Consider the following 57671-nt stretch of genomic DNA (forward strand, 5'->3'; position numbering starts at 1 on the left):
ATGCTTTGGACGGACTGCTTAACTCGCTTGCGACAAGAGCTCTCTGGGAATGTCTTTACAATGTGGATACGCCCTTTAGTTGCAGAAGAGTTAAATGACACACTACGTCTTTATGCTCCCAATCCCTATTGGACACGTTACATTCAAGAACATCACCTAGAATTGATTACAATTTTAGTGGAGCAGCTCTCTGAAGGGCGTGTACGTAAAGTTGAAATTTTAGTCGATTCACGCCCGGGTGCAATTTTATCTGCGAGTGAGCAACCTGCAACGACGACTGCAGCTTTAGAGTCTGCTCCAGCACCTGTTGTGCGTCCGAAAAAAGAAAAAGAAGAAGGGAATTCTAAAAACAGCCGTAAACGTCAGTTAAATCCTTTATTTTCCTTCTCACTTTTTGTGGAAGGTCGTTCAAACCAAATGGCTGCTGAAACGTGTCGTAAGGTTTTAACTCAGTTAGGTGCTTCTCAGCACAATCCCTTATTTTTATATGGCCCGACTGGTTTAGGTAAAACACACTTAATGCAAGCAGTGGGCAATGCCTTGTTGCAAGCCAAACCGAATGCACGTGTCATGTATATGACGGCAGAAAGCTTTGTTCAAGATTTTGTTAGTTCTTTACAACAAGGCAAAGTGGAAGAATTTAAAAAAAATTGCCGATCTTTAGATCTATTGTTGGTCGATGATATTCATTTGTTGGCGGGTAAAGAGGCGAGTTTAGTAGAGTTTTTCTATACTTTTAACGCACTTTTAGATGAATCTAAGCAAATTATTCTGACTTCAGATCGCTATCCAAAAGAATTAACGGAATTAGATCCACGTTTGGTTTCACGCTTTTCTTGGGGCTTGTCGGTTGGGGTTGAGCCACCAGATATTGAAACCCGTATTGAAATTTTGCTGAAAAAAGCAGAAAGCAATGATGTGGAATTACCACGAAACTGTGCGTTATTTATTGCGCAACAAGTGGTTGCAAACGTACGTGAATTGGAAGGTGCGCTGAATAAAGTGGTGGCCATTTCACGCTTTAAGGGTACAGCTATTGATTTGGATGTTGTGCGTGAGTCATTAAAAGACGTCTTGGCCATTCGTGCACGAACCATCAGTACTGAAAATATTCAACGTGTGGTGAGTGAGTACTTTAGAATTCCACTCAAAGAGTTGGTTGGGCCTAAACGGACCCGTATTTATGCTCGTCCACGCCAATTGGCAATGGGCTTGGCACGTGAGTTAACGGGAGACAGTTTCCCTGAAATTGGTATGGCCTTTGGCGGTCGAGATCACAGTACCGTCATGCATGCTTGTGAAAAAGTTTTAAGTCTGCGCGATGAAGATCCGATCTTCAATGAGGACTATAAAAACTTGCAACGCTTGCTGCAAAGTTAAGCAAAATTGCTCAAATTCTATTCTTGCAATGCGGCATGTTCTGCCGCATAGTACACTGCTAAAAACACATTTATTTATTATTTTATCTTCAGTTTTTCGAGGAATGTATCGTGCGTTTAAAAATCGCGAAAGAAAGCTTACTTAATGTTCTATCACATGTCGTAGGAGCGGTTGAACGTCGCCATACTTTAAATATTCTCTCAAATGTTAAAGTACAAGTAACCCAAGCGTCGTTGACGATCACAGGTTCAGACTTAGAAGTCGAATTGGTTGCAAGTACCCCTCTTACAGAAGGGGCGTGTTTACAAGCGGGTGAAACGACCGTTCCTGCACGTAAGTTGATGGATATTTGCAAATCTTTACCGACTGCAGCACTGATAGACTTACAAATTACTGAAGATCAGCGTTGTATTTTAAAGTCTGGTAATAGCCGTTTTGTGTTGGGGACTTTACCCGCTGAAGATTACCCGTTATTGACCACAGAGAACACGCAAGGCACGCAAGTTGCGGTGACACAGCGTGAATTAAAGCGCCTATTTGAAAAAACTGCATTTGCTATGGCGGTGCAGGATGTGCGTTTTTATCTCACGGGAACCTTACTTGAAATTGATAATAATCAACTGCGTGCAGTGACCACAGACGGCCACCGTTTAGCTCTGTGTGAAACTGTCGCTAGCTCAAATGCCACTCAATTGATTCAAGCGATTGTTCCACGTAAAGCAGTGGGCGAATTACAACGTTTATTGAGCATTGAAGATGAACAATTGGCGTTGTTAATCGGTCGTGAACTATTGAATGTGACTATTTCTATTGCCAGTCGTGACAAAGAACAAGGGGATACCACGGTTCGTTTCACCACAAAACTGATTGACGGTAAGTTCCCTGATTATCGCCGTGTGATTCCACGTGGTGGGGATAAAAATGTGTTAATTGCACATGATGTCTTTAAGCAATCTTTACAACGTGTTTCGATTTTAAGTAATGAAAAACTACGTGGTGTGTTCTTAAACTTTGCCGCAGACACTTTGCAGCTGCGTGCCAATAACCCAGAGCAAGACGAAGCCGTAGAGGATTTGGCGATTCAATATAATAATGCGCCAATGGAAATGTCTTTTAATGCCCAATATATCTTGGAAGTCTTAGGCGCATTGGATGGTGATGATGTGTCAATGACGATGACCGAAGCAAATCAATCGGTTCTAGTGCAAGATCCAGCTCATCAAGATCAGACCTATGTGGTCATGCCAATGCGTGTTTAAGCCCTAGGTTCAGGCATGCAAATCACGCGTTTAAACATCGAACGTGTTCGAAATCTCAGAACGGTTGCTCTCCATGGATTGCAACCGTTTAATGTTTTTTATGGACAAAATGGTTCAGGTAAAACCTCAATTTTAGAAGCCATTCATCTGTTGGCGACTGGGCGTTCCTTTCGGACCCATATTCCGAAACACTATATTCAAACCGACACCCAAGACGCGATTGTCTTTGCCCAATCCAGTTCTGAAAAAATAGGGATGCAAAAGCTGTTGTCTGGTGAACAGCTCATCAAGGTCAATGGCGACAACATTGCCACTCAAGGCCAGTTGGCTAAGATTCTTCCTTTGCAACTGATTGATCCGCAAAGTACCGATATTATTGATCATGGTGCCAAGCCTAGACGGCAACTATTAGATTGGCTGATGTTCCACGTGGAACCTGAGTTTTATCATGCATGGCAATATTATTCACGGGCATTAAAACAGCGTAATAGTTTACTGAAAACACGACGGAATCTAAGTCTGGCAGATTTGGAGCCGTGGAACAAAATGCTTGGTGATTATGGGGAAATGCTGCATTCGCAGCGCGTCAGCATTGTGGAGCAGTGGAAGGGCTTTTTTGAGCAAGATTTAAAACACCTGCTGCCAGATATCGAGGTTCAGTTAGAATATAGCCCTGGCTTTCATACCGAGTTAGGGTTACTGAATGACCTGCAAAGTCATCATCAAAAAGACCTTGAACGGCGCTATACCGAGTATGGTCCACACAAGGCAGATTTGCGTTTAAAAACAAGCCTTGGCGATGCCGATGTCGTGCTGTCACGTGGACAAAAAAAGCTGTTAATCATAGCCTTAAAACTGTCACAGATTGCAATGCTACATGCTTGTAATAAGGAAACTGTGGTATTATTAGATGATCTGACAGCAGAATTAGATTTAACAGCACAACAACGTTTAATTGAGCGATTGAGCCAACTGGGTAGTCAAGTTTTTATTACCACTTTAGAGTATGAATCAGTCAAAAATCACTTACATGATTTATCTATTTCTTATCAATTATTCTGTGTTGAAAACGGTCAAGTTCAAGTTGTCGCACAATGATTTTAGATTTTACCCATCACGGGATAGACCTATTTTTCGCTAGGGAGAAACCATGAGTTCAGAAGATCAACAAGCTGCTTCTCAAACGGAACAAACCACAGAAAAAGCTTATGATTCCTCTAGTATCAAAGTATTACGTGGATTGGACGCAGTACGTAAACGTCCGGGTATGTATATTGGTGATACGGATGATGGTTCAGGCTTACACCATATGGTGTTTGAGGTGGTGGATAATGCGATCGATGAGGCGCTTGCAGGTCACTGTGATGAAATTTTGGTGACGATTCACGAAGATGAATCTGTAAGTGTATCGGACAATGGGCGCGGTATTCCGACCGATATTCACCCTGAAGAAGGGGTTTCTGCCGCAGAAGTGATTTTAACCATTCTGCATGCAGGTGGTAAGTTTGATGACAATAGCTACAAGGTTTCAGGTGGTCTACATGGTGTGGGCGTATCAGTTGTGAATGCCTTGTCACGTAAGTTGGAACTGACCATTCATCGTGCAGGTCATATTCATCAACAAGAATATAAACACGGTGATCCGGTTTACCCACTGACTGTTGTGGGGGATACGGATACCACAGGAACAACTGTCCGTTTTTGGCCAAGTGCTGAAACTTTTAGCCAAACCATTTTCAATGTCGATATTCTAGCGCGTCGTTTACGTGAATTGTCTTTCTTAAACGCGGGCGTGCGCATTGTTTTGCGTGACGAGCGTATTCATGCAGAACATGTGTTTGACTACGAAGGCGGTCTGTCTGAGTTTGTGAAATATATTAACCAAGGCAAAACCCATCTGAACGACATTTTCCATTTCACCGTACAGGCTGAAAATGGCATTGGTGTTGAAGTGGCGTTGCAGTGGAATGATACCTATCAAGAAAACGTACGTTGCTTTACCAACAACATTCCACAAAAAGATGGTGGAACGCATTTAGCGGGTTTCCGTGCGGCATTAACACGTGGTCTAAACAGCTACATGGAAAACGAAAACTTACTCAAAAAAGAGAAAGTAGCGGTTTCTGGTGATGATGCACGTGAAGGTTTAACTGCGATTGTTTCAGTGAAAGTGCCTGATCCGAAATTCTCTTCACAAACCAAAGAAAAGTTGGTTTCAAGTGAGGTGAAACCTGCGGTTGAACAGGCAATGAATAAATCATTCTCTGAATATTTGCTTGAAAACCCGCAAGCTGCAAAATCAATTGCAGGCAAAATCATTGATGCGGCTCGTGCCCGCGATGCGGCACGTAAAGCGCGTGAAATGACGCGTCGTAAAAGTGCGTTAGATATTGCAGGCTTACCAGGTAAGCTCGCAGATTGCCAAGAAAAAGATCCAGCATTGTCTGAATTGTATCTAGTCGAGGGTGACTCTGCTGGCGGTTCAGCTAAGCAAGGTCGTAACCGTAAGATGCAAGCGATTTTACCGTTGAAAGGTAAAATCCTAAACGTAGAACGTGCGCGTTTTGACAAGATGATTTCATCTCAAGAGGTTGGCACGCTGATCACGGCATTGGGTTGTGGTATTGGCCGTGAAGAGTACAATCCGGACAAATTGCGTTATCACAAAATCATCATCATGACCGATGCTGATGTGGATGGTTCGCACATTCGTACCCTATTGTTGACCTTCTTCTTCCGTCAAATGCCTGAGTTGGTGGAGCGTGGTTATATTTATATTGCTCAGCCACCGCTGTATAAGCTGAAAAAAGGCAAGCAAGAGCAGTATCTGAAAGATAATGATGCGCTTGAAACCTATTTAATTTCAAACGCGATTGATGAGCTTGAATTGCACATCAGCGATGCTGCACCTGCAATCCGTGGTGAAGCTTTAGCGAATGTGATTGCGGACTATCAAACGTCTCAGAAGAGCTTACAGCGTTTAACTGTACGTTATCCTGCCAGTGTCTTAGATGCGTTGATTTCGGTTGAAGGCTTTAAGCTTGATCAAAACCATGACCGAGCTTATGTCGAGCAATGGGCTGAACAAGTGCGCAGTGCTGTGGCAGAGATTCAACCGAGCTTGCGTCCTGAGTTAAGCTTAGAAACGTTTGAAAAAGAACTGGCAGATGGTCAAAAGATCGAGACTTACTTACCTCGTATCACCATCTATGTACACAATCTGCCGCACAGCTACTTATTAGATGCAGGCTTATTGGGTTCTGGTGAATATGCCCGTTTGTTGAAAAACTCCAAGAGTTGGTTCACGTTGTTGGAAGATGGCGCATACCTACAAAAAGGTGATCGCAAGATTGCAGTTACTAACTTCCATCAGGTATGGCAACATATTTTATCTGATTCCCGTCGTGGCATGATGATTCAACGCTATAAAGGCTTGGGTGAGATGAATGCGGACCAGCTTTGGGAAACGACTATGGATCCTGAAAACCGCAACATGTTGCAAGTTACCATTCAGGATGCGATTGAAGCCGATCGTATGTTCTCTTGTTTGATGGGTGACGATGTGGAACCACGTCGTGCATTCATTGAAGAAAATGCATTGAATGCGGATATTGATGCCTAAGCGCTTTACAAAATAAGCCAAAAAAGCACCCTACGGGGTGCTTTTTTTTACAGCATTTCTTATGATTTTGAATAAAATATAAGCAATGCACACTGTTATTAAACTGACTTATAGCGATGTCATGATGTGAGTATCAAGTCTTTTGCACAGTGCAAAATGTGAGGTCATTATGATGGATAATCAACTAGAACAAGTACGCGACATTTGGGTGAATGCATTTTTTACGGGCAATTATGAAGTTTTAGCTCAATATGAAGATGAGCATTTTAAGGTGGTCTATGAGCAAGCTGATCGTGTGGAGAGTAACTATACGCGCTATGAAAAGATCGCACATGCTGTGAAAAATGGGGTTTGGAAACCTCAAAAACCCGATGTCGAATTTGAAGAATTTGAGTTTAACCGTGACCAAACACGCTGTCAGGTCTTGATCGGTTTGGTTGAAAATCGCCAACAAATCCAAGAAACATGGGTCTTCGATCAGGGATGGAAAATACAAGAATTACGTTTTTTAAAGGCGCAAAGAGCTGTATTAAATTAAGGAAAAAGAGCGCAAAAAAGAGGATGGATTTGCCTAAAACAACTGAATAAATAAACAGCATTAGCCTGTGGATAAATAAAAATAGCACTTTATATCAGCTGCTAAAATACGTATAATTTTATCCACAGTTGTTCTAGGTGCGGTCTTTAAATTTAAAACCATGCCTTATTTTTAAATTTAAATCGATCTTTTAAATTTATTCCCTCTTTTTAAATTCAAAACTTGTTGTGTTGAAAGGTGCGTGTCTGCACATGATGGATATTCTCTATCTGTTGTGAAGGTTGTGTTTGGCTTTCAGTTGTGAAATTTATGGAAATAGGACTGTATATAGTTGAATATTCAATTAATTAAGCTAAATTAAACAATCTTGTTTTTTGCTTTTTAAGAATTTCTAAATAATAAAAATCAATCAATTTATCGCTTTATTTATTAAGCAATAATTTTAATTTCAATCACTTATATTTTTAAAATACTCAGACTATGCGTGTCTTATTGAATTACATGTATAGACCGAAAAGGCATGTTTTTGGAAATCGATTGGTGTTGCAGCAAAGTAAATAGATCAAAATGGTTAAGACATAAAAATGCCCGCGATGCATAAACATGGCGGGCAGGGTGTATGAGGAAAGATTATTCGTTTTCGAATGAGCTTTCGAGCTCTTCAAGTTCCATCATCAGCTCTAGCATTTGTTCTTCAGCTTCACTGACTTGGTTTTTAAGTTCAGTTTGCTCATTCATTAGTTTCATGAGTTCATCTTTGCGTGCAGCGTCATATAGGCCAGCATCACCGAGTAAACTTTCAATGTCGAGTAAACGTGGCTGGTGTTTTGCCAGTAGGCTTTCACATTTTTCGATATTTTTACGAATCGGACGCGTTTGTTCACGGCGCTGTGCAGCTAATTTACGCTGCGCTTCTTTATCAACCTTTGAAACGATAGTTTTTTGAGTGCTGACTTTAGACACGATCGGCGCTACGATTCCGCCTTGTTTAATCATTTCTAGGCGCGCTTGGCGTAACCAGTTGGCATAATCGTGTAGATCACCTTCAAATTCGGTCGATTTTCCAGCATGGACTAAAATGAGGTCATCACACACGCTGGCAATCAGTTGGCGTTCATGCGAAACCAAGACCACAGCACCTTCATAGTCTTGTAAAGCCATGGTCAGGGCATGGCGCATATCTAAGTCTAAATGGTTGGTCGGTTCATCTAGAATCAAGACATTGGGACGTAACCACACGATTAAAGCCAGTGCCAAACGTGCACGTTCGCCACCAGAGAAACTCTCGCAAGGGGTATCCATCCGTTCGCCACTAAAGCCGAAACTGCCTAAAAAGGCACGTAAGGTCGCTTCACTGATTTTTTTATCCGCAATGCGTGCCAATTGCAGCATTGGGCTGGCCGACTCATCCAGTGAATCCATTTGATGCTGCGCAAAATAGCCAATATTTAGCAGTTCTGAGGCTTTACGTTGTCCTGCCAATAAAGGTAAATCACCGACCAAAGATTTGATTAAAGTCGATTTACCTGCACCATTCATCCCCAATAAGCCAATCCGGCTCGTCGGGGTGATTTGTATGTTGATATTGGTGGCAATCAGTTTTTCACCATAACCAATATCAGCCTGTTCTAGAGTCAGCAGTGGTGAACTCATTTTAGTGGGTTCACGGAAGCTAAAGGTAAAAGGGGTATCGACATGTGCAGGCGCAAGCAGCTGCATCCGTTCCAATTGTTTAATTCGGCTTTGTGCCTGACGTGCTTTAGTGGCTTGGGCTTTAAAACGGTCAATATATTTTTGAATATGTGCCCGTGTTTCGAGCTGCTTTTCATAGGCTTGTTGTTGTTGTGCTAAGCGTTCTGCACGAGTGGTTTCAAAGGTAGAATAGTTACCGCTATAGAGGGTGAGTTCTTGATTTTCGATATGCAAAATACGGTTGGTAATCGCATCTAAGAAATCGCGGTCATGCGAAATTAAAATTAGGGTGCCCGTATAGGCATTTAACCAATCTTCTAACCATAAAATAGCATCGAGATCTAAGTGGTTGGTTGGTTCATCCAGTAATAATAGATCCGAACGGCTCATCAAAGTACGCGCTAAGTTTAAACGCATTCGCCATCCACCAGAGAAACTCGAAACTAAGAGTTGGTTTTGATGTTCCATAAAACCCAGACCCGCCATAAGCTGAGCGGCTTTAGCGGGTGCGGAATAACCGTTAATTTCGTCGAATCGGCCATGTAAATCAGCCAGTTCAGTGTCAGTTAACTGTTCAGGATGGTTGAGCTGTTGTTGAATGTTCCAATATTCTTCATCACCGGTCAGGACGAAATCAATTGCAGCCATATCTAAGGCTTTTACTTCCTGTGCCATGTGCGCCACCGTCCATACGGCAGGGCGGCTTAGGGTGCCATCATCAGGACCTATCGAGCCTAAGAGCGCAGCAAACAGGGTTGATTTTCCAGCACCGTTGACACCGATGAGACCAACTTTCCAACCCGGATGGATTTGCATGGAGGCTTTTTGAAATAACACTCGTCCACCACGGCGCAATGAAACTTGATCAAGCTGAATCATGGAACTATCAAATATCAGAAAAAGGTGCGCCTATTCTAATGGATGCGTCAGCAAAAGACTAAACATTCAAAATTTATCTGAACTGAAATCTCTAAGCGTTTCTTTATAAGGGGAGGATGAAACCATTTGACCTTTGGTCGGAAAGCTAAAAGTTGACCTTTTTTGACCTATATTGAGGAATAGCACACAGATATATTTCCCCAGTAAAACAAAAAATATGAAGGGATAATAATGAAAAGAAAAGGATTTTTTATTTTATCGACGCTAGCACTGTGCGGCTTCTCAAGTATGGTGCAGGCGAAGCAGCAGGTGTGTGTCTTCGACCTATTGGGTAAAGCAGGGGAATCTTATAAATTCTTAGAAGAATGGGCTTTGGTCAGTAAAAAATGGGGTGCACAGGTACAGTTGATTTCATTTCAGGACGAAGACTTAGCCGATAAAGCTTTTCAAAATGATAAATGCGATGCGGTGTATATGACCTCGATGCGCGCGCGCACCTATAACAAGTTCGCAGGTTCGATTGATGCCTTAGGCGGAGTACCAAGCAATAAAATTGCACAAAAGGCGGTGGAATATGTACTCGATCCCAGAAATACCAAGCGCATGACTACTACGCTGCAAGGGGACAGTTATGAAGTGGCAGGCATTGGCTTGATTGGTTCAGCCTATATTTTTGTAAAGGACCGAAGTCTAAATACCATCGAAAAAGCGCAAGGTAAAAAATTTGCCATTCTGCATTATGACCGGGCACAACGGGTGATGGTAGAGCGAGTGGGCGCTGTACCTGTGATGTCGGATATTTCCAACTTTATAAAAAAGTTTAATACAGGCGAAGTCGATGTGGTTGCTGCACCTGCATATGCCTATAAACCCTTAGAAATTGAAAAAGGTCTAGGCTCTAAAGGGGCTATGCTTAACTTTCCCGTGGTCAATGTCACTGCAGATTTAATTGTCAGACCCGAGCGTTTTCCTGCTCAATTTGGCGAGCAATCACGGCAATGGTTTTTGCAAAAAATTCCGCAATCCTTTGCTATGGTCCAGCGACTTGAAGCTGCGATTCCCAGTAAAATCAAAATGCAGCTCAGCAAAGAAGACAAAGAAAAATATCAGCGTTTGCTACGGGAAGGGCGCATTGATTTAACCAAACAAGGGGTCTATGACCCAGGCATGATGCGCGTGTTAAAAAAAGCCCGTTGTACGGTTGAACGCACCAATTTTGAATGTTCATTGGGCGGTGAATAAGGCGAAAATCTGTATTTCTTTGTAATATTAAGCATCATTCATGTAAAAAGGATGATGCAGAGTTTTTATTTTAATATGATGAATTTAAAATGCTTTTAATAATCCTGTGAAAATAAAAATGAGAGAAAAGAAAAAATTTGCCCAATTGACAGTAATTTTTGAGTAAATGCTCTATTTTTTTAATTTTAACTTGCTTAATATTTTGCATGTGTATGGACACCTGTCAAACAACAAAACGAACAAGGACACAAGAATGAAAAAATTAACCCTCGCACTCGCTGCTTTTTCTGCTTTGGGTGTAGCGTCGACAGCACAAGCGGCTAAAGTGGACATCTGTGTATTTGACTTGCTTGGCAAATCTGGTGAGTCGTATCAAATGGCGCAAGAATGGGCTTTGGCGGCAAAGGGCTGGGGAGCTGAAATTAATTTGATCCCTCGTCAAGATGAAGCCGTTGCTGACAATGACTTTAAAGCAGGTAAGTGTGATGGCGTGTTTATGACCGCTATGCGTGCACGCCAGTACAATAAATTTGTCGGTTCTATTGATGCATTGGGCGGCGCTCCAAGCAATGCTATTGCACAACGTGCGATTACTTTTGCATTGGATCAGCGTAATGCGACCAAAATGGTGACCAATCTTGGGGGTAAAAAATATGAAGTGGCAGGGATTGCACCTTTAGGTTCAGCTTTTATTTTTGTACGAGATAAAAGTATTAATTCCATTGAAAAAGCGGCGGGTAAAAAGTTTGCAGTCTTGGGCTATGACGATGCCCAAAAAATCATGGTGCAACGCGTCGGTGCGCAAGCGGTGATTTCCGATGTGTCTAACTTTGTGGCGAAGTTTAATAATGGTCAAGTTGATATGGTCGGGGCACCGGCTTATGCTTATAAACCTTTAGAAATTTATAAAGGTTTAGGCACGAACGGCGCAATGTTTAACTTCCCTGTACTACAAGTGACAGCTGACTTTGTGATTCGCCCAGATCAATTTCCCGCAGGCTTTGGACAAAAATCGCGAGATTGGTTTGTGAAAAACCTACCGAAAAGCATAGCAATGATTGGTCGTTTAGAAGCAGGCATTCCTGCAAAATACAAAATGAACCTCACAGCAGAAGACAAAACCAAATATCAAAAAATGCTGCGCGATGGTCGGATGGATATGACCAAACGAGGCATTTATGATCCAGCAATGATGTCGGTCTTGAAAAAAGCCCGTTGCTCGGTGGATAAAGCCAACTTTGAATGCTCACTGGGCGGTGAGTAATTTGCCGAGTGTAATCAAAGAAAGCTCAGTTTAAATTGGGCTTTCTTTTTTGCTTTTAATCGACCAATTTAAATGGATTTGACGCAGCTAATTTGTATAGCGCGTAAGAAATGAGTGGTTTTGAACCAATTGAAGTGTCAGTCGGGGCATTAAAAATAACAAAGAGCACAAGTGAATGGCTCATCACAACAAACAACAATAAGTCAAAAGGAAGATATATGAAACAGTGGATGAAAAGCCTCAGTGTCGGGACATTAGTCATTTCTGCAACAGCGATGGCACAGGCCAAACAAATGGTTTGTGTATTCGACTTAGTCGGTAAAAATGGTGATGTATATAGCTTGATGAAAGATTATCAGTTGGCGGCTAAAAACTGGGGCGCGGATATTGAACTGCGGGTCGGACAAAACGAAGCCGTGATTGCTGAGGATTTTAAAGCAGGAAAATGCGATGCCATTAGTGTTACGGGCATGCGCGGGCGTCAATTTAATTCGTTTACAGGTTCACTTGACGCGATTGGTGCGATTCCCGATCTCAATTTAGCGGTTAAAGTGATGCAAGGCTTGGCCAGCCCAACTTTTGCTAAACATATGGTCAATGGTAAGTATGAAGTGGCAGGTGTGATTCCTGTGGGGGACGCCTTTTTATTGGTGAATGACCGTAGCATCAATACTGTAGCGAAAGCCGCAGGCAAGAAAATTGCGGTTTTAGACTATGATCAAGCGCAAAAAGTCATGGTTCAACAAATTGGTGCGCAAGCTGTGAGTGCCGATGTCACTAACTTTGGTGCAAAGTTCAATAATGGTCAAGTCGACATTATTGGTGCGCCTGCTGCGGTTTTTAAGCCCTTAGAGTTACATAAAGGCTTGGGAACGAAAGGGGCAATTGTGAATTATCCGATTTTACAGGTCACAGGTAATATCATTATTCGACCAGATAAATTCCCTGCAGGTTATGGACAAAAATCACGGGAATGGGTCAAAGGCCAGCTACCGCGTGCATTCGGTATCTTGGGTAAAATGAAAGCTGAAATTCCGCAAAAATATTGGATGCAGGTGCCAGCTGCAGATCAACCGGGTTATCAAAAGATGATGCGGGAAGCACGAATTGATCTCACCAACCGCGGTATTTACGATAAGCGAATGATGAAACTGTTATGGCAATTCCGTTGTAAGCAAGCGGCGAAAAACTTTGAATGTGGACTACAGGATGAAAATTACAAACAATCTTGAGGAAATTAGTCTGATTTGACTTTAAATATTCAAATAGGGACCATATATTGAGTATGCTATACTCGAAATATGGTCTTTTTGATTTGAAAGACAGCTGAACCGAACTGAGGAATCTAAGATGAATGCCCAAGCACTTGAACTAAGCGACAATGCCGCAAATAAAGTACGTCAATTACGTGACAGTGAAGGGAATCAAGATTTAATGCTCCGTGTGTATGTCACGGGCGGTGGTTGTTCAGGTTTTTCTTATGGTTTTAACTTTGCTGAAAACCAAAATGAAGACGACGCAGAATTTATCAATGGTGATGTGAAAATGTTGGTTGACTCATTGAGTTATCAATATTTGGTCGGTTCAGTGGTGGATTATATTGAAGGTTTGGAAGGTTCACGTTTCATCGTGCAAAACCCAAATGCAACGACGACCTGTGGTTGTGGTTCATCTTTCTCGATCTAAACCTGATCTGATTAAAAAAGCCCTCATGATGAGGGCTTTTTTATGTGCAATCATTCGCTTTCAATCGAGTTTAATCGCATCCAGTAAGTCAAAAATAATCGTGGTGACATCTTGGCTTAAGTCACGGTTATTAAAAACTTCATAGGCAGTAATGGTGACATCGGTGTCACTCGGTAACAGTTTCTGTTCTTCTTCAATCAAGTCATTGATTGGTAAAAGCGTCTGTTTAACTTCCAGATGTAAAACATCCTTAAACTCTAAATTTTCATCTTCAAGTTCTAACAGCTGCTCGTTAAAATAGGGCAATAGAATAGAATGGAGATAAGGTTGAATCTCAACAATATCAAAGATTTCGATATCACGAGTTTCTTCAATCGTACTGATGTGGTCATTTACTTCGATTAAGATATGGTAGTAACTCACATTCGTCTCCAAAGCTTCTAGTGGATATTCAATTATTTACAATAACACGAACCCGAGTCAAGATGTGCTGTGATTGTATTTCATACACATATTAAAATTAGGGGGTTTTTTTAGCAATTCATCATTTCAACGGGCATTAAACAATGCAATATCGGCACTTTTTAAACGGAAATGCTGCATATCTTGCTCTTCTAGCATTGGGTACATCAGGGCTTTCGGATCATTATGATGTTTCATTCCGAGGGCATGGCCAAATTCATGCGCTAAAGTCAGACGTAAGTCTTCTTTGGACTCAAACTCATAAATATGAATTTCACGCCCATTGAACAGTCCTTTATCAAATAGACGGGGTTGGAAGCGTTGGTTGAACTGGTCGATGGCCAGATTATGGCCTTGATCTAAGCGGTTCAGTTGATCTACCTTTTGATTGTAGGCATTCACTTGCAGGTTAAAGCTGGCAATTTGTTGGTCTAAAACGTGTTGCTGTTGACGCAGCTGCACCAAACTCTGTTGTACGGCCGCTTGCTGCGAAGCAGGGACTCCGCCGTGCTGGTTATACTGACGGATCATGGCATTATAGTTTTGGCTAAGGTCTTGTAGACTCTGTTTTTGCACATCTAAAGCCCCTGAGTGACGTGCCAGATTTTGTTGCATGGCTTTGAGTTCAGTATTTTTTTGACTCAGCCCGTGTTCATTTTGTGTCAGTTTAGACAGTTGATCACGGCGTTGTACCGACTCATCTTGACGTTGGTCATAAATGAGTCGAATACTGAGCCGAGCATTGGGGTCATAGACAAAGTAGTCTTGGCCTAAACCCTGTTTCCAAATATCCGTGGCTTGCTGGCTAATGTACTTTAACTCATGTTCACTGAGACCAAAACGCGGATCGACTTCCGCAATACGATAGCGAATACGCTGATCGAATGGATGGGTGAGTCGATCCAGCAGGGGATTGAGGCGCAGCTGAGGCTGTTGCATATTTTGATACAGAATCAACCCTAAAAAGCTCAGTAAAGCAAACAAGAGACTTTGACGCATATTTCTTCATATATCTTTATTTTTAGCTACTTTAGCGTAAAAAACACCTTTGCAACAAAAAAATGCGTCTTCTCTGTGGGCTTAAATTATCCCCAGTGCTGTCAGACTTTGTTTGACCAGTTGCTCACGTACGCTGGCTGAAATTCCCGTTTTCATATGCATATTCAAAGCAAAATACACTTTTTCACTTGTTGCTGTTTCGACCCAGCCTGTCCACCAGCCCACTTGCGGTTCTAGGTCCATGCCCCAACCAGATTTGGCGTAGAGTTTATAATTCGGTTTTTGTTCAATCAGCAGCATGTCTTGTACGGTATGTTGCACATCTGGCTTAAAAGCGAGTTGTGTATTGGCCAGCTTCTCTACAAAAAGGACTTCTTGAACAGGCGTAATTTGCAGTGGACCGACTAACCAAAAATTATCGACAACGGTGTCAATCTGTTGATTGCCATATCCAATGCGTTGCACTTCTTTTTTCATCAGATCTAGGCCAATGCGCCGTGCTAGCTTCTGATAAACAGGAACGGCAGATGCTTGCATGGCTTGCCCTAAAGTCATGTCTTTTTCCCAAGCAGGGAAGCTGCGCTTTTGACCATCCCATTTAAATACCTCGGTGCTAGTTGCTTTACCATGTTCTAGTCCGATTAAGGCATTCAGCATTTTAAAGGTAGAGGCGGGTACCTAGAGTGTCTGAGCACGGCTCAAGTCATTGCCGTAGCTGTGTAAGCCATGCTTATCCTTAATGACAATCACCCCTGTGGTTTGGAGTTTATTGAAGGCTTGTTGGATCTGCTGCTGCGCGCTTTGCTGATGTTGGTTTTTAGCTGTTTCTACGGAGGGGCTTATTGTGGTTCATGCAGAACCGAAGGTAGCAATGAGGGCGATGAGGCCCAAATGTAAATTTTTCATTGAAGGCTGAGATCTAAATTTTTTATCAGCCTAAGGTAAAAGTGGAATGTGAAACAACAATATTGAGGTAATAAAAAACCGCGCTTTCGCGCGGTTTTTTATTAAAGAGACAAATTATTTTTTGTCATCTTTTACTTCAGTGAACTCAGCATCTACAACGCCATCGTCCGCTTTTTGTTGTTGACCAGCGTCACCACCGAATGCATTCGGGTCGAAACCTTCAGCACCGCCTTGACCTTGCGCAGCTTCATAAGCGCGTTGCGTGATCGGCATGATGATGTTTTGAAGTGCTTCAGTTTTCGCTTTGATGTCTTCTACATCATTTTCTTTAGTTGAAGTTTCAAGCTCAGCGACTGCAGTTTCAACAGCAGTTTTTTCGTCAGCAGTTACTTGCTCGCCTAGATCTTTCACTGCTTTTTGAGCAGAAGATACCAATGCATCCGCTTCGTTACGTGCTTTCGCAAGTTCTTCGAACTTACGGTCTTCTTCAGCATTCGCTTCAGCATCTTTGATCATTGCTTCGATTTCAGCATCAGACAAACCTGAGTTTGCTTTAATCTGGATTGATTGCTCTTTACCAGTGCTCTTATCTTTAGCCGATACTTTTAAGATACCGTCAGCGTTAATGTCGAACGATACTTCAATTTGTGGCACACCACGTGGAGCAGGTGGAATGTCGCCTAATTGGAAGTTACCTAACAATTTGTTTTGCTGTGCCATTTTACGTTCACCTTGGAACACAGAAATGTCTACAGCAGGTTGGTTGTCCGCAGCAGTTGAGAACACTTGAGATTTCTTCGCAGGAATCGTGGTGTTTTTCTCAATAATTGCTGTTAAGACGCCACCCATGGTTTCGATACCAAGTGTCAACGGAGTCACGTCAAGAAGAAGTACGTCAGTTTTGTCACCAGACAAGACCGCACCTTGAATTGCAGCACCCATTGCTACCGCTTCGTCAGGGTTCACGTCTTTACGTGGTTCACGGCCGAAGAACTCTTGTACTTTTTGTTGTACAAGTGGCATACGAGATTGACCACCCACCAAGATTACGTCAGAGATGTCGCTTGTTGAAAGACCAGCATCTTTAAGCGCAATACGGCAAGGTTCGATTGTACGTTCAACTAAATCAGCCACTAAACCTTCAAGTTTTGCACGTGTTACGTTAATCACTAAATGTTTAGGACCAGTCGCATCAGCCGTGATGTACGGAAGGTTAATTTCAGTTGCATTTGACGAAGAAAGCTCGATTTTTGCTTTTTCAGCTGCTTCTTTCAAACGTTGTAATGCAAGTGGATCTTGTTTCAAGTTGAAGTTTTGTTCTTTCTTGAACTCTTCAACCAAGAACTCGATTAAAGCGTTATCGAAGTCTTCACCGCCAAGGAAAGTATCACCATTGGTTGATAACACTTCAATTTGTTGGTCGCCATCAAGATCAGCGATTTCAATGATAGATACGTCAAAAGTACCACCACCTAAGTCATAAACTGCAACTTTACGGTCGCCTTCTTTTTTGTCCATACCGAACGCAAGTGCAGCAGCCGTTGGTTCGTTGATGATACGTTTAACTTCTAAACCTGCGATTTTACCCGCATCTTTAGTTGCTTGACGCTGTGCATCGTTAAAGTAAGCAGGAACGGTAATCACCGCTTCAGTTACTGTCTCACCTAAGTAATCTTCTGCAGTTTTCTTCATCTTTTTCAAGATTTCAGCAGAGATTTGTTGTGGTGCAAGTTTCTTGTCGTTTACTTCAACCCAAGCATCACCATTGTCAGCTTTGATGATTTTGTAAGGGACAAGACCGATGTCCTTTTGAACTGCTTGGTCTTGATACTTACGACCGATCAAACGTTTGATTGCGAATAATGTGTTTTTAGGGTTAGTCACTGCTTGACGTTTTGCAGACTGACCCACCAAGATTTCGCCATCTTTATACGCAATAATCGATGGTGTTGTACGTGCACCTTCAGCGTTGTCGATCACTTTAACTTTGTCGCCTTCAAGTACAGCGACGCAAGAGTTTGTTGTACCTAAGTCAATACCAATGATTTTAGCCATTTGGATGATTCCTCAAAAATTTTTGCAATGTTTTTGCTTGTTATTCGATATGAGAGCCGTTCAATTTTTTTCAAGTGATAATCAAGAAAAAATTTTACAAACTCTCGAATTTATAGAGTTTATGCGCCAACCATGACCATTGCTGGACGAAGCAAACGACCATTTAAGGTATAACCTTTTTGTAATACCGTTCCGATCTCGTTGGCTTTCGCATTTGGATCAATCCCGACTGCTTGATGCAAGTCCGCATTGAAACCATTTGCTGTATCAACTGCGACCACACCAAATTTTTCCAGTGCAGTCAGTAGCGATTTCAACGTTAGTTCCACACCTTCAAACATTGGTGTTTTTTCCTCACCCGATGCGCTAAGGGCACGTTCTAAATTATCCACTGAGTCCAGTAACTCTTTTGCGAATTTTTCGAGAACGGTGTCTTTATGCTTATCGGATTCACGTTGAATACGCTCTACACTTTTTTGTGCTTCGTATACAGCATTTGCAGTGCGTGCTTTTTCAAGCTTTAGGCTTTCTTCAAGATTGGTAATTTGAGCTTGTAAATCCTCAACTGAAACTTCAGCTTGCTCCGTTTCAGCTTGAGTTTGCGCTGTTTGTGAATCCGCTTGCTCTTGCCCTAGATCTTGAGCTTCTTGATTGTGCTCAGTCGCCATTGATTTACTCCGTTTAAATGGGTTCTTAAACATGTACAGTCCTTCAGGCATCAGTGTTAACTGGGTTAATCTGAACTGCCATGCGTCATTGAATTCAGGATTACTACAAAAGGTCGGGGCAACAGCCAAAAATTCAAGCGGCTTCAGTGATTAATTCATTTATTTTTGGTAAAAATTTGCTGAAATCAGGCTTTCTAGGTGCTTATTCTGTGCAAAGGTCCATTTCCAATCCTGCTTGAGTTTTTTATGTTGACAAAGGCTAATCGTTACATTGAATTATTTTAATTAAATTTATCTGTTTTACTAATTTTTCGCTTGACCACATAATGAGTTCATCAGCGGTGATCATACTTTGTGGAGAGAGTAAAGTATGGTGACTGCGACCTATTTGCATAGCTTGGGGAAACCCTCTTAATTTAGAGATTTAGGTTTTTGAATAGTACGTCTCCCAAAAGTACTCTATTCGGTGCAAAGGTATAATGCTGTCAGAGTGATTCGAGCTTTGCACTCAAAATTCGATTTTAAGGCTGTGGTTTATTTATTTTTGTATGCTTTCTCGAGCTTAATCTACCTTGGATTAAGCTTTTTTTTTGCTTCAACTTTAAAAATAACATTATTTAATCGTGTATCAGCATACAAGAGTTCTGCAATACTGAAGAGTTGATGGTGTAAGCATAGAGTTCCTATTTATGCTGCTCACCGAAGAAAGAAATAATGCAGAATCAGCATATTAACTTGAGCTGCTGTGGAGATGTAGTCCTAAGGCGGTATTTGTACCCAATTAATAAAAAATTGCACAAGTTGTACTCGAGTCTGCAAAAACTACAACTCAGAACGTGTGTAAAAGTTTTCGGATTTGACAAAGATAGGCAGGGCAAAGTTTGGCTTTGCTATTTTTGTATGATGTAAAAGGAAATGAAAGAATGTTAAATAAGAAAACTGCATTAGTGTCTCTAGCGCTTTTAGGTTCAGCATTTGCCATCGTGGGCTGTAGCTCAAGTGAAACCAGTACTGCACCAGAGTCCGCTCAAGTGACCACTGCACCAGATGCAACTGCAACCGTTGAGGGAAGTGCTGGAGTCGAGGTTCAAGCAGATCCTGCGGCTCAGATTGAACCCATCCAATCTACACCTGCGACAACACAACAATAAAACTTAAAAGAGAACTTCTCTTACATTCGCTTTGTTAAAGACCTTCACAGGATGCCGTGAAGGTCTTTTTTAGGGAGTAAATAACTCAAGCTGTTCAGCCGTCTTATTTCATCAGTCTGATGTGCGATGACGATTTTATCGCTCTTGACGTGAGTTATCCCAACCTCTGTTTTGATTGTGGTGTTGATCATCGGGACGTTGCTTACGATCGTTATGGGATTGTTTGCGTCGATCTTCAGTTCGTTGACGCTCTTGCTCACGACGTTTGCGTTCGGCATTTTGTCGTTGCTGACGCTCAGCATCATAACGTTTACGTTCTTGGTTTAATCGCTCTTGATCACGCTTTTTCTGTTGCCAGTCGTGATGACGTTGGTTAGCGATCCGTTTGCGCTCAGCTTCAATACGTTGCCGTTCTTGTTCGCGGTTTTGGCGTTCCCATTCAGCATGTCTTTGGCGGTTTCGGTCTGCCTCGCGACGTTCGCGTTCGATACGGTTTTGTCGTTGTTGGTATTCCCAACGTTGTCGGTCTCGTTCATAGCGATCATGTTGGTCGTAGCGTCGATCGTCATAATCATAGCGGTGGTCATAGCGTCCGTCATGATAGCCATCCTCAGGAAAAGCCACACAACCAACAAACAAGGTGCTGATGAGTGAGAGGAATATTATTTTTTTAGTCATCGCAGGTCTCCTTCATAAAAACGGAGTAGCAAAACACTCCTAAATCGGCATAAAAATTGTCAATGACAAGCTCTTAAAAGAAGATTAGCTTATAGGACGTATTGCTATGTATCTTGATGTGAAGACTTATATAAGAGAATGGTCACGTAAGTGCTGATCATGTAGAGAATATGAAGAACGATAAAAGGATATCATTGACATGGGCGTGTTGAATCGCACTTTACAACAATGGATGGAACAAGGCCAAGGCAGTGCGGCACGAGTGATTGATCGCTTACCGACAGTAGCACAAGAAGGCTTGGTTAAAGCGCTGGGTTATCCTCACCAGTTTGAGCAATTAGATCCCTTTATGAAATGCTTAATGGCAGCTCAATATAAGCAAGGCAAATCGGGCTTTATTTTTGAAGACTATCATCGTTCGCGTAAATTGTTTGATCATCAAATTCAAATGTTGACCGCGAAACCCAGCGCGGTAAAACAAGTGGAAGATTTACGTCTACCTTTACAAAGTGGAACTGTATTTGCGCGGCATTATCATCCTGCACCGAATAAGAAACTTCCGATGTTGGTGTTTTATCATGGCGGCGGGTTCGTGGTTGGCAGCCTCGACAGTCATGATGAAGTCTGTCGCTTACTTGCAATCCATGCCAAAGTGCAGGTGCTCAGTATTGACTATCCTTTGGCGCCAGAAGTTGGTCCGAATTTATTGATTCAATCCTGTGAAGATGCTTTGGCTTGGGTCTATCAAAACCGTCGTCAGTTCAAAATTTTGAAAAATCGAATTGCGGTGGCTGGCGATAGTGCAGGTGGTAATATCAGTGCCGTGGTGGCGCAGCGAACTGCTGCAAAAGCTTATGCGCCAAGTGCACAACTGTTAATTTACCCCGTGGTCGATTTCAAAAGTCGCCATCCATCGTTCTTTGCTTATAAAGATGGACTGACCTTAACGGGGCAAGATGTCGATAGAGTGACGTCGTTGTATGCTGAACAACATCAGGTAGCTCTGGATGATCCTATTGTTTCGCCGACTTATGGCGTATTAAAAAGTGTCGCACCCGCTTTTGTCATCACCGCAGGTCATGATTTATTGCATGATGAAGGTGAAATTTATGCCATCAAATTAAAGCAGCAGGGCAATAAGGTTTATTATCAGAATTATCTAGATCAACCCCATGGGTTTGTGAACTTCACCATCATTTCTCGTCGGGCAAAAAAAATCACCATAGATATGGCAAAGGATTTTAGAAAATTTTGGGATAAGAATGCCAAATAAAAAAGCATGAATTTTAAAAAGAATGTTTCACGTGGAACATTCTTTTTTTATTTAGAGCGGATTTTGGCTTCTGGAAAAACGAGCTGAAAGCTCGGGACATAAAAACTTTGTAGAGCCTTGGCTTGGCCAAAGTCTGGAAAGAGAGTGGTATGGTTTTGCCATTCAAATTTTTTCAGTTTCATTAGCTTTGCGCGAAACTGTGGAGAAAACTCATAACGTTGACCTTGCCATGCTTGCTGTATTTTGAGCATAGAACGTGGAATGTGATGACTATTAATATAAAACGGACGTGCCTTTTTGCACTGGGTGAGTGTTAAACACAGGGTTTGGTCTTGAGTGCTGAGTTGACATTGTGTTGTTTCGTGCTGCGTATGCCAGTCAAACTGAGCGAACTCTTTCGGAATACCCCAAAGTTGTTGACCATGTTCAACTGAAATCTGTGTAGACACATAAATTTTAGGAATCGAACTTAAACGCCGTTTGCTCAGTAAAGGATGGTCGAGTAAAAGTAGTTCATCATAAGGTCCAACAGGGGATTGATGATAACGCACCAACATGACTTGAACCACACGACCAATCGGGGACGGGGCAATACGAAACGCGTTATATTGTCGAATAAATTGCGGACTAATCCAATAATTCAAAATAAAGGCTTCACCTTGTAAATGCCAAGGTGGGAATTGACTCAATTGAGACAGGGCTAAAGCTTCATTCATCGTTATTCTCGTTTTCTTAGAAGAAGTAGTGTTTTATTTATACTGAACGATTAATATACCGAAATCTAATAACATCTGAATGCTGTGAGTAACGAAATGTTAAAGAAGAGTTTAGTTGCAGTGGCGGCTACATGTATGAGTATGGCGGTCATGGCAAATAACACGATTGTTGAAATGAAAACATCAATGGGTAACATCGAAATTGAACTGTTTAATGATAAAGCACCAATCTCAGCAAAAAACTTTGAAGACTATACGAAAGCTAAGTTTTATAGCGGAACGATCTTTCATCGCGTCATTCCGGGTTTCATGGTGCAAGGTGGGGGCATGACTGCGGACCTTGTAGAAAAACCAACACGACCAGCCATTCAAAATGAATCAAGTAATGGTCTATCTAATAAACGTGGCACTTTGGCGATGGCACGAACCAACTTACCGCATTCTGCAACCAGTCAGTTCTTTATTAATGTGGTGGATAATAACTTTTTAGATAAAAGTACCAATAACGCAGGTTATGCGGTTTTTGGTCGGGTCACTAAAGGTATGGATGTGGTAGATAAAATCACTAAAGTACCGACAGGACGTGCAGGGCCACATCAAGATGTACCGAAACAACCTGTTAAAATTCTCAGTGTGAATATTAAAGCAGCAGCAGTGCAAAAGTAATGAAAAAAGAAAGCAGAAATATTAAATTTATATTTCTGCTTTAAAATTATTGAGTTAAGTTCGTGGTTGTTTGTTTTTGAACCTTTTTAGTGCATAAAAATACAACACCCGATAAAACAACCAGTTAAAAGCACTTGCAAAGCTTTAGAAATCCTCTAGAATGCACCCCATACCGACGAGATAGACGGAAACGAACGAAGCACGAAGTGCTGAGTTGTTAAGTATATTGAGTCCAGCTTCTAGCACTGACGAGGTGTTAGAAAGATCATTAAGAGATTATGAAGAACAACTTGTGTGGATTTTTACTGATTGATCGATCGAAAATATTTCATTGATTGATGGTAAGAATTACTCGAAGTTTATTTGAGAAATATTTGTCAGAAAATTGATGAGCCAAGATTTGTAGCCATAAGCTACTAATGATTTTAACTGAAGAGTTTGATCATGGCTCAGATTGAACGCTGGCGGCAGGCTTAACACATGCAAGTCGAGCGGGGAAGGGTAGCTTGCTACCTGACCTAGCGGCGGACGGGTGAGTAATGCTTAGGAATCTGCCTATTAGTGGGGGACAACATTCCGAAAGGAATGCTAATACCGCATACGCCCTACGGGGGAAAGCAGGGGATCTTCGGACCTTGCGCTAATAGATGAGCCTAAGTCAGATTAGCTAGTTGGTGGGGTAAAGGCCTACCAAGGCGACGATCTGTAGCGGGTCTGAGAGGATGATCCGCCACACTGGGACTGAGACACGGCCCAGACTCCTACGGGAGGCAGCAGTGGGGAATATTGGACAATGGGCGCAAGCCTGATCCAGCCATGCCGCGTGTGTGAAGAAGGCCTTTTGGTTGTAAAGCACTTTAAGCGAGGAGGAGGCTACTGAGATTAATACTCTTGGATAGTGGACGTTACTCGCAGAATAAGCACCGGCTAACTCTGTGCCAGCAGCCGCGGTAATACAGAGGGTGCGAGCGTTAATCGGATTTACTGGGCGTAAAGCGTGCGTAGGCGGCTTTTTAAGTCGGATGTGAAATCCCTGAGCTTAACTTAGGAATTGCATTCGATACTGGGAAGCTAGAGTATGGGAGAGGATGGTAGAATTCCAGGTGTAGCGGTGAAATGCGTAGAGATCTGGAGGAATACCGATGGCGAAGGCAGCCATCTGGCCTAATACTGACGCTGAGGTACGAAAGCATGGGGAGCAAACAGGATTAGATACCCTGGTAGTCCATGCCGTAAACGATGTCTACTAGCCGTTGGGGCCTTTGAGGCTTTAGTGGCGCAGCTAACGCGATAAGTAGACCGCCTGGGGAGTACGGTCGCAAGACTAAAACTCAAATGAATTGACGGGGGCCCGCACAAGCGGTGGAGCATGTGGTTTAATTCGATGCAACGCGAAGAACCTTACCTGGTCTTGACATAGTAAGAACTTTCCAGAGATGGATTGGTGCCTTCGGGAACTTACATACAGGTGCTGCATGGCTGTCGTCAGCTCGTGTCGTGAGATGTTGGGTTAAGTCCCGCAACGAGCGCAACCCTTTTCCTTATTTGCCAGCGGGTTAAGCCGGGAACTTTAAGGATACTGCCAGTGACAAACTGGAGGAAGGCGGGGACGACGTCAAGTCATCATGGCCCTTACGACCAGGGCTACACACGTGCTACAATGGTCGGTACAAAGGGTTGCTACCTAGCGATAGGATGCTAATCTCAAAAAGCCGATCGTAGTCCGGATTGGAGTCTGCAACTCGACTCCATGAAGTCGGAATCGCTAGTAATCGCGGATCAGAATGCCGCGGTGAATACGTTCCCGGGCCTTGTACACACCGCCCGTCACACCATGGGAATTTGTTGCACCAGAAGTAGGTAGTCTAACCGCAAGGAGGACGCTTACCACGGTGTGGCCGATGACTGGGGTGAAGTCGTAACAAGGTAGCCGTAGGGGAACCTGCGGCTGGATCACCTCCTTAACGAAAGATTGACGATTGGTAAGAATCCACAACAAGTTGTTCTTCATGACGATGTATCTGAGGGTCTGTAGCTCAGTTGGTTAGAGCACACGCTTGATAAGCGTGGGGTCACAAGTTCAAGTCTTGTCAGACCCACCAAATCTGACTAACAAGCATTGTTCAATGCTGAATACAGAAAAACAGAGACATTGACTTATTGATAAGCTGGGGACTTAGCTTAGTTGGTAGAGCGCCTGCTTTGCACGCAGGAGGTCAGGAGTTCGACTCTCCTAGTCTCCACCAAATTCGAGGAAAAACAAAGCAGCGCTTTGTCCGAGAATTTAAGCAAACAGCTATGCTGTGCGCAGGCACACATGGAACGAAGCTTAATCTAAGAAGTTGGATTACAGAACTTAGTAAGTTAAAGCTTATTAACTTCTGTGATTTATCACAGTTTCCTGACCTGACGAAGGCTGGAAAAATCATTAACAGAATATATTTGAGTTGAAATAATTTGTTCATACTCGTTTTTAAGATCGACATTAACAGTGATTTATTACTGATTGATGAAGGTTGAAGAAATGAGTTACTAGCGAAATTAACTGAATCAAGCGTTTTGGTATGTGAATTGAATTGAAGCTGTACAGTGTTTAAGTACACAGAACAACAAACTGTATGATCGAGCAATCGATCTGTCCTAGTACTACTTGTAGGTGCTACGACTGTTTGGGGTTGTATAGTCAAGTAATTAAGTGCATGTGGTGGATGCCTTGGCAGTCAGAGGCGATGAAAGACGTAATAGCCTGCGATAAGCTCCGGGGAGGCGGCAAATATCCTGTGATCCGGAGATTTCTGAATGGGGAAACCCACCTGTCATAAGGCAGGTATCGTATGATGAATACATAGTCATACGAGGCGAACGAGGGGAAGTGAAACATCTCAGTACCCTTAGGAAAAGAAATCAATTGAGATTCCCTCAGTAGCGGCGAGCGAACGGGGAAAAGCCCATTAAGTCATATAAGTTCTAGTGGAATGCTCTGGGAAGTGCAACCATAGTGGGTGATAGTCCTGTACACGAAAGGGCTTATATGATGATGTCGAGTAGGGCGGGGCACGTGAAACCTTGTCTGAATATGGGGGGACCATCCTCCAAGGCTAAATACTCCTGACTGACCGATAGTGAACCAGTACCGTGAGGGAAAGGCGAAAAGAACCCCTGTGAGGGGAGTGAAATAGATCCTGAAACCGCATGCATACAAGCAGTGGGAGCCGACTTGTTCGGTGACTGCGTACCTTTTGTATAATGGGTCAGCGACTTACATTCAGTAGCGAGGTTAACCGCATAGGGGAGCCGTAGAGAAATCGAGTCTTAATAGGGCGTTTAGTTGCTGGGTGTAGACCCGAAACCGGGTGATCTATCCATGAGCAGGTTGAAGGTTGGGTAACACTAACTGGAGGACCGAACCCACTGTCGTTGAAAAGCCAGGGGATGACTTGTGGATAGGGGTGAAAGGCTAATCAAACTCGGTGATAGCTGGTTCTCCCCGAAAGCTATTTAGGTAGCGCCTCGGACGAATACCATTGGGGGTAGAGCACTGTTTCGGCTAGGGGGTCATCCCGACTTACCAAACCGATGCAAACTCCGAATACCAATGAGTACTATCCGGGAGACAGACTGCGGGTGCTAACGTCCGTAGTCAAGAGGAAAACAATCCAGACCGCCAGCTAAGGCCCCAAAATTATAGTTAAGTGGGAAACGATGTGGGAAGGCATAGACAGCTAGGAGGTTGGCTTAGAAGCAGCCACCCTTTAAAGAAAGCGTAATAGCTCACTAGTCGAGTCGGCCTGCGCGGAAGATGTAACGGGGCTAAAACTATATGCCGAAGCTGCGGATTTGCAATTTATTGCAAGTGGTAGGGGAGCGTTCTGTAAGCCGATGAAGGTGTATTGAGAAGTATGCTGGAGGTATCAGAAGTGCGAATGCTGACGTGAGTAACGACAATGCGAGTGAAAAACTCGCACGCTGAAAGACCAAGGGTTCCAGTCCAACGTTAATCGGGGCTGGGTGAGTCGACCCCTAAGGCGAGGCCGAGAGGCGTAGTCGATGGGAAATTGGTTAATATTCCAATACTTCTATGTAATGCGATGAGAGGACGGAGAAGGTTAAGTCAGCCTGGCGTTGGTTGTCCAGGTGGAAGGTTGTAGGCATGTATCTTAGGCAAATCCGGGGTACTCTATGCTGAGAACTGATAGCAAGCTGTACTTGTACAGTGAAGTGGCTGATACCATGCTTCCAGGAAAAGTCTCTAAGCTTCAGTTACATAGGAATCGTACCCGAAACCGACACAGGTGGTCAGGTCGAGTAGACCAAAGCGCTTGAGAGAACTCTGCTGAAGGAACTAGGCAAAATGGTACCGTAACTTCGGGAGAAGGTACGCTGCCGACGGTGATAGGATTTACTCCTTGAGCTATTGGCAGCCACAGAAACCAGGCCCCTGCAACTGTTTATTAAAAACATAGCACTCTGCAAACACGAAAGTGGACGTATAGGGTGTGATGCCTGCCCGGTGCTGGAAGGTTAATTGATGGGGTTAGCGTAAGCGAAGCTCTTGATCGAAGCCCCAGTAAACGGCGGCCGTAACTATAACGGTCCTAAGGTAGCGAAATTCCTTGTCGGGTAAGTTCCGACCTGCACGAATGGCATAATGATGGGGGCGCTGTCTCCAGCAGAGACTCAGTGAAATCGAATTCGCCGTGAAGATGCGGTGTACCCGCGGCTAGACGGAAAGACCCCGTGAACCTTTACTGCAGCTTGACATTGAACTTTGATCTTACTTGTGTAGGATAGGTGGGAGGCTTTGAAACCGAGACGCTAGTTTCGGTGGAGCCAATCTTGAAATACCACCCTGGTAATATTGAGGTTCTAACTCTGTCCCGTTATCCGGGACGAGGACCATGTCTGGTGGGTAGTTTGACTGGGGCGGTCTCCTCCTAAAGAGTAACGGAGGAGTACGAAGGTGCGCTCAGCGTGGTCGGAAATCACGCGTAGAGTATAAAGGCAAAAGCGCGCTTAACTGCGAGACCCACAAGTCGAGCAGGTACGAAAGTAGGTCTTAGTGATCCGGTGGTTCTGTATGGAAGGGCCATCGCTCAACGGATAAAAGGTACTCTGGGGATAACAGGCTGATACCGCCCAAGAGTTCATATCGACGGCGGTGTTTGGCACCTCGATGTCGGCTCATCTCATCCTGGGGCTGAAGCAGGTCCCAAGGGTATGGCTGTTCGCCATTTAAAGAGGTACGCGAGCTGGGTTTAGAACGTCGTGAGACAGTTCGGTCCCTATCTACCGTGGGCGTTGGAAATTTGAGAGGATCTGCTCCTAGTACGAGAGGACCAGAGTGGACGAACCTCTGGTGTACCGGTTGTGACGCCAGTCGCATCGCCGGGTAGCTATGTTCGGAAGGGATAACCGCTGAAAGCATCTAAGCGGGAAGCCTACCTCAAGATAAGATTTCCCTAGGACTTTATGTCCTCTAAAGAGCCGTTGAAGACTACGACGTTGATAGGTTGGATGTGGAAGCATAGTGATATGTGAAGCTGACCAATACTAATTGCTCGTGAGGCTTGACTATACAACACCCAAACAGTTGGTGTTGTGGTTCAAATCACTGCAAACAACTTGATTTAGTTATAAAGCTAGATACATGAGCGAGGAATAAACAAACATTAATTATGTTTGTCCGAGCGCAAGACATAAAGTTATGCTTTATGTTAAAATCAACTCAAATATACCTGTTAATAACTCATTTGATGAAAGTTAGGCACGAAGAGCACTGCTCTGAGGTTAGACCCAACGAATAGTCATAAACAGTTGTGCTGGCGACAATAGCAAGAGTGAACCACCTGATCCCTTCCCGAACTCAGAAGTGAAACCTCTTAGCGCTGATGGTAGTGTGGAGTTATCCATGTGAGAGTAAGTCATCGCCAGCTCATTAATTCTAAATCCCCCTCCGCTAATCGCTGAGGGGGATTTTTTTATGTGCGAAAAGGTTAAATAATAAAGAAAAGCGAAATATTAAGTGGGAAAGAAGAGAGTCAGAGCCGAGAAGACGCCGATAAATTATACAAAAATGCATTTATATAAATTAAAATTATGTGAAATATCTACCATTTATCAAAGAATTTGATGTGGTGCAAATTATTTTACGTCATTTTTATACAACTTTAGTCTAATTTTCCCCAAAAAAGCTGATTCAATTGTTTTATTTATAGACAAAAACTGAATTATGATTCATTTTATTTAAAAGTGAATTTGGATTCACTTTTTATAAAAAAGCTCACAATTGGAGGTGAGGGAAAAATGACAGCGACAACAATGAATGTAAATGCTGTAATCGATCAGGCTAAGTTTAAGCCTTTTCATTTAACGGTTGTTTTGTGGTGCTTATTCGTCGTCTTGTTTGACGGTTATGATTTAGCAATTAACGGTGTGGCTTTACCGCTTTTAATGAAAGAGTGGGGTATGACGGCTGTTCAAGCAGGAATGCTAGCCAGTACTGCCCTAGCAGGCATGATGTTTGGTGCAATGCTATTTGGGATGCTGGCGGATAAAATTGGCCGTAAGAAAGTCATTATTATCTGTGTTACGTTGTTCAGTGGGTTCACTTTTGCGGGCGGCTTTGCTTCAAACCCGACTGAATTTGGTATTTTACGCTTTATCGCGGGTCTTGGAATTGGTGGTGTATTACCGAACTTGGTCGCTTTAACTTCGGAATATGCGCCGCAGAAGTTTCGTAGTACTTTGGTGACCGCGATGTTTAGTGGCTATGCAATGGGTGGGATTATGGCAGCACTACTAGGTGTTGCATTTACGCCAACATTTGGCTGGAAGATCATGTTTTTCATTGCTGGTATTCCATTACTGTTTATTCCGATTTTATGGAAATTTTTACCTGAATCAGTCACTTTTTTAGTGAAAGACCAGCAAACAGAAAAGGCACGCAGCATTATTCAACGTCTGGTACCTGAAGAGATTGTAACTTCAGATACTGTTCTAGTGCTGAACGAAGCTAAAGTCCCTGATGCATCTGTCGCTGCCTTGTTTAAAAATGGTCGTGGTATGGGTACAGTTTTATTTTGGTGCTGCTTCTTCATGTGCTTATTGATGGTTTATGCCTTAGGAAGCTGGTTACCAAAACTGATGATGGCTGCTGGTTATTCGATGGGCAGCAGTTTAATGTTCCTCCTTTCCTTGAACATTGGTGCGGTGATTGGCACTGCTGGTGGTGGTGTGCTCGCGGATCGTTTCCACTTGAAACCTGTCATTATTAGCATGTTGACTGTCGGGGCATTTGCACTGGTGGGTTTAGGCTTTAATTCACCACAACCTGTAATTTATTTATTGGTTGCACTTGCAGGAGCTGCTTCGATCGGTTGTAGTATTTTGCTATATAGTTATGTGGCGCAATATTATCCATTGGCTGTTCGTTCAACTGGGTTGGGTTGGGCATCAGGGATTGGCCGTGTGGGTGCAATCGTGGGTCCAATTGTGATTGGTGTATTGTTGGGCATGGAATTACCACATAAGTTGAATTTTATTGCTGTGGCGATTCCTGCGGTGCTTGCTGCGATAGCAGTTTCTTTTATCCGTTTAAATAGTGCTGAAGAAGCAGTTAAAACTCAGGTGAAAGTTTCAAGTTCAATCAAAGCATCTTCTTAATCAAATCCCAAACAAATAAAAGGCTCTCGTTGTGAGGGCCTTTATTTTTGCAAAATCGGTGTACCGTTGGATGGTATTTGGTCGTGTTTGACGGAGAGTGCTATGCTAAAGGCAGCTTTAAATAGGGCAGCACAATAACAATGATTAAGCAGCAGAAAAAGCTCGAACCTGAGCAAAGTGAACGTTTATTCAACATCTTAGAACAGCGTTTTCAGCAGTACACTGAACGTCATATGCAAATTAGTTGGGCATTTGTCCGAGAAAAACTTTTGCAGTCTCCTGAAAAACTATATGCGTTACAACAAATGGAAATAAGTGGTGGTGAGCCTGATGTCGTGGTTTTGCCGAATATACAAGATGTGTATTTTTTTGATTGTTCAATTGAGTCACCGAAGGGGCGACGGAGCATGTGTTATGACCGAGAGGCACTATTGAGTCGCAAGGATCATCCGCCTGAAAATACAGTGCTCGATTGGGTACAGGCGTATGGCTTCAGCTTAGTGACGGAACAACAGTATTATGCCTTACAGCAGATCTTTAATTTTGACTTGAAAACATCCAGTTGGGTTGAAACTCCAGCCGAATTACGCCAGCAAGGCGGGGCAATTTTTTGTGATCAGCGCTATGGTCGTACGTTTACCTATCATAATGGCGCTGCTTCATACTATGCGAGTCGAGGCTTTCGGACTTATATTCAGCTTTAATTGTGGAATAGAGATAAAAAGAAACCCCGACATCCTGTCGAGGTTTCTTTGTATTTCAGTACTTAGATACAACTCCTGTCATATCTCACATCCTGATGCTCAAACTAATTATTGTTGTTTTAAGTTTGGGAAACGTCCTGTTTCCTGATGATTTAAATATACATGGCGGTGGCTGTTGTTCATACAGCATTTTAACTACGCTATTTGTAAGCCTAAGCTGACAAAAGTGAATGGGTTATAATTTTTGCTTAGTGCTTTAGATCAGCATCTTTTAAATAGTCTGATGAATGCTGGATTGATCTAGTGAAACTGATGATGTTCTACGCAATGACTGGCTTTGGTGGTTTCTCTTTTAAATATAGAGCATCACTGGTATCGCGCAGTTTTAAATACGACTGCACTGTAAGTACGGAACAATATTAAAAAGTTGTATGGATGCATGTGATGTTCATCAGAAAGATGATCAATCTTTCCAGATGGAGTGAATATTTGAATAAAAATGTGAAAAGTAATGTTTTGTGCAGGAGATTGATAGCTTTAGCATCCTTTAGATTGATTTTTCAGTAGGCTGAGTATCGATGTAGGATCTTCAAATTTTATGCATGGAAATAGATGCAACAAATCATTCCAAAAAGTTTGTTAATTTATAACTAATTTTGTACAATAAATAAGCTGATTAATTGAACGGTTGAATCAGCACACATTATAAAAATGGAATATTTGAAGCAGAAATTACAGAATATTTTTATAAAAGTGAGTATTGTTGAACCATATAAAAGGGAAGTTTAATCGACACACTTTAACCAAGGTTTTGTGAAAACTCCTCTGTTTGTCATTTAGAACCTTGCACCCAAAAGGTCGAAGCTAAATCAAACACTCAAGATTAATATTAAATGGTTCTTTTTTGTTGCGAGATAACCAAATAAAAAGCAATTAAAAGGGACCTAGGTTTAGGTGTTTTATGTCAGGAACTCGTGAAAACTGGACATCACGATCTGGTTTTATTATTGCAGCTGTAGGTTCGGCTGTAGGTTTAGGTAATATTTGGCGTTTCCCTTATGTTGCTTATGAAAATGGTGGCGGTGCCTTTCTTATTCCTTATTTATTGGCGTTAATTACCGCTGGTTTACCTCTGTTATTTTTAGATTATGCAACGGGACACCGTAGTTCTGGGTCACCACCTAAAGCCTATCGGGCTTTGTTTAAAGGCGGTGAAACGCTGGGTTGGTGGCAAGTCTGTGTGTGTATCATCATTGGTTTGTACTATGCCAGCGTACTGACGTGGGCGGGAAGCTATGTTTACTTCTCGATTGGTCAGACTTGGGGCAGTGACCCTGAAAGTTTCTTCTTTAATACCTACTTACAAACTTCGAAAGCAACAGGTTTCGATTTACAGTTTGTAAGCCATTTATTTTGGCCAATCGTAGGAATTTGGGCACTGACCTTAATTATTCTGTTTGGTGGGGTTAAAAAAGGTGTTGAATTATCAAATAAGATTTTCATGCCTTTATTGTTCGTTTTATTTACCATTTTAGTGGTGCAATCACTTCGTTTACCAGGTGCAGCAGAAGGCTTAAATGCATTCTTTACACCGAACTGGTCTGCGATGATGGACTATAAAGTGTGGTTGGCGGCGTATGGTCATACCTTCTTCTCGCTTTCTGTGGGTTTCGGGATTATGGTGACTTATGCATCTTACTTAAAGCCAAAGACCAATTTGACAGGCTCAGGTTTAATCGTTGGTTTTGCCAATGCTTCAACTGAAATCTTGGCGGGTATTGGTATTTTTGCTGCATTGGGCTTTATGGCGCATGCCGCAGGCAAAGAAGTTCAAGATGTGGTGAGTGGTGGTATCGGTCTGGCATTTATTGCTTTCCCGAAAATCATTTCAAGTCTTGGTGCAGGTGCTGATTTATTCGGTCTATTGTTCTTCTCCTCATTATTTGTTGCAGGTATTTCTTCCATGGTCAGTATCTTGGAAGTGCCGATTGCAGCGATGCAGGATAAGTTAAAATGGAGCCGTAAAAAAGCAGTTACCATTATCGGTGGTGGTAGTGCACTGGTTTCAGTGATCTTATTCTCAAGTGTGAATGCGATTAAACTGGTGGATATCGTGGATCACTTTATCAATAACATTGGCATTGTGGGTGGCGCGCTTGTTTCTATTCTTTGTATTACTTGGTTTAAGCGTTCAGCATTGATTGAGTTGCGTGATCACGTAAACCGTATTTCCACGATTCAACTCGGTAAGGGTTGGGCATTTACCTTGACCGTGATTACTTCACTCGTGTTATTAACGACGTTGAGTATGACGTTATTTAATTTGGTGAAAAATGGTTACGATACCTATAGCATGAGTCTGCAAGGGCTATTTGGTTGGGGCAGTGTGATTTTCTGTGCCGTCGTCGCAATCGTACTCAGCAAAGTTAAAGATCGCTAGGAGAAAAAGAATGAATACTTCAGCAATCATAATGATGGTGATTTCAATGTTGTTTGTTTGGGGTGGACTTGTATTGTCTATTCTGCACTTGATGAAAAACCCTGAAGAACTCGATGAGGTTCTTGAAGAAGTGAAAGACCAGCATACGTTGTAATACTGGATGAAAAAGGCAATTCATTGATTTCATTTGTAATCAGTGAATGATAAAAAACCGAGTGAATGTCACTCGGTTTTTTTATGGACTTTTAACAGGTTTAAGTAAGAATGAGACAGCTTCAACCAAGAAGGCTTATCACGCTTTTTTAGAAGAAGTATGAATGGTTAAGAGCGCCTTATTGTTTATGGTCACTACATGATCATTACTATACTGAGCATTATTCATCATAAAAATTGATCGATCCTGAGATATTTCGATATTCAAACAACATTATTTAGACCGAAGAGTCATATTTTCTTGGAGATTGCTTAAATGTATCGTTTTTGGGCTTCAAACTGCCCAAATTTAGCGAGTAAATAAAGTATCTATACAAGCTGCAGTTTGGAAGCCTATTTATAATGTTTTTTATATCATATGTTTATATTGATAATTTTTCTGTCGAAGAAATGAATTTTTCAGTTCGATGGTTGTCGTGAGCTTACTCAATCAGTTCAAAACTGATGATTTTAGGCTGAACCACGGATAACTAAAATGTGATTTGTATCACTTTAATCATCTTTTCATCGACTGCATTAGAAGTTTAAAAAGGATGCTATTTTTAGTGTTTATAGATATATATTTGAGCATGTTCAAAGCATTTTTTAATGCAGATTGTATCTAGTTAAATATTTGAATTTTATAGTTTTAATCATTTTTTTCTTGTTCATTGTTTAATTATTCTAATAGATTTCTCGCTTTGTATATTTGTAGGCCATCACCTATGAGTCGTCTTACCTTACGCTCAATATTTTGCTTGTTTTATGTTCATATTGCGCTATTTTTACCATAATGTTGATTTTGTGTAAAAAAACTGTAAATTTGAGTAACTGCAAACCAATCAACAAAAATTAAAAAATAGTGTGACATGTGTCACCAAAATTGGTATTTTAATTCCAGTTTGTTGTCTTTGTGTACAACATTTGATACTCAGTGTAATTGAGGTAGTGATGAAAAATAAAAATTTTGGTTGGCTTACAACACTTGTATTGGCGATGGGCATACCGCCCATGGTATATGCAAATGAAAACCCTTTATCTGCACAGATGAAAGTTTTTCAAGTTAATGTTGATAAAAATACCCAGAAAGAGTTGAAAACCACCGATCAAGTTAAACCGAATCAGGTACTTGAGTATCAGGTGACGTATAGCAATCAATCCACCAGTAGCTTGAAAGCCTTGAAGTTGAATTTGCCACTTCCTGCTTATGTTAGCTACACCGGAAAAAATACGCCGAAAAATACCTATGCTTCTACAGACGGTGTCCATTTTGCAAAAGCCCCATTAACCCGTGTTGAAAACGGGAAAAAAGTGAATGTGCCTTTGAGTGAATACCGCGCCTTGCAGTGGCAGGTCGATGAATTAAAACCTAAACAAAAAATCACCGTTGCAGCACAAGTACGTGTAAACGCGGCTGAATAATTTTCGCTTCAAATCAATCGCTTTTATGGATTCTTTTATGAAACATAACTTTCAATTAAGTAAAATTGCTGCATCACTTGCAGTGATGGGTGGGGTGGTGTTTGTGAGTAGCCAAACAATGGCTGCAACACCTGTTGCTGGAACCAATATTAGTAACGTTGCGACTGCATCGTATACAGATAATACTGGGACAACACGTACTGTTACCTCAAATGAAGTTAAAACTGTTGTCGCACAAGTGGGTAGTTTTACCTTGGTTCAAGATCGTTCAGTAACGACTGTGCCGAATGGTCAAGCCACCATGTCGCATATTTTGACCAATACAGGTAATGGTACCGATACATTTACCATTTCACTTGCAGATTTGGATAACCATGCTTCTGGCTCGAATACTTTTGACTTCGCCTCAGATAAGTTCGCTGTTTATATCGACAAGAATAAAGATGGCGTACCTGATGACGCAGTGAATTTAAATGCGCCAGGCAAAACGATTGAATTACAAGCTGGTGAAGATGTTGGCTTAGTCGTGGTAGCAACAACACCAAATACGGCAATAACAGGTCAGTTTGATAAGCTCCAATTGACAGCAACAGCGTCTAAAACAAACCTATATAGTACAAGTTCAATTAATAATACGGATACGGTCACCATTACCAGTGGTGCCGTGGTGACGATTACCAAAGCCGCGAGTATTAGTACTGCAAAAGTGGGCGAGGAAATTGAATATACTTTAACCTTTAAAAACACAGGTAATGCCGCAGCAACTAATGTTGCAATCTTCGATATTTTGCCAGCCAATGTGACTTATGTTGGTGGTTCTGCGAGATACAGCGGCAGTGCGACAGCTTTAACTGATGGTAATGACGCTGCTGATACTTATCAATATGATCTGACCAATAAGCGTTTCTTATTTAATATTGCGAGTTTAGCGGCCAATACCACGGGTACATTGAAGTTTAAAGTTGCAGTTCAATCTTCAGCATTGAATAGTGTGAATAACACGGCATATGTCGATCCAAACGGTAAAGATGATGGTTCGTTGTATGCCATTACAGATGTGCCAACGACACCGCCAACAATCACACCAACAGGAACTACGCCTTCGAATGAATCGAAAGTACCTGTGGTTGGAACCTATAAAGGTGCATTAAACGATACTGCTGCTAGTGCTTTTGCTGATAAGGAAACTGCTGCGGGCAGTGGTGACGACAAAATTCAATTAGCAAATTCAAAAGTTGGTGTACCTGTCGTGTTTGGTCAAAGCACAACAGATGGTAATAAAGTTGTGGTGCACAACAGTGGTGACCGTGTAGATACGTATAACCTAACGGTTGATCGTGATGCATTAGCTGCATTAGACGCATTAGACGCATTTCCTGGTACTGCTGTTTTGCCAGCAGGAACCATCGTTGAAATTTTAAAAGCGGATGGGGCAACACCAGCGACTGATACCAATGGGGATGGTGTTGTAGATACAGGCCCAATCCAACCTGGTGAAAAAGCACAATTTGTTGTACGCGTGACGTTGCCAAGCTCATCTGCGCATACTGTAGGGTATTCATTTATTTTAGCAAGTGCCTCTATTACGAACTCAAAGAAAGATACTTTAAAGTTATCTACTGGTCCTTTGATTGGTAACTCAGTGGATTTGGTCTATAAACTGAATTCTACGACAGAGAAAGGTATTGGCGCGGGAACTACAACCCCTGTTGAAAGTAAAACCACACCACCAGCGGTTCCAGTGACTTTTGATGCGACCATTAAAAACACGGGTAATGTTGCAGATAACTACATTATTACTGTACCAAATGTGCCTGCGGGTTGGACAGTAGAAATCTTTGAAAAAGATGGCAGTGGTAACTGTACCACGACTAAAGTGACAAACTCTGGCAACATCGCAGCTGGTGCGGCAAAAAGTTTCTGCGTAACGGTAACACCGCCAGCAGGTACACCAGCAGGTGACACTAAAAATATTCAGATGAATATTGAATCACCATCTACAGGTACGGCAGATAATATTACCTATGAAGTCAAGGTCGCAGAGAAGCGTGGCCTAAGCTTTACGCCTGATCGTCAAGGTCAAGTTGCACCAGGTGGTACAGTTGAATACGTCCATGTTTTAACAAACTCTGGAAACGTGATCGAAGGTGTAAGTTCGAAGTATCCGCTTGAAATTGATTGGTCTTCTACCTTATCAGGTGCAAATACCTCTGTTTATGTGGATTTGAATAAAAATGGTAAAGCCGATACCGCTGAGCTCATCACAGGTGCAGATGCGGATGCGATGAATGTATCATTGAATAACTTGCTTAAAGGGACTAACGGTGCTGACGGTTTATCTCAAAACGAGTCTATCCAGATCATTGTTAAAGTTGAAGCGCCTGCAATTGCAACAGCTGGTGTAACGGATACCACAGTCGTAACCTTTAAGCCAACAGGCACCGACAAGCCAGCGAATGTTTCAGTGACTGACTTAACGACCATTAACTTGGGACAAGTTCGTTTGTTAAAAACTCAAGCATTAGGAAGTTGTACGACTGCACCAACCACTGGTTTTGACGCAACGAATGTTTCTGCGAAACCGGGGGAGTGCGTTTATTACCGTGTGACAGCGAGTAATGATGGTAATGTGAATGCAACAGCTGTTGTGATTTCCGATATGGTGCCAAGTTATACCACTTATTTATCGGGTTCGATTAAGCCAGCGACTACGGCGACTACAGCGCCAACAACAACAAGTAAAGAAGTGAAATATACGGTGGGTACGCTTACACCATCAGCATCAGCAACATTGGAGTTTGGCGTAAAAGTCGACCAATAATTTAAATAAACCGCTTCCTTTAGTTTCTTTTTAAAAAGGGAAGCGGTTTTTTTGCTGTATTTTTTGTGGGTTTGGGGTTATGTCAGTAAAAAAAACGACATCATTTAAAATGGATGCACTATCATATTCGGCGTTGGCTTCTGCTTTGTTGTGTGTACAGCAAAGCTATGCAGCAATGCCGATGGCTGGTGAAATCATTCAAAACATTGCTTATGCATCATATTCCATCAGTGATGAAAATGGTGGACAACTCCTGCTAAAAACCCAATCCAACCCTGTCAACGTCACTGTAAGTGAGTTTTATGGCTTACAGTTACATGCGGATACTTTAAAACAGGTCGAAGCTGGGTCAAAGGTGATTTGGTTAAACTCACTTGCGAACCTGAGTAATACAGAAGCTTGGATTGATTTTACAACGCTTCCGAATGCTGATTTATCTAATATCAAAGTGTATTTAGATGCCAATGATGATGGTGTTTTTGATGTTTCAGAAATCCTCATCACCAATGGTCTACTGTTACAGCCTAATCAAAATGTCCACTTATGGATTGTGGCGGATACGTCGACACAAACAGCTGATCAGGCATTTGTTGATTTGCCATTAACGGCACATATGCGTGAACAACCTGAGGTTCAGGATGTCGCGAAGAATCCTGCACAGGTCATTCAGCCTAAATTAAAAATAGAAAAATCAGTTGATCAAACCATTTTACAAAGTAATCAGCAGGCTCAGACCATTCAGTACACTTTAAATGTATCGAATGCTGCGCTTTTACCTGTATTACCAACACAAGTACAAGTTGATGGTCAAACTGAATCTTTGGTGATTGTTGAAGATCCTCTTCCAGCCAATACGGTTTTTGAAAGTGTAGAGGTCCTTGAAAAAAACCAAAATGCTCAACTTTTATATCGTTTAGCAGAAGGTGAATATACGCGTGGTTTACCTGCCGATAAAACTAAGGTGGGTTATGCAGTTGTCGGGTTTACCGATAGTTTTAAGTCACAACAAAAAAGTACGATACGTTTAACAGTTAAAACCAACCCTAACTTAAGCTATACCACACTTTTAAATGAAGCTTATGTTTTACATGGTTTGTCGAATATTACCCATAAGAAAACACTTTCAAATCAAGTGAAAACCCAAATTTTGGGGCAGTCCATCATTGAAAGTACCACTTCGGATTTTTCGCACAGCCTTTACACGGGCAAAGTGAATGAGCCGCTTTATATTAAAACCAATGCCGCGATTTGTAATGCCAACCGTTTCATAAGTGATCAAGTTCGCGTGCAAATTAGCTCACGATTAACGGGTGATGTGGTTTATATCAATGCCGTTGAAAGTGGTGAAAATACAGGTATTTTTCAGTTTGATTTGGCAACGGAAGAAAGTACAAATAAAAACTTAGCTGATCAAATTTTACAAACCGTAAAACGTGATCAAGCGAAGATCCGTTTAACGGACTGCCTAGATGCAAATGGAGCATCAACTTTAAAGCTGGATAATGTTGAAACTCAGGTTTCAATAGATCCTTATGGGATCGTTTTTGATGCAAAAACAGGAAAGCCTGTTGCAGGTGCAACAGTTACGCTGGTCAATGAATTTGGAAGGCCTGTAGCAGAGAATGAAGCGTTTGAAATTGACCGCAATACAGGTGAATTAAAACCATTTCCAACGCAACAAGTAACCTCTGCATCGGGTGAATTTGTTTCACCATTGGTAAAGGGCGGCAGTTATAAACTTTTAGTCGATACGTCGACTATTTCAGGACAACAATATACTTTTGCCAGCGACCAAGTTGTTTATCCGATTGATTCCTTTAATGGCAAGGATGTCCACGCAGAATGGTCGTACGGGGGGACTTTCACCCTGACAGAAAATAGTCCTGCACTCAGTATCGATATTCCAATTGATCCCTTACTTTCAACATCGGGGTTGATGGTTCAAAAGACTGCGCGAGACTCTTCGGTTGAATTGGGCGATTTTACTAACTATAGCATTACGGTGACGAATCAAGGCGACGTCGTTGCTGCGGACGTACAGTTGCAAGATACTTTGCCTCGTGGGTTTAGCTATGTCGCTAATACAATGCGTGTTAATGGTCAACCTGTGGCTGATCCTAAAGGTGGAAAAGGACCGTACCTGAGCTTAGGTTTGGGTGACTTAGCAGTGAATAAGAGCACCAAAATTGAGTACCGTGTTCAAATTGGGCCGAATGCTTTAAATGGTGACGGCATCAATCGTGCGAAAGCGGTGGATGCTTATGGTCTAAGTTCAAATGAAGCGCAAGCAAAAGTCAAAGTCAAGACGGGTGTTTTTAGCTCTGATGCATTTGTAGTGGGGAAGGTCTATACCGACTGTAACCGCAACGGCATGCAAGATCAGGGTGAGTTGGGGGTGCCGGGTATTCGTCTCTTTATGGAAGATGGCAGTTATATCATTACGGATCGAGAAGGTAAGTACGATTTTTATGGTGTATCGCCGAAGACTCACGTTTTAAAATTAGACCGCACGACCTTACCTGCTGGTGCTGAAGTTATTATCCAGTCTAATCGAAACGCGGGAGATCCATCGAGCCGTTTTGTTGATGTAAAACGTGGCGAATTACATCGTGCGGATTTTGCGATTGCCAATGATGCAGAGCAATGTTCTGCACCACTACTTGATGCAGTCAAACAGCGTCAAGACAAGGTGAATCAAGGTAATTTCAATCTTGAAAAGGCCATTAATAAACAGTTATCGATTGATGCGCCAACTTTTATTGAAAAAAGTACACGTTCCGATCAGATAACGGGCTGTTTGGCTACAGAGGGTGAACAAGACTGCTTACTCGGTAAAAATGGATCTGTGACTAAGCCTAAATCACAAGACTTAAGTTTAGAACCAATTCAACCGATGGGAGTGGTGAGTTTAGAAGAATATTTACGCCGTGCAGATAGCAATGCTTTACGTATTTTAAACTTGAATGAAGGGCAATTGCTGAAGTTCAATCAAACCACCATTCAGTTACAAGGCACTGCGGGTGCAACACAACGTCTGTCAGTGAATGGAAAAATCATTGATGACAAACATATTGGTAAGCGTGCGATATTGGCGGAGCAGCAAAAGCAAGGTTTGGAATATGTCGGTGTACCTTTAGAAACAGGCTCCAATACCCTCTTAGTTGAACAGCTAGATCTGATGGGAAATGTCCGTGAAGCTCAAACTTTACAAGTCATTGTACCGGGACAAGCACATCATTTAGAGTTACAACAACCAATTGCAGCAGCTGTAGCGAATGGTCAAGATGTCTTAAGTATTGCGGTAAAGATCAAAGATGAACAGGGTGTTTCTGTTCTGACCCGAACTCCGATCACTATTGCAAGTGATATAGGTGTGATTGATTTAGCGGATGCCAACCCAAATGAAGCGGGGCTGCAAACGTTTATTGAAAATGGTGAGTTGATTATCCCAATACTCGCGCCAAATATGCCAGGACGTGGCACTTTAATGGTCAGTAGCGGTTTAATTCAACAAGAAATTGATATTCAATTTACGGCAGATTTACGTCCACTGATTGCAGTAGGTTTAATTGAAGGCAGCATCAATTTTAATCATTTTGACCGTGAAAAATTGCATAGTGTGACGAGCAATGACGGCTTTGAAGATGAACTGAAAGAAATTGCAGATTTGGGAGATGACACCACTGTTAATGGGCGTGCCGCTGTTTACTTAAAAGGTAAAGTCAAAGGGGATTATTTACTGACGCTTGCTTATGATTCAGACAAGAGTTCAAAGCAGCGTTTATTTCGTGATATTCAGCCGGATGAATACTATCCAGTTTATGGTGATGCTGCATCCAAAGGCTTTGATGCTCAGTCGACCAGTAAGTTGTATGTTCGTTTAGACAAAGGCCGCTCTTATGCTATGTATGGTGACTATGTCACGCGTACTGAACGAGATGAAGGTCTTTCTTTAGGCCAATATAACCGTTCATTGACAGGTGTCAAATTAGGGCATGAAGGGGACAAATTCCAAGTGTCCGCTTTTGGTGCTCAAACCAAATCACGCCAAGTGGTGACAGAAAACCGTGCTATGGGGATTACAGGGCCCTATAGTTTAGGTGCGATTTCAAATGCTCTGATTTTAGAAAATAGTGAAAAAGTTGAAGTCTTGACACGAGACCGTAACAATCCGGGTCTGATTATCAATCGACAAGTATTAACGCGTTTTGTGGATTATGAAATTGATACCTATAGTAATAGTATCTATTTAAAAGAAGCAGTGGCGAGTGTCGATAGTGACTTAAATCCGAACTATATCCGTATTACGGTTGAAGCTGATGAAATTGGTGAAGAATATGAAGTTGCAGGCTTAAGCTTCAGTTATGTATTTCCAAGCCATTTAAAAATAGGGGGGGCTTTTGTACAGAGTAATGATCCGCTGCAAAAAGAACAGATTTCAAGTGTGAACGCGGTCTTGAAGGTCGGGGAATATGGCAAGCTCATTGCTGAAGTGGCGCAATCAGAAAATACCAGTTCTGCTGATGATCAAGTGACACAAATAGGACAAACCGATTCTTTGGCTGAACAGCAGGGCAATGCAGTACGAATTGAATTTGAATATTCAAAGGGAACCAATAATTTACGTGCCTATCATCAGCAAGCTGATCGTGGTTTTCAAAATGATGCGGCAACCATCAGCGCAGGTCGCATGGAGAGTGGAATTAAGGCGACATCACAGGTTGCGCACGTCGGTTTAGCACGGCTTGAGGCGATTCGCACGGAAGATCAGGTGAACCAAGGCGTGCGCACAGGATTATCTGCGAGCTTAGAACGCAACTTTTTTAAATTGCTTGCTGTGGAGTTGGGTATTCGTCTTTATGATGAAAGCCAAGCTGGTGCAACACTTGCCACTGATCATACTGATGCCTATAACGGCACTACAGCTCGTATTAAATTTACAGGGCAATTGCCTTGGAAAGGGGCAAGTGTATTTACCGAGTATGAGCAAGACTTATCTGATGCGGACAAGAAAGTCCTGACGTTGGGTGGTCGTGTCCAAGTTGCTGCAAATACAGAACTCTATGCACATCATGAATTGATTTCTTCGATAGATGGTCTTTACTCGATGAATAGTACTGAAGAAACCAATAGTACTGTGGTGGGTATCAGCAGTAACTATATGAAAGATGGTTCAGTTTTTAGTGAATATCGTGTTGCAGATGGCTTGAGTAATCGTGAGGCTGAAGCTGCGATTGGTTTAAAAAACCGTTGGGAAGTACAACCAAAAGTTTATTTGAGTGGTAGCTTTGAGAAAATTAAGAGCTTATCTGCCGATACTGAGAATAATAGCGATTCCACTGCTGCAAGTCTGGGGATTGAATATTTAGCCAATGAAAACTGGAAAGCAACGACACGTTTAGAAGGACGTCGTTCAGATGATTCGGATACCTTGATCAATACTATAGGTTATGCACGTAAGCTCTCGAATGATGTAACTTTTTTGACTAAAAACACCCTGAACTTTATTGATAACAAAGGTGTAGATCAGGGCGATCATTTACGTAACCGTTTCCAATTGGGTTTGGCATGGCGTGACTTTGATCAAAATAAATTAGACGTTTTATCTAAAGTTGAATATTTTTATGAAAATAACGAAACAGATTTAGAAGCTGCATTTAAACGTGAGGCCTATGTTACATCGACGCATGTGAACTATCACCCTAATCGTCAGCTCACATGGTCGGGACAGTACGCGGCGAAGTGGTCAGTTTTTGATGAACATAATGTCGAAAGTGATACTCTAACGCAGTTACTCAGTGGTCGTATGATTTACGACCTGAATGAACGCTGGGATATGAGTCTACAAACTGGGGCATTGTGGGCGAATCAAGGCGCTGGAACTCGTTATTTAGCAGGTGTTGAGGTTGGATATTTATTGGCAACGAATCTTTGGGTATCTGCTGGCTATAATTTTATGGGCTATCAAGATGCTGAGCTCGCCAATACCAGCTCAACAGGTGAAGGTGCATATTTACGCTTTAGATTTAAATTTGATGAAGACCTGTTTGGTCGCCGTAATGGCATGATGAACCCTGCTCTAGAACCTCAAGGAGGGCGATAAGATGCCAAAGACCTTGAAGGGTATCGTCGTTGGTTTGTTCATGTTCAATGGCCTATCGAGTGCGATGGCAGAACAATCAATCAACTCAGTCCCACATGTTCAACAATTGGCTCAGCAGGTCGAGGCTGAGTTGCATGGGACAGATCCATTACTTCGCTATCATGCCTATAAAGCCAAAATGTGGTTGAGCTATGCGAAGAGTGAAATTTCAGTACAAGGACTAAGCAGTGCAGGGCAGGAAGCACTTCAGCAGGCTCAAATTTTAGTGGATGGATTCAATCAGCCTACTCAATTATCTCTCACCACCCCTGTTTTAAGTATGGCACAGGTCATGCGTCGTGATCTTTGGGTTCAGCTAGAGTATCTAAAGAGGCAGGGTGCGATCCTTGTTGCCCCAGAGCGTTTGGCGCAAGCCGAGGTTACTCTCGTGTGGGCAGCAGTTGAATACTGTGAACTGGGTTGGCGTCATGCTCGCGAGCACTTTCAAGCAGCGGAGCGTACGATTTTTCAAGTCCAACAGCAGTTGCCTTATGTGGTGATGACCTCTGATGCGTTTGACCTACCCACCTTGGTGCAACTGAATGGACACGGCTGTCAGGGCGTAAATGCACAATATTGGCCACTTTTAAATACCGCTCAAATTCAAGTTCCGAGTAGCCGCAGCAGTGAAGGAAATCAAAAATGAAAAAGCATTATTTCACTCGTGTTTTGCTTGCTTCACTATGTGTGACTTCTACTTTGAAAACCGTAGCTGCAGCTGATGTTGCTGCCTCATCTGGAGAGGTTTCAATTCAACGAAGCTTTGTAAACCTTAACTTTAGTCAGCCTGATATCAGAGGGTATTCTTCATCAGGAGCAAAACTGGCTGGAAATACAAACACTTCACAAACAAATGTATTCTTAACTGAGGCCGAAGTTCCTGGTTGGAGAACGACACACCCTATAAGAGCTGCGGGGACATGGAATCAAGCTGGTCGATTAATTGAAATATGGAGAGCGGCAGGTGCAGCAGCACTTCCTAATACTTCTAATGACCAATATGCTGAATTAAATGCTGATGCAATCTCTGCTCTCTACCAAAATGTTTGTTTATTTGGTGGAGAACAATTTACTTGGTCATTTAAACATGCTGGTCGAAATTTAAATACTGCAGAGTCGTTGAAATTTCATATTGGTACAATTACTGGAAGTTCAATTAGTAGCCTTCAGACGATTGTTTCCGATACTGTTACCCGAACTAGCTCGCAAACAACAATGAGTACACGCTGGAAGAGTGTCAGTGTCGGGAATACAGCAGAAACAGTACGAGGGGGAATTCCTACGACAGGTGGTGTGTATTCTTTTATTTTTGAGGCAACGAATGGTTCAACTGAAGGTAATTTCTTAGATGAGATTAAAATTGGTTTAAAACCTGCAGTTGAGTTCAGTGCAAGCTCGAATAAATATTATGAAGGAAATGATAATACTTCAGGAAAAACACAAGCTGTGCCTTTTAATATTGTCGGGCAAATCTTAAGCCAAGATGATATGCCTACACTGAACTTTAAAGTTGACTATCCTCCTAACTATAGTGGTGTTAAAGCGGTTTATGGCGTTAATTATAAATTATACAAACAGGATGGGACGGCTTTAGTTGAGCTTGGCAGTACAGATGGTTTAAGTAAATCTAACCAAAACACCTCCATTACCTTTAACTATACGCCTGTTTACAATAGTGCTTTGGACTATACCAAAGGCGTACAAGTCAACGGTTTGGTGATTGGTATTTTAGGCAATACCACCGTCAATGCTGATATCACGGTTCCTTTTTCTTTTGCTCTGGATCCTACGAGTAAAGCCATAGCCACATCTTTGAGCTCTTGTGGCAATAGTCAGGCAGATGTCAAATTTGACTTAAACATTCAAGAAGATGACGTTGACCTTTCGGTGGTGAAAGCGCTGACCAGCGATTCACAGACCATTAAAGATCGTTTGGTTTCTTATACGTTAGATGTTGAAAATAAAACTACCGTTCAAGCCGATAGTGTGTTGTTACGCGATAGTTTTAAAAATTTACAACGTATAACAACCACTGGCAGTAATCAGACCACTTTGATGTGTGAAGACTTAACAGATGGGACCAGTAAAGCATGTCCAACGCAGTGGACGGATGCCAACGCACTCACAGCACTCTTCTCCAATACTGCGGGTACGGGGCTGAGCCTTGGTGATATTCCAGCTAAGGCCAAGTATCGATTCACCATTAAGAACCTACAGGTGACAGATACGGACACATCAACCAATGGGCAGACGGTAAATACAGCCACCATTGAAACCACAGTGATGTCTGACTTTGAGCCAAGCAATAATATCTCGACAGTTCAAAAGCCGATTATCGGCAAGAGTGATTTGTCCAATAACAAAGCGAATGCGCCTACGACAGAAACAGGCGTAGGCATTTTTAATATTGCGCAAGGTGGACGAACAGGTGCTGCTTTACTCATCAAGTCAGCAGACAGCACGGCGAAAGTTTATTTTCCTTTAAATCTTCAAAATGACAGTGCTTTTGCACAAGACTATAAGTTATATGCATCTAGAACATCCGTTGAGCCGACATTAAATAACACCGATTATTCAACTTTAGTACAAAGTGGCATTAACCCTTTTACCTCCGGGCTTAGAGTTGAGTTTTATCCATTGACCACTGAGCAATGCAAAGCTGGAATGACAGGGCAGAGTATTAGCCAACTTAATATTTCAGCCAAAACTACAGCTCAGGTTTGTGCTGTGGTAAGCGTATTACCTTCAGCAAGTACTAGCACCAACATTTGGTTTGCCATTGAATCGGTACAAACGGGTTTTGGTGATGTCATTTTAGATGCGGTCAGTTCACTGCAGGCGCAACAACGTCAATTAATTTTAGTGAATGATCAGCAAGCACAGATCCGGACAGGCGGAACTTTTGTCTTTGCACATCGCTTAACCAATCAGGGCCGTGTGACTGAAAGTGGCATTAAGCTCAGTGTTAATCTGCTAAAACCGAATGATGGATTTTTATACACTTTATTTATTGACCAAAATGGTGATGGTCTTTTAGATGGGGGGGATGTGATGGTGAAAGATTCGGATCGTTATCAGTTACAAGCGGGTGAACAAAAAGCAATTTTGGTCAAAGTGGAAGCACCGACCAGTGCTGTGAATGGTATGACCAGCCAAGTCGAGTTGATTGCGACACCAGACAATACCAATCAAAGCTTGAGTTTAAGCCCAATCTCAAACAAAGATTTGGTCACGATTGGCATTAATCAAATCACCTTACATAAAACGCAGTTCAAACAGCCGGGATGTACGGATATGTCTGCTTTACAAGTGGTGAATGCAGCGTATCAAATCGGAAGCACGCAAATTGGTCGTAATGATTGTATTGTTTACCGCATTATGGTGAAAAATATGGGGGAGTATCCTTTAACCAATGTTGAAGTTAGCGATATGTACCCGGCGTACACTACCCCTTGGAATTCGAATAATATCCTCCCTATGAAAGAGTCTGGGGAAAAAGTTACCCCTCAAGGTAAAAGTGTCTCAACCATTTTTACCGAGCTATTACCGAATCAGCAAAAGAGTCTGTATTTTGGAATTCGTTTACAGCCATAGGGTCTTGTAATCCAACCTCAATTTTAAATAAAAAAACCGAGTAAAATTCACTCGGTTTTTTTATGAATGTTTAATTTTGGGGTTTGATAACAGGGACCATCAAGATTTATTTGCTAATCTCCATCCATGAAAAAAGGAGCCTTTCAGCTCCTTTTATTTTTAAATCTTTTCAATGCGACAATAATAAAAACCATCGCCACGCCCTACTTGTGGGAGTAGTTGGCGACCATGAATCTGCTCAACACCCCAATCGGCATCAATTTTAATTTCTTTCGCATCCGTATGTTCAGCAAAGAAGTCGACCATTTGCTGTTCATTTTCAGCTTTCAAAATCGAGCAGGTGATGTATAGCAATGTGCCGCCGACTTTGAGTTGTTGCCACATATTTTCAAGAATTTGCTTTTGCAGCTGTACCGTTTTAGCAATATCGCCCGATTGACGCAGTAAACGAATATCGGGATGGCGACGGATTACTCCAATGGCAGAACAGGGTGCATCGAGAACGATACAATCCGCCAGTTCAGGCGATGTCCATTTCACTGCATCGGCAGTGATAATGTCGACATACTTTTCATTTAAAGCCAAACGCTCTAAGTTTTCAGAGACACGTTTTAAGCGCTTTTCATCTTGGTCGAGTGCAATCAGTTTTTTCGGCTGATACATCTCTAAAATATGCGCTGTCTTGCCGCCAGGTGCTGCACAGGCATCAATTACAAATTTGCCATTTAAGTCTGGCAACAAGGTTGCACAAAGTTGCGCATGTTCATCTTGTACTGAAAAACCACCTACTTCAAAACCCGGTAGGCTTGGGATATGCAGACTGTCATCCAACACAATACCGACATTCGAAAGTTCACAGGCGTGTGCTTCAATGCCTTCATCTTCTAAAATTTCAAGATATTCGTCACGGCTGACTTGTAAGGTGTTCACTCTTAAGGTTAAGGGTGCAACTTGTTTCAGCTCATAGCTGATTTCAGCCAGTTGCTCGCCCCAGTCCTTTTTCAAACGTTTGGATAACCAACTTGGCAAATTTGAGGCTTGTTCTAGAACATCGTAGAACTGTTCCGTTTCACGTGTTGCACGGCGCAAAATAGCATTCACCACACCACTTAAGCTTTCCATCCCCAATTGTTTGGCTGCTTCTACCGTTTCAGAAATCGCGGCATGCGCTGCAACGCGGGTACACAGCAATTGGTATAAACCCACATATAAACAGGTTTCAACGACTTGGTTTTCCAGTGGCTTAGTCAACAACGGTAAAGTCACTTGTTTAAGCGCATGCCATTGGCGTAAACAACCAAGAACTAACTCATGGTACAAGGCACGGTCTTTGTCAGACACAATCGCCATGTGTTGCTGAAGCACCGATGCCAGTGATTGACCATTTTGGACAGCCAATAACGTTTTAACAACCTGAGCACGTAAGTTTAGAGTCTTACCTGAGGCGTGGGGAGATTGTTTCATTATAAAATTTGTCCAATATTCAGTTTTTGGGTTTGTAAAATTTGTACGGCATTTAGGGGTTTACCCCCCGGCCATTGCAGAGAGCTTAAACACACGGCTTGCTCATCGCCACAAGCCACATGAACACCTTGTTTATCGATGGCTAAAATGGTCCCTGCAGCTTGAGCTTGGGCATTTTCTTGAGACAACATCGAACCCCAAACGCGCAGATTATTGCTTTCATCCAGTGCGATAAATGCGACAGGCCATGGGTTAAATGCACGAATATTACGGTCGATTTGCACCGCTGTTGAAGTCCAATCAATTTGCGCTTCAGCCTTAGAGAGTTTGTGTGCATAGACTGTCAGAGCTTCATCTTGCACTTCGCGGTTGTCTAAATAGTGCTGTAATATGCTTTCTGATGCTAAAACTTTGACCGTCGCTTCGGCCCCTTGTTGTGCCAATTTATCATGCAAGCTTGCAGAGGTATCGGTAGCTTCAATCGGACAGTAGGTTTTATACATCATATCGCCCGTATCCAAACCTGCGGCCATTTTCATAATGGTGACCCCAGTTTCGGTATCTCCAGTAGAAATTGCGCGTTGAATAGGCGCTGCACCTCGCCAGCGTGGCAACAGTGAACCGTGAATGTTCAAACAGCCATATTTAGGCGTATCCAAAACCACTTGCGGCAAGATCAGGCCATAAGCCGCCACCACCATCACATCTGCATTTAAGGCCTTAAGTTCAGCTTGAGCAGACAGACCTTCTTCGGTGGAAGACTTAAAATGCAGTGGTTGATAGACAGGAATATCATGTGCTAAAGCCAACTGCTTCACGGCTGAGGCGGTAAGTTTCTGCCCACGACCTGCTTTACGGTCAGGTTGCGTATAGACGGCTACAATTTCGTGTTCTGTTTTTAGGAGAGCGTCTAATGCCACAGCCGCAAATTCGGGCGTGCCTGCAAAGATGATTTTCAAGAAATACTCGGAAAAAGGATAAGATTAAAACAATTATAGCAAAACTCGAGCAGCTACAGATTTATCCTGCATAAAAAGCTGATAGAGTAGTTCTAACTAGATGATGTGCGAGAGTTTTATTCAAAAAATAGAGAAAGGGCCCTTGATAGCGTATCGCTCAAAATTTGTATTTCATATAAATAAAACTCATGCAAAATTTAAAAATTATTCATAGAAGTTTTGTATTGCAGGGCGATTGAACGCGTTATAGTAGTTTCTATATGCAATTGAATGTCAGCTCATCGGTTAAAATGTAGCACGCAAACTTACTGCCTTCGATAATTTAGGTTGAGATGCCTAAAAACGAGATTTACGCAGAATGCGAATATGCTATGTTTAAATTTTTGACAGTTTGACACTCTCAGAACTCAGATTTTAGCCAGAGTGAATGTGGACATTCATCTCAAGCACAACTATGTTGGAAAAGTACAATGCCTGACTATCGTTCAAAAACATCAACACACGGAAGAAACATGGCGGGTGCGCGTGGCTTATGGCGCGCTACGGGGATGAAAGATGAAGACTTTGGTAAGCCGATTATTGCGGTAGTCAACTCATTCACTCAATTTGTACCGGGTCACGTTCATTTAAAAGACTTAGGTCAACTTGTGGCACATCAAATTGAGGCAGCAGGCGGCGTAGCCAAAGAGTTTAATACCATTGCGGTCGATGATGGTATTGCGATGGGCCACGATGGCATGCTGTATTCATTGCCTTCACGTGACCTCATCGCAGACTCAGTGGAATACATGGTCAATGCACACTGTGCTGATGCGATGGTGTGTATTTCGAACTGTGACAAAATTACCCCGGGCATGTTGATGGCGTCTATGCGTCTGAACATTCCTGTGGTGTTTGTCTCTGGTGGGCCGATGGAAGCGGGTAAAGTGAAAATCCGTGGCAATGAACATGCGATTGACCTTGTCGATGCCATGATCGTCGCAGCAGATGACAGTTTCACTGATGAAGAAGTGGCTGAATACGAACGTTCAGCTTGTCCAACCTGTGGTTCATGTTCAGGCATGTTTACTGCAAACTCAATGAACTGTTTAACCGAAGCTTTGGGACTATCGCTTCCGGGCAATGGTTCAACCTTAGCGACCCATGCGAATCGTAAAAAATTATTCGAAAAAGCAGGTCAGTTGATCGTTGAAATTACCAAACGTCATTATGAACAAAACGATTACAGCTTGTTGCCACGTTCAATTGCCACCAAAGCAGCCTTTGAAAATGCTATGACGCTGGATATTTCAATGGGTGGTTCAACCAATACCGTTCTTCACTTATTGGCGGCAGCAAATGAAGCAGAAGTTGATTTTACCATGACGGATATTGACCGTTTGTCACGTAAAGTCCCTGTACTGTGTAAAGTGGCTCCTGCCAAACAAGATGTGCACATGGAAGATGTACACCGTGCAGGTGGCATCATGTCGATCTTGGGTGAATTAGACCGTGCAGGTTTGTTGGATACTTCTGTACCGACCGTTCATGAAAAAACGCTAAAAGATGCCTTGGATAAGTGGGACATTATCCGTACTGAAGATGAAGAAGTGTATCAATTCTTCCGCTCAGCACCGGGTGGTGTACCGACGCAAACGGCATTTTCACAAGACCGTTACTACTCTCGTTTAGATGGTGACCGAGACAATGGCGTCATTCGTAATGTTGAACATGCTTTTTCTCAAGATGGTGGTTTGGCTGTTCTGTACGGCAACATCGCACTTGAAGGCTGTATTGTAAAAACTGCTGGTGTGGATGACTCCATCTTGAAATTCAACGGTACAGCCCGTGTTTTTGAAAGCCAAGATGCTGCGGTAGAGGCGATTTTAGGTGGTAAAATCATGGCTGGTGATGTGGTTGTGATTCGTTACGAAGGTCCACGCGGTGGTCCGGGTATGCAGGAAATGTTGTATCCAACCAGTTACTTAAAATCGAAAGGTTTGGGTAAAGATTGCGCTTTACTCACCGATGGTCGTTTCTCAGGTGGTTCATCTGGTCTGTCTATTGGTCACGTGTCTCCTGAAGCAGCTGAAGGTGGTGCGATTGGCTTGGTTGAAGACGGTGACCGTATCGAAATTGATATTCCAAACCGCACCATTCACTTAGCGGTGGATGAGGCAACCATGGCTGCGCGCCGTGAAGTGCAAGAAGCTAAAGGTTGGCAACCTGCTGAACAGCGCCCACGTAAAGTCTCTAAAGCCTTAAAAGCCTATGCGATGCATACCACGAGTGCGTCTAAAGGTGCAGTACGTGAAATTTAATCGCTAGTCTTTTGTCTTGTCCTGAAATAGATTGACAGTATTCCACTTCAAACCGAGTTAAGCAATTAGCTCGGTTTTAGTTTGCTCATACATCTGATTCGGGGTGTTCATATTTAAACTTAAATGTGGTCTATAGTAATTATAAATCATGATAGATTCCGTAATTAAGTGATCTAACTCCTTCATGGTTTGACATCGTGTAGTTAAAAACTCCTGCTTTAATATTCCATTAATCCGCTCTGCTAATGCATTTTGATATGAGAAACACTGTTTCGCAAGTGCGCCATCTGTCATGGAAGGACATATCCCATAATGGCGCAATGCCGATTGATATAGCTCAGAGCAATACTGAGAGCCTCTGTCTGAATGATGAATCATCCTAGTCGCTCGATCCGTCACATGCTGCATCGCCATATGTAGAGCCTGCATAACATTCTCCGCACGCATATCATTCGATAACTTATAACCTTTAATCTGACGGGTATAAGCATCTGTCACCAATGATAAATAATGTACGCCTTCAGCACTCTCAACATAAGTAATATCACTAACAAAGACTTCGTTGGCTTGCACTGCTGAATAATCCTTTAATAAATTTGGATGCTTCTTCATCCAATGCTTGCTATCCGTAGTTTTTGTATAGCGACGCTTGGGGCGAATCAATAAATTATGCTCTTTCAATATTTTAAATAACTGATCCCGTCCACACTTTAAACCACGCTGCAACAATTTGCCTTTAATAAGCCAATACAACTTACGTGTTCCGATACTTGGCATGAGACAACGATATTCCATAACCAACTCAAGTATTTGTTCAGTTGTTTGTGCAGTCATTTGAGCACGTTTTTCTGCTTGATAATAAGCTTGTCGGGTGATTCCCAACCACTGACAATAACGTGAAACGCTTAGTCCTCTTTGGCTTTGCCAATCTTTGAAACGTGCTCGGTATACTTTTTTCCAAGATCAGTCCCACATTCTTTATCAATGTGATAAATCACATCCTGAATAAATTCAGTTTTAAGCTTTTCTGCGGCTAACTGCTTTTCTAATTGGCGGATTCGTTGTTGGGGTGTTAATTGGCGTTTAGAAGAAGTCGGCATATTCGAAGTCCAGTCCTGTTGTCCGTGCTTGCGTAACCATACCAGCACAGTTGATCTTCCTTGAATACCATATTTTACCTGAGCTTGTTTATAAGTAATTTGCCCTTTTTCTACTTCATGTACAACCATCATTTTAAAGGCAAAGCTATAATCACGTTGTGTACGCTTAACTCTTTGTTCTCGTTCATGTTCCATAAAATAAGCCTCTTAAAGGTGTAAACTTATTTCAGGACGGGACATTTGAATGATTAAAAAGAGCACTCCATTTGGGGTGCTTTTTTATTGATTGATGAAAATAGCACAGTCGCATTTTACAGTACGATTTGCACTTTTATTGCGTAGACGAGGTTTTACTTTTGACGGCACAAAAGTAACAAAACACCTTTGTTTCCCTGCCATACAGTGAAACAGCGACATCCATGTCGCTTCATCATGTGACCTGATTTGGATAAAACAACAATAAATGGGTTCATGTAATACCTAGCGAGTCGCTTTCATGTGTAGCCTGCTTTCTATACAATAAAAACTGAAAAAATTGCCAAGACTGTAGAGCAATACGCAGCCATCGCTAAGGACAAAGACAATGAGTAAAGACAATATTCGTGAACATTCAGCCCCTGTTTATGAGGGTATTGAAAATGCGCCTGCACGTTCCATGATGCGTGCAACAGGCTTTAAAGATTCCGACTTTACCCGTCCCTTTGTCGGTATTGCGTCTACGTGGGCCAATGTCACGCCGTGTAATATGCACATTGATGGTTTGGCACGTGAGGCCGAAAAAGGAGTCAATCAAGCTGGCGGCAAAGGCATTATTTTTAATACCATCACGATTTCAGATGGTATTTCTAATGGCACCGAAGGCATGAAGTATTCATTGCTGAGCCGTGAAATTATTGCAGACTCGATAGAAGCCGTGGTGGGTTGTCAGGCCTATGATGGGGTGATTGCCATTGGTGGTTGTGACAAAAATATGCCGGGTTGTATCATGGGCTTAGCCCGTTTAAACCGTCCGGGTTTGTTTGTTTATGGTGGGACAATCAAGCCGGGCGCAGGGCATACTGACATGATTTCTGTCTTTGAAGCAGTGGGTCAGCACGCCAAAGGTGAAATCAGTGCCATTCAAGTTAAACAGATTGAAGAAGTGGCGCTGCCAGGGCCGGGTTCATGTGGCGGTATGTACACTGCAAACTCGATGGCTTCTGCGATTGAAGCCTTGGGCATGAGTTTGCCGGGCTCCTCTGCACAAGAGGCGGTTTCGGATGACAAGCGGATCGACTGTCAAAAAGCAGGTGAAGCGGTGATGAATTTGCTGCGTTTAGACCTGAAGCCACGCGACATTATGACCAAAGCCGCATTTGAAAACTCAATTAAAGTGCTGATTGCCTTGGGTGGTTCAACCAATGGCGTGCTGCACTTACTGGCAATGGCACATACTGCTGGGGTTGAACTGAGTTTGGATGATTTTGTCCGTATTGGGCAAGATATTCCCGTGGTGGCAGATGTGCGTCCATCTGGCAAATATTTGATGTCTGAGTTGATCGCGATTGGGGGCATTCAACCGTTGATGAAGCGCATGTTGGATGCTGGCATGCTCGATGGTTCATGTTTAACCGTAACAGGAAAGACCTTGGCGGAAAATTTGGCTGAGGTTGAAGACTATCCAGAGGGTCAACAGATTATTTTACCGTTCGACGCGCCAATTAAAAAAGACTCTCACTTGGTGGTGCTTAAAGGTAACCTGTCTCCAACAGGTGCTGTGGCTAAAATTACCGGCAAAGAAGGTTTGTATTTCGAAGGGCCAGCACGTGTCTTTGAAGGTGAAATTGGCGCAATGCGTGGCATTTTAGATGGTGAAGTTCAAGCGGGTGAGGTGGTGGTGATTCGTGGTGAAGGGCCTAAAGGTGGACCGGGCATGCCAGAAATGCTGAAACCGACCTCAGCGATTATTGGTAAAGGTCTCGGTAAATCAGTGGCACTGATCACCGATGGTCGTTTCTCAGGAGGTAGTCATGGTTTTGTCATTGGTCATGTCACCCCAGAAGCCTATGAAGGTGGGCCAATTGGTTTAGTGCAAAATGGCGATAAAATCTCGATTAATGCAGAAACCCGCGAAATGACGTGGCATGTTTCGGCAGAAGAGATCGCAGCGCGTCAAGCCGCGTGGGTGAAACCGCAACCGAATTATCGTTATGGGGCTTTGGCCAAGTTTGCAAAACTGACCACTGGTGCGGAAAAAGGCGCGGTAACTGATCTAAATTTAGATGTCTAATTGATCATTTTGCTGTGAATTGATATAAACCCTTGTAGTACTTTCAAGGGTTTAATTTAGAGGCTTTGCTCATGTCACTGTTGCGTCGATGGTTCGATCCGATTCGATCGCGTTGGTTTTACCAAAAACCGATTCGTCAAACGGTCGTATCTACTGAACAAGGCTTGAGTATTCATTTACGCCTCGACGATGTATATAGCTATTTAGCGGTTCAGCAGTTACCACAAATTGAAGAAATTTTAGCGGACGAACTGAAACCATTGAAGGTGGTCATTTCAAGTCAAGCTGCTGAACCGCCGAATCAAATGTCGGCTTTGGAGTGGCAAACTTATTGTTTAAATGATGCCAAAATTCTGTCGCGTCAGCACCGTTTTAGCTTTCATGAAACGCCAGAACAACCCAGTCCAGAGGCGCTGAGCCAAGCGGAAACTATCTTGCGGCATACGCCGCTGCGTGGGCAGGACTTTTTGTATTTGCTTGAAGATGTGTTTCACATGCTGTGGCAAAAACAAGAAGGTAAGCTGCGCACCTTATATGCGATGGCCAGCCGTCATCATCAAGAGCAACATTTTCCAGAACGTATTTTTAATGATGATGCGGTACTGGCCAGTTACTTCCAGCTCGGTGACCGTCAGTATCATGCCGTCGATGATCTGCTGCGTTTAACGCGCCGGTTAAAACAACAAAAATTATTTACCGATAACCCAATTTTCTTGATCAATCATATTGATTGGCGTGAGCATTTGATTAGTGATGCTGAAGAGTTAAATGAAATTCAGGCACTCGATCCAGAGTTAGACCTATATGTTGCGCTAGAAGATCCAATTTCATGGTTGTTATTGGCTTATATTAAAGAAGAACTGGCCGATTATTATAATATTCAGCTCAATGTCTACCCGCTCAGTTATCACGGTCGAGATGGGTTTGATTGGAGTTTGGCAACGCGTTTATCCAAACGGACAGAAATCAAATTCACACCGTTTTGCCGTCCGACGCAAGCAGCCACTTTGGCGATGGCACAGTTATTTTATAGCGTGCCTGAAGAGCAGCGCGTTGATGCCATGTATCGGATTTTGAAAGCCGTTTGGACCCAAGGCAAAGATTTATCCTTTAAATCGCATTTTGATCAACTGATGCAAGAATTGGAAATTGCAGCATTGATCACCGAAGATGTAGAGGCCAAGCTTCAAGAAAATGACATGCTCTGTGAAATGAAGTCCCAGCCTGACTTCCCTGTGATTGAACTGCGTGTGGATGGGCAGAGCTATGTCTTTAATAGTCTGTATCGCGTCTGGATGATTGAAAGTATTTTCAGTAATGTGCTGGAAGATCAATATAAAACCGACCCTGTGGATGAAAGCGAAGGCTGAGTTTTGTATACCTCTTATTGAACAAAACAGTCCAATAACACATGAAACCTAAAGCCGATGGTGTTTTTAGGCTGAGTTATTAAAGTGCTTATTAAT

34 protein-coding genes, 2 tRNA genes, 3 rRNA genes and 1 pseudogene are annotated in these 57671 nt (G+C 42.5%); 29 read left to right on the forward strand and 11 right to left on the reverse strand.

All coding sequences use genetic code 11. The features are described from left to right. The 5 genes from dnaA (at position 1) to AC0KVP_RS00025 (ending at position 6799) form a co-directional block, all read left to right on the forward strand. Positions 1-1380, forward strand: a complete 1380-nt coding sequence (gene dnaA, locus AC0KVP_RS00005) for a chromosomal replication initiator protein DnaA (RefSeq protein ID WP_004697428.1) — start codon at positions 1-3, stop codon at positions 1378-1380. Positions 1381-1490: 110 nt separating this feature from the next. Next, positions 1491-2639: a DNA polymerase III subunit beta gene (dnaN, locus tag AC0KVP_RS00010; RefSeq protein WP_159153738.1), complete on the forward strand. Its 1149-nt coding sequence runs from the start codon at positions 1491-1493 to the stop codon at positions 2637-2639. 15 nt (positions 2640-2654) lie between these two features. Then, on the forward strand, positions 2655-3737 hold the full coding sequence (recF, locus tag AC0KVP_RS00015) for a DNA replication/repair protein RecF (RefSeq protein ID WP_078390109.1): 1083 nt from the start codon (positions 2655-2657) through the stop codon (positions 3735-3737). 52 nt (positions 3738-3789) lie between these two features. Then, positions 3790-6261 (forward strand): DNA topoisomerase (ATP-hydrolyzing) subunit B, encoded by a 2472-nt coding sequence (gene gyrB, locus AC0KVP_RS00020; protein ID WP_004697421.1) that lies wholly within the window; start codon positions 3790-3792, stop codon positions 6259-6261. Positions 6262-6430: 169 nt separating this feature from the next. Further along, the gene (locus AC0KVP_RS00025) at positions 6431-6799 is read left to right on the forward strand and encodes a hypothetical protein (RefSeq protein WP_005401770.1); all 369 of its coding nucleotides are present in this window, start codon (positions 6431-6433) and stop codon (positions 6797-6799) included. 630 nt (positions 6800-7429) lie between these two features. On the opposite strand, the gene AC0KVP_RS00030 is transcribed toward AC0KVP_RS00025, so the two are convergent. Continuing rightward, a complete protein-coding gene (locus tag AC0KVP_RS00030; protein WP_473338092.1) occupies positions 7430-9370 on the reverse strand; it encodes an ATP-binding cassette domain-containing protein in 1941 nt (646 codons plus the stop codon). Positions 9371-9601: 231 nt separating this feature from the next. On the opposite strand from AC0KVP_RS00030, the gene AC0KVP_RS00035 reads away from it, so the two are divergent. From AC0KVP_RS00035 to erpA, 4 genes are all read left to right on the forward strand, one after another. Then, positions 9602-10612, forward strand: a complete 1011-nt coding sequence (locus AC0KVP_RS00035) for a putative solute-binding protein (RefSeq protein WP_171263905.1) — start codon at positions 9602-9604, stop codon at positions 10610-10612. A 253-nt stretch (positions 10613-10865) separates the two neighbouring features. Continuing rightward, positions 10866-11876, forward strand: a complete 1011-nt coding sequence (locus AC0KVP_RS00040) for a putative solute-binding protein (protein WP_058951454.1) — start codon at positions 10866-10868, stop codon at positions 11874-11876. Between the two features lie 230 nt (positions 11877-12106). After that, positions 12107-13108, forward strand: coding sequence for a putative solute-binding protein (locus tag AC0KVP_RS00045; RefSeq protein ID WP_406935418.1), 1002 nt, complete (start codon positions 12107-12109; stop codon positions 13106-13108). Between the two features lie 118 nt (positions 13109-13226). Further along, positions 13227-13562 (forward strand): iron-sulfur cluster insertion protein ErpA, encoded by a 336-nt coding sequence (gene erpA, locus AC0KVP_RS00050; RefSeq protein ID WP_004697409.1) that lies wholly within the window; start codon positions 13227-13229, stop codon positions 13560-13562. 60 nt (positions 13563-13622) lie between these two features. Here the strand turns inward: erpA and AC0KVP_RS00055 are convergent, their stop codons facing one another. From AC0KVP_RS00055 to grpE, 5 genes and pseudogenes are all read right to left on the reverse strand, one after another. Next, positions 13623-13997 (reverse strand): hypothetical protein, encoded by a 375-nt coding sequence (locus AC0KVP_RS00055; protein WP_005401765.1) that lies wholly within the window; start codon positions 13995-13997, stop codon positions 13623-13625. 114 nt (positions 13998-14111) lie between these two features. Next, entirely contained in the window at positions 14112-15023 is a 912-nt protein-coding gene (locus AC0KVP_RS00060) for a matrixin family metalloprotease (protein ID WP_279742740.1), read from the reverse strand. An 81-nt stretch (positions 15024-15104) separates the two neighbouring features. After that, positions 15105-15866: pseudogene (gene blaOXA, locus AC0KVP_RS00065) on the reverse strand (class D beta-lactamase). 177 nt (positions 15867-16043) lie between these two features. Further along, complete coding sequence (gene dnaK / locus AC0KVP_RS00070) at positions 16044-17984, reverse strand: molecular chaperone DnaK (protein ID WP_005401744.1); 1941 nt, start codon at positions 17982-17984, stop codon at positions 16044-16046. A 119-nt stretch (positions 17985-18103) separates the two neighbouring features. Next, positions 18104-18652 (reverse strand): nucleotide exchange factor GrpE, encoded by a 549-nt coding sequence (grpE, locus tag AC0KVP_RS00075; RefSeq protein WP_058951459.1) that lies wholly within the window; start codon positions 18650-18652, stop codon positions 18104-18106. Positions 18653-19575: 923 nt separating this feature from the next. On the opposite strand from grpE, the gene AC0KVP_RS00080 reads away from it, so the two are divergent. Further along, positions 19576-19803, forward strand: coding sequence for a hypothetical protein (locus tag AC0KVP_RS00080; RefSeq protein ID WP_058870663.1), 228 nt, complete (start codon positions 19576-19578; stop codon positions 19801-19803). 135 nt (positions 19804-19938) lie between these two features. On the opposite strand, the gene AC0KVP_RS00085 is transcribed toward AC0KVP_RS00080, so the two are convergent. Beyond that, positions 19939-20481, reverse strand: a complete 543-nt coding sequence (locus tag AC0KVP_RS00085) for a hypothetical protein (RefSeq protein ID WP_473338099.1) — start codon at positions 20479-20481, stop codon at positions 19939-19941. 199 nt (positions 20482-20680) lie between these two features. Here AC0KVP_RS00085 and AC0KVP_RS00090 point away from each other — a divergent pair, with 199 nt between their 5' ends. Continuing rightward, positions 20681-21754, forward strand: coding sequence for an alpha/beta hydrolase (locus AC0KVP_RS00090; protein ID WP_473338101.1), 1074 nt, complete (start codon positions 20681-20683; stop codon positions 21752-21754). 47 nt (positions 21755-21801) lie between these two features. On the opposite strand, the gene AC0KVP_RS00095 is transcribed toward AC0KVP_RS00090, so the two are convergent. Then, complete coding sequence (locus tag AC0KVP_RS00095; protein ID WP_159153729.1) at positions 21802-22470, reverse strand: acetoacetate decarboxylase family protein; 669 nt, start codon at positions 22468-22470, stop codon at positions 21802-21804. Positions 22471-22566: 96 nt separating this feature from the next. On the opposite strand from AC0KVP_RS00095, the gene AC0KVP_RS00100 reads away from it, so the two are divergent. From AC0KVP_RS00100 to AC0KVP_RS00170, 15 genes are all read left to right on the forward strand, one after another. Then, entirely contained in the window at positions 22567-23136 is a 570-nt protein-coding gene (locus AC0KVP_RS00100) for a peptidylprolyl isomerase (protein WP_148825243.1), read from the forward strand. Between the two features lie 426 nt (positions 23137-23562). Continuing rightward, positions 23563-25100, forward strand: a 16S ribosomal RNA gene (locus AC0KVP_RS00105). Between the two features lie 61 nt (positions 25101-25161). Then, positions 25162-25238 (forward strand) — tRNA-Ile (locus AC0KVP_RS00110). Positions 25239-25306: 68 nt separating this feature from the next. Next, positions 25307-25382 (forward strand) — tRNA-Ala (locus AC0KVP_RS00115). Between the two features lie 435 nt (positions 25383-25817). Further along, positions 25818-28711 (forward strand): 23S ribosomal RNA (locus AC0KVP_RS00120). Positions 28712-28954: 243 nt separating this feature from the next. Further along, positions 28955-29069: ribosomal RNA gene (gene rrf / locus AC0KVP_RS00125) — 5S ribosomal RNA — on the forward strand. The 16S, 23S and 5S rRNA genes sit together here with 2 tRNA genes alongside, the layout of an rRNA operon. Before the next feature lie 370 nt (positions 29070-29439). Beyond that, positions 29440-30798 carry an MFS transporter gene (locus tag AC0KVP_RS00130; RefSeq protein ID WP_062032107.1) on the forward strand — a complete coding sequence of 453 codons (1359 nt, stop codon included), beginning with the start codon at positions 29440-29442 and terminating at the stop codon, positions 30796-30798. A 143-nt stretch (positions 30799-30941) separates the two neighbouring features. Further along, a complete protein-coding gene (locus tag AC0KVP_RS00135) occupies positions 30942-31502 on the forward strand; it encodes a DUF4256 domain-containing protein (protein ID WP_473340359.1) in 561 nt (186 codons plus the stop codon). A 961-nt stretch (positions 31503-32463) separates the two neighbouring features. After that, the gene (locus AC0KVP_RS00140) at positions 32464-33942 is read left to right on the forward strand and encodes a sodium-dependent transporter (protein WP_004691884.1); all 1479 of its coding nucleotides are present in this window, start codon (positions 32464-32466) and stop codon (positions 33940-33942) included. A gap of 10 nt (positions 33943-33952) precedes the next feature. Next, the gene (locus AC0KVP_RS00145; protein WP_004978448.1) at positions 33953-34096 is read left to right on the forward strand and encodes a methionine/alanine import family NSS transporter small subunit; all 144 of its coding nucleotides are present in this window, start codon (positions 33953-33955) and stop codon (positions 34094-34096) included. 989 nt (positions 34097-35085) lie between these two features. Beyond that, a complete protein-coding gene (locus AC0KVP_RS00150) occupies positions 35086-35556 on the forward strand; it encodes a hypothetical protein (protein ID WP_240487427.1) in 471 nt (156 codons plus the stop codon). Between the two features lie 37 nt (positions 35557-35593). Continuing rightward, on the forward strand, positions 35594-38377 hold the full coding sequence (locus AC0KVP_RS00155; RefSeq protein ID WP_473338106.1) for a DUF7619 domain-containing protein: 2784 nt from the start codon (positions 35594-35596) through the stop codon (positions 38375-38377). A 79-nt stretch (positions 38378-38456) separates the two neighbouring features. Then, positions 38457-44480 (forward strand): SdrD B-like domain-containing protein, encoded by a 6024-nt coding sequence (locus tag AC0KVP_RS00160; RefSeq protein WP_473338108.1) that lies wholly within the window; start codon positions 38457-38459, stop codon positions 44478-44480. 1 nt (position 44481) lies between these two features. After that, on the forward strand, positions 44482-45165 hold the full coding sequence (locus tag AC0KVP_RS00165; RefSeq protein ID WP_062032118.1) for a hypothetical protein: 684 nt from the start codon (positions 44482-44484) through the stop codon (positions 45163-45165). After that, the gene (locus tag AC0KVP_RS00170) at positions 45162-48113 is read left to right on the forward strand and encodes a hypothetical protein (protein ID WP_473338110.1); all 2952 of its coding nucleotides are present in this window, start codon (positions 45162-45164) and stop codon (positions 48111-48113) included. The genes AC0KVP_RS00165 and AC0KVP_RS00170 overlap by 4 nt, the downstream gene beginning before the upstream one ends. A 159-nt stretch (positions 48114-48272) precedes the next feature. On the opposite strand, the gene rsmB is transcribed toward AC0KVP_RS00170, so the two are convergent. Next, positions 48273-49577: a 16S rRNA (cytosine(967)-C(5))-methyltransferase RsmB gene (rsmB, locus tag AC0KVP_RS00175; RefSeq protein ID WP_004691874.1), complete on the reverse strand. Its 1305-nt coding sequence runs from the start codon at positions 49575-49577 to the stop codon at positions 48273-48275. Further along, positions 49577-50536 carry a methionyl-tRNA formyltransferase gene (fmt, locus tag AC0KVP_RS00180; RefSeq protein WP_473338113.1) on the reverse strand — a complete coding sequence of 320 codons (960 nt, stop codon included), beginning with the start codon at positions 50534-50536 and terminating at the stop codon, positions 49577-49579. Before fmt ends, rsmB begins: the two co-directional genes overlap by 1 nt. Before the next feature lie 470 nt (positions 50537-51006). Between fmt and ilvD (AC0KVP_RS00185) the strand changes: the two genes are divergently transcribed. Further along, complete coding sequence (gene ilvD / locus AC0KVP_RS00185; RefSeq protein WP_473338115.1) at positions 51007-52836, forward strand: dihydroxy-acid dehydratase; 1830 nt, start codon at positions 51007-51009, stop codon at positions 52834-52836. A 57-nt stretch (positions 52837-52893) separates the two neighbouring features. Here ilvD (AC0KVP_RS00185) and AC0KVP_RS00190 read toward each other — a convergent pair. After that, positions 52894-54131, reverse strand: a protein-coding gene (locus tag AC0KVP_RS00190) for an IS3 family transposase (protein WP_473338117.1) whose coding sequence is annotated in 2 segments (ribosomal slippage) — positions 52894-53795 and positions 53795-54131 — 1239 coding nt in all. Because the reading frame shifts where the segments join, the coding sequence is not laid out codon by codon here. Between the two features lie 388 nt (positions 54132-54519). On the opposite strand from AC0KVP_RS00190, the gene ilvD (AC0KVP_RS00195) reads away from it, so the two are divergent. Next, a complete protein-coding gene (gene ilvD / locus AC0KVP_RS00195; RefSeq protein WP_004691869.1) occupies positions 54520-56205 on the forward strand; it encodes a dihydroxy-acid dehydratase in 1686 nt (561 codons plus the stop codon). 71 nt (positions 56206-56276) lie between these two features. Beyond that, positions 56277-57575 (forward strand): hypothetical protein, encoded by a 1299-nt coding sequence (locus AC0KVP_RS00200; protein ID WP_004978435.1) that lies wholly within the window; start codon positions 56277-56279, stop codon positions 57573-57575. Positions 57576-57671 lie beyond the last annotated feature (96 nt).

The organism is Acinetobacter sp. DL27, from assembly GCF_055810995.1.

Excerpts from the sequence above, each read along its gene's own strand:
- AC0KVP_RS00025 (WP_005401770.1), top strand. The coding sequence starts at position 6,431 with ATGATGGATAATCAACTAGAACAAGTACGCGACATTTGGGTGAATGCA.
- AC0KVP_RS00085 (WP_473338099.1), bottom strand. The coding sequence starts at position 20,481 with ATGACTAAAAAAATAATATTCCTCTCACTCATCAGCACCTTGTTTGTT.
- AC0KVP_RS00040 (WP_058951454.1), top strand. The coding sequence starts at position 10,866 with ATGAAAAAATTAACCCTCGCACTCGCTGCTTTTTCTGCTTTGGGTGTA.
- AC0KVP_RS00155 (WP_473338106.1), top strand. The coding sequence starts at position 35,594 with ATGAAACATAACTTTCAATTAAGTAAAATTGCTGCATCACTTGCAGTG.
- AC0KVP_RS00030 (WP_473338092.1), bottom strand. The coding sequence starts at position 9,370 with ATGATTCAGCTTGATCAAGTTTCATTGCGCCGTGGTGGACGAGTGTTA.
- ilvD (WP_004691869.1), top strand. The coding sequence starts at position 54,520 with ATGAGTAAAGACAATATTCGTGAACATTCAGCCCCTGTTTATGAGGGT.
- AC0KVP_RS00160 (WP_473338108.1), top strand. The coding sequence starts at position 38,457 with ATGTCAGTAAAAAAAACGACATCATTTAAAATGGATGCACTATCATAT.
- AC0KVP_RS00035 (WP_171263905.1), top strand. The coding sequence starts at position 9,602 with ATGAAAAGAAAAGGATTTTTTATTTTATCGACGCTAGCACTGTGCGGC.
- AC0KVP_RS00140 (WP_004691884.1), top strand. The coding sequence starts at position 32,464 with ATGTCAGGAACTCGTGAAAACTGGACATCACGATCTGGTTTTATTATT.
- AC0KVP_RS00170 (WP_473338110.1), top strand. The coding sequence starts at position 45,162 with ATGAAAAAGCATTATTTCACTCGTGTTTTGCTTGCTTCACTATGTGTG.
- recF (WP_078390109.1), top strand. The coding sequence starts at position 2,655 with ATGCAAATCACGCGTTTAAACATCGAACGTGTTCGAAATCTCAGAACG.
- dnaK (WP_005401744.1), bottom strand. The coding sequence starts at position 17,984 with ATGGCTAAAATCATTGGTATTGACTTAGGTACAACAAACTCTTGCGTC.
- AC0KVP_RS00130 (WP_062032107.1), top strand. The coding sequence starts at position 29,440 with ATGACAGCGACAACAATGAATGTAAATGCTGTAATCGATCAGGCTAAG.
- AC0KVP_RS00080 (WP_058870663.1), top strand. The coding sequence starts at position 19,576 with ATGTTAAATAAGAAAACTGCATTAGTGTCTCTAGCGCTTTTAGGTTCA.
- AC0KVP_RS00150 (WP_240487427.1), top strand. The coding sequence starts at position 35,086 with ATGAAAAATAAAAATTTTGGTTGGCTTACAACACTTGTATTGGCGATG.
- erpA (WP_004697409.1), top strand. The coding sequence starts at position 13,227 with ATGAATGCCCAAGCACTTGAACTAAGCGACAATGCCGCAAATAAAGTA.
- dnaA (WP_004697428.1), top strand. The coding sequence starts at position 1 with ATGCTTTGGACGGACTGCTTAACTCGCTTGCGACAAGAGCTCTCTGGG.
- ilvD (WP_473338115.1), top strand. The coding sequence starts at position 51,007 with ATGCCTGACTATCGTTCAAAAACATCAACACACGGAAGAAACATGGCG.
- AC0KVP_RS00060 (WP_279742740.1), bottom strand. The coding sequence starts at position 15,023 with ATGCGTCAAAGTCTCTTGTTTGCTTTACTGAGCTTTTTAGGGTTGATT.
- AC0KVP_RS00200 (WP_004978435.1), top strand. The coding sequence starts at position 56,277 with ATGTCACTGTTGCGTCGATGGTTCGATCCGATTCGATCGCGTTGGTTT.
- AC0KVP_RS00165 (WP_062032118.1), top strand. The coding sequence starts at position 44,482 with ATGCCAAAGACCTTGAAGGGTATCGTCGTTGGTTTGTTCATGTTCAAT.
- AC0KVP_RS00045 (WP_406935418.1), top strand. The coding sequence starts at position 12,107 with ATGAAAAGCCTCAGTGTCGGGACATTAGTCATTTCTGCAACAGCGATG.
- AC0KVP_RS00145 (WP_004978448.1), top strand. The coding sequence starts at position 33,953 with ATGAATACTTCAGCAATCATAATGATGGTGATTTCAATGTTGTTTGTT.
- AC0KVP_RS00090 (WP_473338101.1), top strand. The coding sequence starts at position 20,681 with ATGGGCGTGTTGAATCGCACTTTACAACAATGGATGGAACAAGGCCAA.
- gyrB (WP_004697421.1), top strand. The coding sequence starts at position 3,790 with ATGAGTTCAGAAGATCAACAAGCTGCTTCTCAAACGGAACAAACCACA.
- rsmB (WP_004691874.1), bottom strand. The coding sequence starts at position 49,577 with ATGAAACAATCTCCCCACGCCTCAGGTAAGACTCTAAACTTACGTGCT.
- AC0KVP_RS00100 (WP_148825243.1), top strand. The coding sequence starts at position 22,567 with ATGTTAAAGAAGAGTTTAGTTGCAGTGGCGGCTACATGTATGAGTATG.
- AC0KVP_RS00095 (WP_159153729.1), bottom strand. The coding sequence starts at position 22,470 with ATGAATGAAGCTTTAGCCCTGTCTCAATTGAGTCAATTCCCACCTTGG.
- grpE (WP_058951459.1), bottom strand. The coding sequence starts at position 18,652 with ATGGCGACTGAGCACAATCAAGAAGCTCAAGATCTAGGGCAAGAGCAA.